General features: G+C 47.4%; 56 protein-coding genes (2 of these 56 cut by a window edge). 24 read left to right on the top strand and 32 right to left on the bottom strand.

What is annotated here, in order from left to right; genetic code table 11:
- The 6 genes from JMX98_RS02475 to JMX98_RS02450 all read right to left on the bottom strand — a co-directional run.
- Positions 1-214: the 5' portion of a hypothetical protein gene (locus JMX98_RS02475; RefSeq protein WP_201584393.1), read on the bottom strand. The gene continues 110 nt to the left of window position 1, outside the view; the window shows 214 of its 324 coding nt (coding positions 1-214); its start codon is at positions 212-214; its stop codon lies beyond the left edge, outside the window.
- Positions 215-414: 200 nt separating this feature from the next.
- Positions 415-522 carry a hypothetical protein gene (locus tag JMX98_RS02470; protein WP_201584548.1) on the bottom strand — a complete coding sequence of 36 codons (108 nt, stop codon included), beginning with the start codon at positions 520-522 and terminating at the stop codon, positions 415-417.
- Between the two features lie 176 nt (positions 523-698).
- A complete protein-coding gene (locus JMX98_RS02465; protein WP_201584390.1) occupies positions 699-1,268 on the bottom strand; it encodes a hypothetical protein in 570 nt (189 codons plus the stop codon).
- Positions 1,255-1,803 carry a hypothetical protein gene (locus JMX98_RS02460; protein ID WP_201584387.1) on the bottom strand — a complete coding sequence of 183 codons (549 nt, stop codon included), beginning with the start codon at positions 1,801-1,803 and terminating at the stop codon, positions 1,255-1,257. The genes JMX98_RS02465 and JMX98_RS02460 overlap by 14 nt, the downstream gene beginning before the upstream one ends.
- A 15-nt stretch (positions 1,804-1,818) precedes the next feature.
- Positions 1,819-3,288 carry a PAAR domain-containing protein gene (locus JMX98_RS02455; protein WP_201584384.1) on the bottom strand — a complete coding sequence of 490 codons (1,470 nt, stop codon included), beginning with the start codon at positions 3,286-3,288 and terminating at the stop codon, positions 1,819-1,821.
- Positions 3,289-3,497: 209 nt separating this feature from the next.
- Positions 3,498-4,532, bottom strand: coding sequence for a lipoate--protein ligase (locus JMX98_RS02450; RefSeq protein WP_201584383.1), 1,035 nt, complete (start codon positions 4,530-4,532; stop codon positions 3,498-3,500).
- Between the two features lie 187 nt (positions 4,533-4,719).
- Here JMX98_RS02450 and JMX98_RS02445 point away from each other — a divergent pair, with 187 nt between their 5' ends.
- A complete protein-coding gene (locus JMX98_RS02445; protein ID WP_100748766.1) occupies positions 4,720-4,974 on the top strand; it encodes a DUF4282 domain-containing protein in 255 nt (84 codons plus the stop codon).
- A gap of 203 nt (positions 4,975-5,177) precedes the next feature.
- Here the strand turns inward: JMX98_RS02445 and JMX98_RS02440 are convergent, their stop codons facing one another.
- Both JMX98_RS02440 and JMX98_RS02435 read right to left on the bottom strand, forming a co-directional pair.
- Positions 5,178-5,501, bottom strand: coding sequence for a hypothetical protein (locus tag JMX98_RS02440; RefSeq protein ID WP_201584380.1), 324 nt, complete (start codon positions 5,499-5,501; stop codon positions 5,178-5,180).
- Between the two features lie 319 nt (positions 5,502-5,820).
- Positions 5,821-6,066 (bottom strand): Trp family transcriptional regulator, encoded by a 246-nt coding sequence (locus JMX98_RS02435; RefSeq protein WP_320157758.1) that lies wholly within the window; start codon positions 6,064-6,066, stop codon positions 5,821-5,823.
- Positions 6,067-6,295: 229 nt separating this feature from the next.
- On the opposite strand from JMX98_RS02435, the gene trpB reads away from it, so the two are divergent.
- Both trpB and JMX98_RS02425 read left to right on the top strand, forming a co-directional pair.
- A complete protein-coding gene (gene trpB, locus JMX98_RS02430; RefSeq protein WP_201584377.1) occupies positions 6,296-7,534 on the top strand; it encodes a tryptophan synthase subunit beta in 1,239 nt (412 codons plus the stop codon).
- A gap of 133 nt (positions 7,535-7,667) precedes the next feature.
- Positions 7,668-8,570, top strand: coding sequence for a DMT family transporter (locus tag JMX98_RS02425; protein ID WP_201584374.1), 903 nt, complete (start codon positions 7,668-7,670; stop codon positions 8,568-8,570).
- A gap of 138 nt (positions 8,571-8,708) precedes the next feature.
- Here JMX98_RS02425 and JMX98_RS02420 read toward each other — a convergent pair whose 3' ends face one another.
- Positions 8,709-9,209 carry a hypothetical protein gene (locus JMX98_RS02420; RefSeq protein ID WP_201584371.1) on the bottom strand — a complete coding sequence of 167 codons (501 nt, stop codon included), beginning with the start codon at positions 9,207-9,209 and terminating at the stop codon, positions 8,709-8,711.
- A 544-nt stretch (positions 9,210-9,753) separates the two neighbouring features.
- On the opposite strand from JMX98_RS02420, the gene JMX98_RS02415 reads away from it, so the two are divergent.
- Positions 9,754-10,863 carry an alkene reductase gene (locus JMX98_RS02415; RefSeq protein ID WP_201584369.1) on the top strand — a complete coding sequence of 370 codons (1,110 nt, stop codon included), beginning with the start codon at positions 9,754-9,756 and terminating at the stop codon, positions 10,861-10,863.
- 340 nt (positions 10,864-11,203) lie between these two features.
- Here JMX98_RS02415 and JMX98_RS02410 read toward each other — a convergent pair whose 3' ends face one another.
- Together JMX98_RS02410 and JMX98_RS02405 are read right to left on the bottom strand one after the other, a co-directional pair.
- Entirely contained in the window at positions 11,204-12,211 is a 1,008-nt protein-coding gene (locus JMX98_RS02410; RefSeq protein ID WP_201584366.1) for a pirin family protein, read from the bottom strand.
- A gap of 203 nt (positions 12,212-12,414) precedes the next feature.
- Positions 12,415-13,716, bottom strand: a complete 1,302-nt coding sequence (locus JMX98_RS02405) for an NAD(P)/FAD-dependent oxidoreductase (protein WP_201584363.1) — start codon at positions 13,714-13,716, stop codon at positions 12,415-12,417.
- A gap of 408 nt (positions 13,717-14,124) precedes the next feature.
- Between JMX98_RS02405 and acs the strand changes: the two genes are divergently transcribed.
- From acs to pgsA, 4 genes are all read left to right on the top strand, one after another.
- Complete coding sequence (acs, locus tag JMX98_RS02400) at positions 14,125-16,086, top strand: acetate--CoA ligase (protein ID WP_201584360.1); 1,962 nt, start codon at positions 14,125-14,127, stop codon at positions 16,084-16,086.
- Positions 16,087-16,297: 211 nt separating this feature from the next.
- Positions 16,298-17,491, top strand: coding sequence for an NAD(P)/FAD-dependent oxidoreductase (locus JMX98_RS02395; protein ID WP_201584357.1), 1,194 nt, complete (start codon positions 16,298-16,300; stop codon positions 17,489-17,491).
- A gap of 91 nt (positions 17,492-17,582) precedes the next feature.
- Complete coding sequence (locus tag JMX98_RS02390) at positions 17,583-18,023, top strand: MgtC/SapB family protein (protein ID WP_105244671.1); 441 nt, start codon at positions 17,583-17,585, stop codon at positions 18,021-18,023.
- Between the two features lie 505 nt (positions 18,024-18,528).
- The gene (gene pgsA, locus JMX98_RS02385) at positions 18,529-19,209 is read left to right on the top strand and encodes a CDP-diacylglycerol--glycerol-3-phosphate 3-phosphatidyltransferase (RefSeq protein WP_201584354.1); all 681 of its coding nucleotides are present in this window, start codon (positions 18,529-18,531) and stop codon (positions 19,207-19,209) included.
- 194 nt (positions 19,210-19,403) lie between these two features.
- Here the strand turns inward: pgsA and JMX98_RS02380 are convergent, their stop codons facing one another.
- Entirely contained in the window at positions 19,404-19,898 is a 495-nt protein-coding gene (locus JMX98_RS02380) for a pyridoxamine 5'-phosphate oxidase family protein (RefSeq protein WP_075101845.1), read from the bottom strand.
- Positions 19,899-20,328: 430 nt separating this feature from the next.
- On the opposite strand from JMX98_RS02380, the gene purL reads away from it, so the two are divergent.
- The 3 genes from purL (at position 20,329) to JMX98_RS02365 (ending at position 25,966) form a co-directional block, all read left to right on the top strand.
- Positions 20,329-24,336, top strand: a complete 4,008-nt coding sequence (gene purL / locus JMX98_RS02375; RefSeq protein ID WP_201584351.1) for a phosphoribosylformylglycinamidine synthase — start codon at positions 20,329-20,331, stop codon at positions 24,334-24,336.
- A gap of 349 nt (positions 24,337-24,685) precedes the next feature.
- A complete protein-coding gene (locus JMX98_RS02370; RefSeq protein WP_201584348.1) occupies positions 24,686-25,498 on the top strand; it encodes a PhzF family phenazine biosynthesis protein in 813 nt (270 codons plus the stop codon).
- Positions 25,499-25,966, top strand: coding sequence for a transposase (locus tag JMX98_RS02365; RefSeq protein WP_227679974.1), 468 nt, complete (start codon positions 25,499-25,501; stop codon positions 25,964-25,966).
- Between the two features lie 51 nt (positions 25,967-26,017).
- Here JMX98_RS02365 and JMX98_RS02360 read toward each other — a convergent pair whose 3' ends face one another.
- The 8 genes from JMX98_RS02360 to JMX98_RS02325 form a co-directional block, all read right to left on the bottom strand.
- On the bottom strand, positions 26,018-26,206 hold the full coding sequence (locus tag JMX98_RS02360; RefSeq protein WP_201584345.1) for a hypothetical protein: 189 nt from the start codon (positions 26,204-26,206) through the stop codon (positions 26,018-26,020).
- Between the two features lie 15 nt (positions 26,207-26,221).
- The gene (locus JMX98_RS02355) at positions 26,222-26,971 is read right to left on the bottom strand and encodes a type 1 glutamine amidotransferase (RefSeq protein WP_201584342.1); all 750 of its coding nucleotides are present in this window, start codon (positions 26,969-26,971) and stop codon (positions 26,222-26,224) included.
- 183 nt (positions 26,972-27,154) lie between these two features.
- Positions 27,155-28,030 (bottom strand): N-acetylmuramoyl-L-alanine amidase, encoded by an 876-nt coding sequence (locus JMX98_RS02350; RefSeq protein ID WP_201584340.1) that lies wholly within the window; start codon positions 28,028-28,030, stop codon positions 27,155-27,157.
- Positions 28,031-28,128: 98 nt separating this feature from the next.
- A complete protein-coding gene (locus tag JMX98_RS02345) occupies positions 28,129-28,890 on the bottom strand; it encodes an MOSC domain-containing protein (protein ID WP_201584338.1) in 762 nt (253 codons plus the stop codon).
- A 222-nt stretch (positions 28,891-29,112) separates the two neighbouring features.
- The gene (gene rsfS / locus JMX98_RS02340) at positions 29,113-29,514 is read right to left on the bottom strand and encodes a ribosome silencing factor (protein WP_201584336.1); all 402 of its coding nucleotides are present in this window, start codon (positions 29,512-29,514) and stop codon (positions 29,113-29,115) included.
- A gap of 218 nt (positions 29,515-29,732) precedes the next feature.
- Positions 29,733-30,641 carry a nicotinate-nicotinamide nucleotide adenylyltransferase gene (locus JMX98_RS02335; RefSeq protein WP_201584334.1) on the bottom strand — a complete coding sequence of 303 codons (909 nt, stop codon included), beginning with the start codon at positions 30,639-30,641 and terminating at the stop codon, positions 29,733-29,735.
- A 204-nt stretch (positions 30,642-30,845) separates the two neighbouring features.
- A complete protein-coding gene (pta, locus tag JMX98_RS02330; RefSeq protein WP_201584332.1) occupies positions 30,846-32,993 on the bottom strand; it encodes a phosphate acetyltransferase in 2,148 nt (715 codons plus the stop codon).
- Between the two features lie 153 nt (positions 32,994-33,146).
- Entirely contained in the window at positions 33,147-34,379 is a 1,233-nt protein-coding gene (locus tag JMX98_RS02325) for an acetate/propionate family kinase (RefSeq protein ID WP_201584330.1), read from the bottom strand.
- A gap of 739 nt (positions 34,380-35,118) precedes the next feature.
- Between JMX98_RS02325 and lptM the strand changes: the two genes are divergently transcribed.
- From lptM to JMX98_RS02305, 4 genes are all read left to right on the top strand, one after another.
- Positions 35,119-35,433 carry an LPS translocon maturation chaperone LptM gene (gene lptM / locus JMX98_RS02320; RefSeq protein ID WP_227679972.1) on the top strand — a complete coding sequence of 105 codons (315 nt, stop codon included), beginning with the start codon at positions 35,119-35,121 and terminating at the stop codon, positions 35,431-35,433.
- 277 nt (positions 35,434-35,710) lie between these two features.
- The gene (lysA, locus tag JMX98_RS02315; RefSeq protein ID WP_201584327.1) at positions 35,711-37,069 is read left to right on the top strand and encodes a diaminopimelate decarboxylase; all 1,359 of its coding nucleotides are present in this window, start codon (positions 35,711-35,713) and stop codon (positions 37,067-37,069) included.
- 115 nt (positions 37,070-37,184) lie between these two features.
- Positions 37,185-38,072 carry a diaminopimelate epimerase gene (gene dapF, locus JMX98_RS02310; protein WP_100748787.1) on the top strand — a complete coding sequence of 296 codons (888 nt, stop codon included), beginning with the start codon at positions 37,185-37,187 and terminating at the stop codon, positions 38,070-38,072.
- Positions 38,073-38,115: 43 nt separating this feature from the next.
- The gene (locus JMX98_RS02305) at positions 38,116-39,216 is read left to right on the top strand and encodes a tyrosine recombinase XerC (RefSeq protein WP_413786502.1); all 1,101 of its coding nucleotides are present in this window, start codon (positions 38,116-38,118) and stop codon (positions 39,214-39,216) included.
- Between the two features lie 107 nt (positions 39,217-39,323).
- On the opposite strand, the gene JMX98_RS02300 is transcribed toward JMX98_RS02305, so the two are convergent.
- Positions 39,324-40,223, bottom strand: coding sequence for a nitrilase-related carbon-nitrogen hydrolase (locus JMX98_RS02300; RefSeq protein ID WP_201584320.1), 900 nt, complete (start codon positions 40,221-40,223; stop codon positions 39,324-39,326).
- A gap of 436 nt (positions 40,224-40,659) precedes the next feature.
- Between JMX98_RS02300 and rpoN the strand changes: the two genes are divergently transcribed.
- The gene (gene rpoN, locus JMX98_RS02295) at positions 40,660-42,387 is read left to right on the top strand and encodes an RNA polymerase factor sigma-54 (RefSeq protein ID WP_201584317.1); all 1,728 of its coding nucleotides are present in this window, start codon (positions 40,660-40,662) and stop codon (positions 42,385-42,387) included.
- 865 nt (positions 42,388-43,252) lie between these two features.
- Entirely contained in the window at positions 43,253-43,633 is a 381-nt protein-coding gene (gene hpf / locus JMX98_RS02290; RefSeq protein ID WP_105244686.1) for a ribosome hibernation-promoting factor, HPF/YfiA family, read from the top strand.
- Positions 43,634-43,908: 275 nt separating this feature from the next.
- On the opposite strand, the gene thiS is transcribed toward hpf, so the two are convergent.
- From thiS to JMX98_RS02270, 4 genes are all read right to left on the bottom strand, one after another.
- The gene (thiS, locus tag JMX98_RS02285; protein WP_105244687.1) at positions 43,909-44,109 is read right to left on the bottom strand and encodes a sulfur carrier protein ThiS; all 201 of its coding nucleotides are present in this window, start codon (positions 44,107-44,109) and stop codon (positions 43,909-43,911) included.
- 114 nt (positions 44,110-44,223) lie between these two features.
- Positions 44,224-44,601 carry a DUF423 domain-containing protein gene (locus JMX98_RS02280; protein ID WP_201584314.1) on the bottom strand — a complete coding sequence of 126 codons (378 nt, stop codon included), beginning with the start codon at positions 44,599-44,601 and terminating at the stop codon, positions 44,224-44,226.
- Between the two features lie 83 nt (positions 44,602-44,684).
- Entirely contained in the window at positions 44,685-45,548 is an 864-nt protein-coding gene (gene rpoH / locus JMX98_RS02275) for an RNA polymerase sigma factor RpoH (protein ID WP_201584544.1), read from the bottom strand.
- Between the two features lie 241 nt (positions 45,549-45,789).
- Positions 45,790-46,248, bottom strand: a complete 459-nt coding sequence (locus JMX98_RS02270; protein WP_201584311.1) for a sulfurtransferase TusA family protein — start codon at positions 46,246-46,248, stop codon at positions 45,790-45,792.
- A 279-nt stretch (positions 46,249-46,527) separates the two neighbouring features.
- Between JMX98_RS02270 and JMX98_RS02265 the strand changes: the two genes are divergently transcribed.
- Positions 46,528-48,231 carry a M48 family metalloprotease gene (locus JMX98_RS02265; protein ID WP_227679969.1) on the top strand — a complete coding sequence of 568 codons (1,704 nt, stop codon included), beginning with the start codon at positions 46,528-46,530 and terminating at the stop codon, positions 48,229-48,231.
- 103 nt (positions 48,232-48,334) lie between these two features.
- Here JMX98_RS02265 and JMX98_RS02260 read toward each other — a convergent pair whose 3' ends face one another.
- Both JMX98_RS02260 and rpsU read right to left on the bottom strand, forming a co-directional pair.
- Complete coding sequence (locus tag JMX98_RS02260) at positions 48,335-48,784, bottom strand: GatB/YqeY domain-containing protein (protein ID WP_198335705.1); 450 nt, start codon at positions 48,782-48,784, stop codon at positions 48,335-48,337.
- 376 nt (positions 48,785-49,160) lie between these two features.
- Entirely contained in the window at positions 49,161-49,376 is a 216-nt protein-coding gene (gene rpsU / locus JMX98_RS02255; protein WP_010195908.1) for a 30S ribosomal protein S21, read from the bottom strand.
- Between the two features lie 443 nt (positions 49,377-49,819).
- On the opposite strand from rpsU, the gene JMX98_RS02250 reads away from it, so the two are divergent.
- The 5 genes from JMX98_RS02250 (at position 49,820) to JMX98_RS02230 (ending at position 53,303) form a co-directional block, all read left to right on the top strand.
- A complete protein-coding gene (locus tag JMX98_RS02250) occupies positions 49,820-50,203 on the top strand; it encodes a hypothetical protein (protein ID WP_201584308.1) in 384 nt (127 codons plus the stop codon).
- Positions 50,204-50,280: 77 nt separating this feature from the next.
- Positions 50,281-50,805 (top strand): c-type cytochrome, encoded by a 525-nt coding sequence (locus JMX98_RS02245; protein ID WP_201584306.1) that lies wholly within the window; start codon positions 50,281-50,283, stop codon positions 50,803-50,805.
- Positions 50,806-50,956: 151 nt separating this feature from the next.
- A complete protein-coding gene (gene tsaD, locus JMX98_RS02240) occupies positions 50,957-51,994 on the top strand; it encodes a tRNA (adenosine(37)-N6)-threonylcarbamoyltransferase complex transferase subunit TsaD (protein ID WP_201584304.1) in 1,038 nt (345 codons plus the stop codon).
- A 50-nt stretch (positions 51,995-52,044) separates the two neighbouring features.
- On the top strand, positions 52,045-52,416 hold the full coding sequence (crcB, locus tag JMX98_RS02235; RefSeq protein WP_201584301.1) for a fluoride efflux transporter CrcB: 372 nt from the start codon (positions 52,045-52,047) through the stop codon (positions 52,414-52,416).
- Between the two features lie 317 nt (positions 52,417-52,733).
- A complete protein-coding gene (locus JMX98_RS02230; RefSeq protein WP_201584299.1) occupies positions 52,734-53,303 on the top strand; it encodes a PepSY domain-containing protein in 570 nt (189 codons plus the stop codon).
- Positions 53,304-53,815: 512 nt separating this feature from the next.
- Here the strand turns inward: JMX98_RS02230 and JMX98_RS02225 are convergent.
- The 3 genes from JMX98_RS02225 to JMX98_RS02215 form a co-directional block, all read right to left on the bottom strand.
- A complete protein-coding gene (locus JMX98_RS02225; protein WP_058023454.1) occupies positions 53,816-54,340 on the bottom strand; it encodes a PaaI family thioesterase in 525 nt (174 codons plus the stop codon).
- 74 nt (positions 54,341-54,414) lie between these two features.
- Positions 54,415-54,810, bottom strand: coding sequence for a hypothetical protein (locus tag JMX98_RS02220; RefSeq protein WP_201584297.1), 396 nt, complete (start codon positions 54,808-54,810; stop codon positions 54,415-54,417).
- Complete coding sequence (locus JMX98_RS02215; protein ID WP_201584294.1) at positions 54,785-55,663, bottom strand: alpha/beta fold hydrolase; 879 nt, start codon at positions 55,661-55,663, stop codon at positions 54,785-54,787. Before JMX98_RS02215 ends, JMX98_RS02220 begins: the two co-directional genes overlap by 26 nt.
- 86 nt (positions 55,664-55,749) lie before the next feature.
- Between JMX98_RS02215 and JMX98_RS02210 the strand changes: the two genes are divergently transcribed.
- Complete coding sequence (locus JMX98_RS02210; RefSeq protein ID WP_201584289.1) at positions 55,750-56,115, top strand: MerR family transcriptional regulator; 366 nt, start codon at positions 55,750-55,752, stop codon at positions 56,113-56,115.
- A gap of 107 nt (positions 56,116-56,222) precedes the next feature.
- On the opposite strand, the gene JMX98_RS02205 is transcribed toward JMX98_RS02210, so the two are convergent.
- The gene (locus JMX98_RS02205; protein WP_201584286.1) at positions 56,223-56,783 is read right to left on the bottom strand and encodes a hypothetical protein; all 561 of its coding nucleotides are present in this window, start codon (positions 56,781-56,783) and stop codon (positions 56,223-56,225) included.
- Positions 56,784-57,021: 238 nt separating this feature from the next.
- Positions 57,022-57,671, bottom strand: the 3' portion of a protein-coding gene (locus JMX98_RS02200) for a LysR family transcriptional regulator (RefSeq protein ID WP_201584283.1). 241 nt of this gene lie beyond the right edge of the window; 650 of the gene's 891 nt are visible here — the last part of the coding sequence; its start codon lies off the right edge, out of view; its stop codon occupies positions 57,022-57,024.

The raw sequence follows: 57,671 nt of genomic DNA, 5'->3' as shown, positions 1-57,671 counted from the left end.
AGTAAATAGTCTGTTTTAAATTGATGTTATCAGAGTTTAAGCATACCTTCTGACCATTTTTTAAGGAAAAATAATCTTTATTTACAGGTTTAATTTGTATTTTGACATGACTACTTACTTCTGCGTTCGGGTCTAATATAACAAGCTCTTCCATTTTGATATAATTAAAGTTTATAGGATTATCCATGACAGTGGCAGAGCTAAATATTGGCATAAAACATAGGTCACCTTTACTGTTTTTCGATATATCAACACTGCCTTCAATAGGAGGCCTATGTGTAGGATAATCTTGAAAACATCCAGAAATACTAAGCGATATCAACAAAATGTTTAAGCTTAAAAAGTAAGATAAAAGATGGGGCTGTAGTAGATAAGGATTAAATATCACACCATTTTCTCAAGGTTTTCAGCTGATTAGAATGTGTCCAAGCGCGCTGCAATGCCGTCTTGACTGTATTTTGCGCCCGTCAAAGCTGCTTTTAACACATCAATCAGCTCGACGTTGAGCGCATCAGAAAAGATGGTCGATTAAGTAGTGATAGACCTTGTTCCACGACATCACGTCCAACACTGTGACGCAGCCCTCAGATATCGCGCCGACATTTACATAGCGGTTATTATCGCCATAATGTATCGGAAACCAAACTTGATGGCATTTGAGTTTGGAATGGATAAACCTATCGCTATACAAGATCGAACTATTCTACAGGTTGATTTGGACTAACTTGCTTATAAGTTTTACCTTCTGGTAAGGGTATGCAATTGACTTCTTTTTGAGACTCAGTAGGTTTACAGTATCTCATCGTCTTAGTATATTGATATACCCTATCATAGACATGCTCACCTTCTGCTAGTGGCGTAAGGTATACACTACCCATATTTATTGACACTGGTGTATTGATATCCAAAGCTGGCGTAAGTAAAGCTATGCCATCCACGTTAAATAAGCGACGCTGATATCCGTCGCCTTCAATCATGATATCAGCGTATTCATAAATGAATTGCAGCTGTTCTCTATCGCGTCTATGTCTTTTATCATCTGAGACGACCATAGGCGGCAAGGTAAACTTACCTGTACTATCAGAAGTTGTTTGATGTTCATCCGTTAAGTAAATACTTACATCAGTAACAGGCTGCTGAGTTTCACTGTCTAGCAATTGACCTGAAAGTGCTGGGGTGACGTAGTAATCAGTAGGCTCTGGTATCAAGCAAGCACTTAATGGAACCGTTAGCACACCGATGAAGGCAAATAGTTTATAAGGCTTCATTTGTAACTCCATCTGGTAGTGGCATGCAATTGACATCTTTTTGAGACTCATTAGGCTGACAAAATGTCATGTCATCAATGTACTCATCTTCAACATCGTTAATATCCACACCTTCTGGTAGCGGCTCTAAAAACACCTTACCCAAATGAATATGATATGGTACTTCTTCGGTATACTTTACTTCTAAAAATTTGAAGCCAGAATTGCTAAAGACTTTTCTTCTATAGCCTTCTTTATATAAATCCAAACCACCTTCAGTCATGAGGTTTATCCCCCTGCCAGTATCAGAGGTGGTATAATCCTCTTTATAAGAAGGTAGTCTAAAGTACCCATTATGATCAGTCATTGTTGTATCTGCACTGGTTTGTAAAAGAGAAACGTTTTCTATGGGCTTATTGGTGGTTTTATCCAAGACTTGCCCAGTAATAATTGGGGAGGCATAGCCATAGATGTCTTGTCCTGCTGAGCAGCTTAAAATACACAAAGAAACAAAAGTGCCAATAATTAAACTGCTTGATGTCCTAAATATGCTCATAAACGTGCTACCTTTTTATAAAGTAAGTTGCGATATCGCTAATAATCCAAGTACATCTTCTTCACTAGCGACCACTTTATCGTCATAATCCCGTGGATTCTGTTCAGCATATTTCATTAAATCATACTCACTACCTGTAGCAGTGTATGTGCCATTCACTGCTTGTAAGATAGTAGACGAGCCTTTATGAGTTTTGGAATAATGCTGCCCGCCATTGGCCAGTAATATCTCATGACCTATTTCATGTGCAAATACTCTTTTGAAAATCTTATCAGCGCTACTTTTCTGCCGAAATCTCCATACTTGCTTACCGTGCGAATCAGTGAGTAGCAAATATCCAACATTATAATAAGTCATCCTTGATGCTTCCCAGTATCTAGAGCGTCCAGGTACACTATTGGTATTAAAGATAATATTCATTTTAGGCATGCTATTACGATCAGTAATCTCACACTTGGTAGATACTTGAAACTTCTCTCCATGAACATCGATATCAAGTCGTTTATTTTTAATTGTATTGTGCTGACGGCTCCAGTAGCGGCTGACGCCTTGCTTAACCAAACTCTCAACCTCACTGTTGGTCAAATAATCAGACATCTTATCCCTAAAGATTATAGGTCTATTGAGTTGATTTTGAGTTTGATTGCTAACTACCCTGTCAGGCACTATATCCCACTTCAATTCAGATATACTGACTCTGAGATTTGCAACTATGCGCTTTGCTTGTCTATCTATACTAATATCTATCCAATCTTGTTTTTTAAACTTAAATACAACTTTTTCTATATCGCTAGCTATAGTATTGCTACTCAAATCTGTAGCAGATACTTTTAGATCGACGCCAGCTAATAGAGCCTTGCTAGCATAGATATCACCAATAAAGCCATCCCACTCTAACGTAACAATATCATCTTTATTAAAAGTGCCAGATTTGGATGCTAGGGGCGTTGGTGTCCCTGATACATCCAGCTTGAAGTTTTTGAATGAACCACTCTGCACTTTGACTTTGATATATATTTTGTCATATTTATCAGAAGCTGCATTTCTTGATGATTGTCCATGAGGCCCTACATGGTTACGTGCTTTAATACCATAAGGAGAAAACAAGTTATTATTTAAATATACATCCTCAATACTAAAGTAATGACCACTATCACTTCCTTGATTTACATCACCATAAGTCGCCATGTATTGCTCAGGTTGTTCAACTCCCATTACATCAAAATCCGACTCTGCAAAAGCCTGTTGAACAGCAATCAGCTTAGCGCCGCAGCTCGTTATATCACCATCACGTGCCACAGGTGCGCCATCAATAACAAAGCTTGGGTCGCCTGTGACAATCGTGACGACTTTTTTGCATTTCTTGCACTGTACTTTGTCACCTTTACGCGCTACAGGAATACCATTAACCAATGTGTGTGCAGAACCCGTAATGACTGTGCCGCCATGATCCGTTTTTGCACCTACCGTAATATATGCAGCCATGTATAACTTCCAATGTATGCTATGGTTGATGACAAAAAAATATCGCGAGTATCAATAAACGCGATATCTTTATATCAAACTTAAGTCTGCTTGTTATTGTAATGGATATTAATATCTTAGTATACAAAAGTTCTAAATATTATTGATTGGATGAGAGGTTTTGAATAAGAACACGCTGAATGTTTATAAAAACTTGCATCTATCACCAGTCACCCAACCACTTCCCCAATCATCCACTCCTTAACATCACTCACTTGCGCGGCGAATTCAGGATGCGCTTTTGCTAATGTATCCAAACGCGCTGTAATGCCGTCTTGGCTGTATTTTGCGCCCGTCAAAGCCGCTTTTAACGCATCAATCAGCTCGACGTTTAGCGCATCAGAAAAGATAATCACCTCGCTAATCTGCGCCTGCGTCACGTCCAGATGCATATCCATCATGCCCCAATCAAAGCGCGTCTCAATATGGTGGGTAAATTCAGGCGTCTTACCAAAGCGCCAGTTCCAGTCCGCCATCTGCTCGTAATAGGCGTTTAACGAAGGTTCTTTTGCTAGGGTGTCTCTGTCTAGTTCCTCTACGGGCGTAGTATCGTCATAAGTAGTATCGTCATAATCAGTGTCTCGATAGTATTCACAAAACGATTCGATAATGGCATCGGATAAAGTTTCGTGATTGATATCTTCATTAAACTCAACCAGATTGGCCACGCGAGAGCGCACGGATTTGATGCCTTTGGCTTGCAATTTGAGCGGATGCGGATTGAGATAATCGCCGAGTTTTTGTATGTTAGCGTTCACGAGTAGTGTCCCATGATGAAAGCTACGGTCAGATGCATGCTTAAAGGCGCTGCCTGATATTTTTTTATCGCCGACTTGCATGTCATTACGTCCGGACTGCTCAGCATCGATACCGAGTTTTTTTAGCGCATTGACGATAATAGTGAAGTTAGCATCTTGGTCGTAGTCGGCCTTGGGTGATAAAAAGGTAAAGTTGGTATTGCCCAAATCATGAAACACCGCGCCGCCGCCGCTTTGCCGCCGTGCCAAAAATACATCGTCGGCTTCCATCTTATCGATTTTGCATTCTACCCACGGATTTTGTGAGCGTCCGATGACCACGGTCTCGCTATTGCGCCATAGGAAAAGCGTGTGCGACTCAGGATCAAGGGTATTAAATATCCAGTCTTCGGTGGCGAGGTTAAACCACGGGTTGGTGACGGCGGATTTTAAGATGCGTAGTTTCATTTTTTGTCCTTTTTCAATTATTTGACAGCAGTATGAAATTTAATCACGATTAAAGTGAACTTATGTCTCTAATTAGATTGTTTTGTTAATCTACATAGGTATAATGTTGCTACAATATTACAATTAATATTAAGCTTTATTTTGTCATTAGCTTTAACAATCCGCATTCCATTTAGGACATTAGACCATGAATTCGTTATTATCATTTGATTCTTTCATTACACCCAGAGTTATAACTATTATATATTGGCTATCGCTATTTGCCGTTTTTGTTGGCGGTATTAGTGTGATGTTCTCAGGTATGGGTGCAGCAGGATTTTTTGCAGGGTTAATGGTTATGGTGTTCGGTGCAATCTCTGTCAGAGTGTATTGCGAGCTTATTATGGTTATATTCCGCAATAATAAATACTTAAAGACAATCAGTGAAAAGAGTCAACTGTAAGTAAGCGATTGAAAAAATGTTTGGTCTTAACGAGCTGTGCCTATGTATAGTGAGTTCAGTATAAAAACGATACAGTGGGACTGGGATGAGTTTTACTTTACTAGAAGCGGTCTTGGTTTGTGTTTGCTATAGGTGATAAAAAGCTGAACCTAAGCTCAGCCTGTGATTAAACATTCGGTCTTTTAGGCCACGCGAGATAATAATTACTCAGAGCAAATCTCCCACTGCGAGGTTGTGCTCAAATAACATTGTAGAACCTCTTTACCCGACTCTGCATATGTTTGACTGACTACTTTTTTGCTAGATGGCGCGCGATATCTGATGACAGCGGGCTCATCATTGACGGTGGTCGTCCATCCGATATGATTGCCATTGTCATCATAATCTGCACTGTTCGAGGTCGCCATTTTACCGAATCCTGGCAAATTGTAGTCAACTTGCCTAAAGGCGTAGCTCATCGCTGCGCCTTCGGCACCGTCATACTGGCAGGTGAGCTTTTTTTTGTAATTTATCTTGTTTATAGACATAGCAAGTGGTGTCACCCGAAAACTGTCCAACGCCGCAAAAACCGGCTGTTGCTACTGACATAGCACCGATAAACAAAGCTATTTTTCTCATTAATGTGCTCCTCAAATAGTGATAATAAGATTAAAACTGAATGTCTTTTAGCTGTCCTTTAAATAGCAAAAATAAATTCGCTTACCAGTAAAATACTAGGGCGTGTCCCTAATTTAGTAAACAAATTTTTATAAATATAGCATTTAAAAGTCTTTTATGGGTAATTTTCTTGCGCTAAATGTTGATAGCTATCAGATATTAATTTTATCGCCAATATCCGGTAGCAATTCATCGATTTGATGTTGATGAAATACTTTGGCGCCGCGCGATACTGTGGCGATACCGAATCTCTCGTTGCGTCACTTCTTGCTGTAGTAGCGCAAAGATAGTTAAGCGATTACCAAGCTCAGCTTGCTCTTTTTCGGTCAATAGCGCTTTAAGTATCTCTGATAAATGGGCTTTGTCATTGGTCTGAGTCAGTAGCGCTAATAAGTAGTCATAAGCTTTATTAGAATGACTGTCTTGTTTGGCCATTTTATTCTCCTTTTGCCTCAATCAATAAAGGCGAAATACGTTCATTATTCTATTTGTGAGCACTGCTTTATTAGCAGAGCAGTAATGCTTGACCTGCCATAAAACTTAGCCTAAAATCTGTTTCAATGCACTAGAACATAATAACAAATTTCTATTATAATTTAGATCGTTTTCTATGTTTAATTTAGCTTCAAATAGACAATAGTGAATCAGACAACAGGAATGAGCCATGACAGCATTAGCCAATGACAGCAGTAACACTTACGGTTTGCACGACTCCATTTTGCCAAGCCTTGATGGTTTATATGGCGAGTATGGTGGCAAGATTGAGCATCCTGAGCTGGCAAAAGCGATGGAGGAGATCGAGACAGGCTTTCGTGCGATCATTAAAGACGACGATTTTGTTAATGAGATGAGCCGCTTGCGTCAGACTTACATTGGTCGGCCTAGTCCGATATTTCATGCCAGACGCTTAAGCGAGCATTGCGGCGGCGCGCAGATTTATTTTAAACGTGAGGACTTGAATCATACCGGCGCGCACAAGATTAATCACTGTATAGGGGAAGTGTTACTCGCCAAAAAGCTCGGCAAAACCAAAGTCATCGCCGAGACAGGTGCAGGGCAACATGGCGTAGCACTAGCTACGGCAGCGGCGCTGATGGGCATGGAGTGTGAGATCCACATGGGCGTCGTCGATATCGAAAAAGAGCATCCCAATGTCAGCCGGATGAAAATCTTAGGTGCCAATATCGTGCCGGTATCGCACGGCGCAGGCACGCTAAAAGAGGCGGTCGATAGTGCGTTTGAGACTTATCTTAGTGATTTGGACAACAGTATGTTTGCCATTGGCTCAGCACTCGGGCCTGCGCCTTATCCTGAGATAGTCAGCTACTTCCAGTCGGTCGTCGGCCGTGAAGCGCGGACGCAGTTCTTAGAAACTACTGGCACGCTGCCTAATAAAGTGGTCGCTTGTGTCGGCGGCGGCTCTAATGCGATTGGCATCTTTAGCGGCTTTTTGGGTGATACAGAGGTAGAAAAAGTCGGCGTCGAGCCTGCAGGCGAAGGTCTTGATACGCCCAATCACGCGGCGACGATGACGCTTGGGACGAAAGGCGAGATTCATGGGTTTAAATGCTACGTGCTACTCGATAAAGACGGCGAGCCTGCGCCTGTACATTCAATTGCCTCCGGTCTTGATTATCCGGGCGTTGGCCCGCAGCACTCACTACTTCAAGATATGGGTCTTGCGACTTATGAATCAGCGACAGACGCGGAGTGTTTAGACGCGTTTATGGCGTTATCACGACTTGAAGGTATTATCCCTGCCCTAGAGACGGCGCACGCCATCGCTTATGCCATGCGAGTCGCCAAAAACATGTCACCCGATAAGACTATTTTGGTCAATCTATCAGGGCGCGGTGACAAAGATATTGATTTTGTCTTAGATAAAGTGGATTTGTCAAAATAGCAATCAGATGTCGATATTTAATCGCTACTTACGCTATGTTCAATACGTCCTAAGCTGTTATCATTGCCATGTTTTATCACATGGCATTTTTTATGACTGCTAAGACGGTCTTAGCGCTAACTAGGACGAACCCATGAGCAAACGCGATCTCATTATTTTTATCACGCTGTCGTTTATGTGGTCGCTGTCGTTTGTGTTTTATCGCATTGGCGTGCCTGAGTTTGGCTCATTAGCGTTTGCCAGCCTGCGGGTGATATTTGCTGGGCTGGTGATGCTGGCGTTTGTCATGGTCAATAAGAAAAACCGTGACGGTCTGCGCGATCATTGGCAGCTGCTGGCGCTGGTTGGTATTTTTTCTGCGGCTCTGCCGTTTGTGTTGTTTTCTTTTTCTGCTCAGTCAGTCAACGCAGGAGTGTTGGCGGTGCTCAATGCCTCTGTGCCAATGATGAGCGGCTTTATCGCCAGTACTTTTTTTAAAGACCGGCTGTCCAAAAGACAAGTGCTGGGCTTGGTCATCGGCGTGATCGGAGTCGCTATTTTGATGAGCGAAAGCTTGTTTGCTGGCGGTGTCTCAGAGGCCGGATTGGCTAACGGTTTGTTGCCAATGGGCTATGCGATACTTGCCTGCGTCGGCTATGCAGTCGGAGCCAATATCACCCGTCATTATTTATATAATGTCTCACCCGTGGCCATCACTGCAGGCTCGCTGATCATCGCCAGTATTTTGATGCTGCCTGTGGCTTTTTATGCGTTTCCTTATGATCAGAGCATCAGCGCCAAGGCGTGGGTGTCGGTGGTTTGTATAGGTGTCTTTTCTACAGCGATTGCCCTCATCTTTATGAACCAATTGATCAAAAACATCGGACCGACGCGGGCGACGAGCATCACTTTGGTGATTCCGATTTTTGCCATTATTTTGGGCTATGTGCTGCTGGGCGAGGCGCTAGATACCCGCGCCATCATTGGCTCAGTGGTGATATTAATCGGCACTTATCTGTCGCTTGAGTTGTCGGTTAAAAAACTGCTGAAATCCTAAACTCGCGCAGGCCATCTCATCGCTGAAAGGTAAAGGTTTGCAGCCAAATACTAGCAGCTAAATACTATGTCAAGCCCGCGGCGGTATGGTTAATTTACGCCTCCGACCATGATCGGCTGAATAGAGAAGGTAATGATTTCAAAGGCTTTGGCAAGAGGCATCAGCGCCTTTAGCCTTTTTTCTTCTGCCAACGTGGTGTCTGGCTGATAATGATAAAACGTCAGGGCGAGAGGGACAGCCGCTTTCACCAATTCTTATCGCAAAGTGCGGCGTGTCTTTTGTTGGCATGGGTTTAAAGGAAAAATACGCCAGATCGACGTGATTTAGTATAGCTGTCAGCTCAGGGTCTTGGTTTGTGCTCTGTACCAGATAGCTGCGCTTTTCCCCTGCAAGCACAATCGCATTATTCACTCCTCCAATAGGCGCGCTGGGCTTGCCAACGGCGATGAGTCTATCGGTCAGTTGCTCGACCGCGACCCATTTTGCATCTTCTTGTCGCATTAGCTGATAGTCGAACTTTCCTGTCGCAAGACAGCCACTCAAGGCCAACATAAGCCCCACACTGCAAGCTGCTGGCAAGTGTTTTTTTGCAAGGTGTTTTCGATGCTTTGTTTGGGGCGCTGCGGTTGGCGTTTGCATATTTTTTCTCTATTTGATCGATATTTTTGATACGTTAAATACGCGATATTGCCACTATTTAATACGAATAAAACACCGTTTATTATTGGATAACGGCGTTGCTTTTATATTGACAAATGTTAGCTTTCGCTATTTGATCGAGAGACACACAAGCGAGAGATAGGATATAGGGCGCAGGGCAGTATGGTACGCGTCATTGTGACATATTTAGCCGATGTTTTATCGTCATATCATTGTGCATGATTGGCTGCGTTGATTTGCTGCATGGATGGCAGGACAAGGGGCAGGATAGATAAAGACCAGAGGTGTTTTTGTTTGTAACGCTTGCTTGAATAAATCCATCCGCTCCCTATAAAGATAACGGTCGTTCAATATGATTTTTTTATGCCTTTATTCGGTCGCAGCGCACCGATACCATAATAAGTATGTATGACAAAGCATTGAGCGGCTTGATAGCGATGTATCTGATTTATTTAGCGTCGACTATAGGCAGCAGTATAATAACGAACATTCACCAATCACGACAAACACCATAGGACACAATATGGCATACGATAATTTATTTGAACCTGTCAAAATGGGCAGCCAAACACTCAAAAACCGCATCATTATGGCACCTCTGACCCGTCTGCGCGCAGTCGAGCCAGGCGATGTGCCGACCGCAATGGCAGGCGAGTATTATTCGCAGCGCGCAGGAGCAGGGCTGGTCATCACCGAAGCGACGCAGGTATCCTTTCAGGCCAAAGGCTATGCTGGCGCGCCTGGTATTCATACTAAGGATCAAGTCACCGCATGGAAAGCTGTGGTCGATAATGTCCATGCCAAAGGCGGCAAAATCGTCGTGCAGATGTGGCACACAGGACTGGTCGCGCACAAAAGCGTGCAGCCAGATGGGCAAGCGCCGATCTCCGCCTCCGATGTCGAAGTCGGCGCTCGCACGTCACTGCGTGATAGCGATAATCAAGCGATTCGCGTCGAAGCCACACCGCCGCGTCCGGCGACTTTGGACGACATTAAGCAAGTGGTCAAAGACTTCGCTCATGCAACAACCATGGCTCGCGAAGCTGGGTTTGATGGGGTAGAAGTCCACGGCGCTCATGGTTATCTGCTGCATCAGTTTTGGGCCGAGCACACCAATAAGCGCGATGATGAATACGGTGGTAGTAAAGAAAACCGTGCCCGTCTAACGCTCGAGGTCGTTGACGCTTGTATTGCGGCTTGGGATAACGATCACGTTGGTATTCGTATCTCTCCGCAAGGCTCGTTTAATGGCGTAGATGCTGGCTATGATGAAGACGATAATATCTGGCTGATTGAGCAGCTCAATAAACGCAATCTGATGTATCTGCATATCTCTGAGCCTGATTGGGCGGGTGGCACGCCTTATACCGAAGGCTTCCGCCAGCGCATCCGCCAAGCGTTCGACAACATGATTATCGCAGCTGGCGGCTATACTGCCGAAAAAGCATCGCAAAATATCCAAGCCGGCTACATCGATGCGGTGGCATTTGGTCGTGACTATATTGCCAACCCAGACTTGGCCGAGCGTATCCGCCAAGCGGCGCCGCTTAATGAGCAGCATCCGCAGAGCTTTTATGGTGGCGGTAGCGAGGGCTACACCGATTATCCTTATTTGGATAAAAAACAAGCCTAATGTAGCGACGATTAACTTTAAATTTTAAGCGTTAAAAAGCCGTTTTACATCTTTGTAAAGCGGCTTTTTTATGAGAAATTCGATGTTAGGGCTTCGATATTTGTTAATTTTGACAGACCCTTTAGTAGGTCAGCTCCTCATTTTTAGCTCATTTAGACGGCTATTGATTGAATTGAGATATAGTCGATACACTCTAAAAATGTCATAGCGCTACTGGGATGAATTTTTCGCAGCCTCTGGGAACGCAGCACGCAAGTAAAATTTATACCAGTAGCGCGTTTAAATCCATAACATTTTTACATTCAGCTAACTATACGCCCTAGTATCGACGATATAGCGGTCATTGACCAAAACGACCCGCTTGATAATCACGCAAGGTTTGATGTAGCTCTTCTTTGGTATTCATGACAAAGGGTCCGTGGGCTGCTACAGGCTCGCCGATAGGTTCACCGCTAAGTAACAGCAGTTTGGCAGATTTTTCGACAGGCGTTTTTTTGACAGGCGCTTTGACAGGAGTAGCGGCCAGCTCGTCAGTGTGAGCGGCGAGAAGGCACAGCTCAATACGGTCATGAGTTGCCACTTGCTCCGCCGCCATCTCAGCGCGGTGCTGGGTTGGCGCGGCAAATTGTATCAAATGACCCGCACTGATGGCGGTGCCATTCACCAGCACCTCACCTTCTTGTACCAGCAGGAGCACATTGTGAGTATCAGGGAGCTGTAGTGTCGTTGCACCTGCACGATGTAGCGCGATGTCCCAGAGGTTGATGGGCGTAAAGGTGCTGGCCGCCCCTTTGATACCTTGCCAATCACCAGCGATAATCGCCGCTGTGCCAATCGCTGTTTGATGATTACTATCTGCTGTCAGCGTCACCATCGGCATGTCGGCGCGCTTGATGCTCTGATATCTTGGCGCTGTTAGTTTATGAGCGCTCGGTAGATTGACCCACAGCTGTACCATGCTAAATAGCCCGCCGCGCGCACCAAACGCCTCAGAGTGAAACTCCTCATGTGTGATTCCGCGCCCTGTGGTCATCCACTGGGCATCACCTGCCAAAATATCGCCGCGACCGCCGGCCGAGTCAGCGTGACTGATCTCACCTGCATACGCGACAGTCACTGCCTCAAAGCCTTTGTGCGGATGTTGTCCGATGCCGTGCGGCTTGGTCTGATAATGAGGGTTTGGGGCAAAGGTGGTCGGCTGGCCATAGTCAAATAACAAAAACGGGTCAGTATGGCGATAGTTAATGTCGGGGTCATCATCCAAATGGTTGATTAAGGTTTTTACATAAAAACCATCACCTATCCATTGTGGCGCTTTGTCACCATAAATATGTTTGATCGGACGCATGTATCACCTCATAAAAATAGTATATGGCTTATGCAGCATAACAGGAGCCAAGCGTCAGATGCCTCAATATAGTATTATCTCAGTATATATTCAAAATAACATATATTATGCTTGTTTGAGTCATTATTTCACTGACGCAAGATTGGTTGGGTTTTTTACATAGAGCAGGAGCAGCGGGGGCATGATAATGCGGCTTATACCACTTATACTATCTCGCCGCATACATGGCCACTGGCCCACGCCCACTGAAAATTATAGCCGCCCAGCCAGCCGGTGACGTCTAGCACCTCACCGATAAAATATAAGCCCTCTTGCAAATTGCTTTGCATGGTCTTTGATGATACCTCGTCGGTGGTCACCCCGCCGCGCGTGACCTCGGCGGTGCGGTAGCCCTCGGTGCCAGAGGGTTTGAGCTGCCAGCCGTTGAGCGCCGCGCCCAGCTCCAGTAGCCGCTCGTCTTTGATATTGGCAAGTTCGGTTTCTTTGATGTCATCCCACAGATGCGCTTGTAGGGCGGAGAGCAGTTTTTTGGGTAGCGGGCTGGTGGTATGGTCAGCCAAAACGGTACGAACCAGCTGGCGTGGATGGGATTGTTTGTGAGCAAGTAGGAGCGCAGTCATATCAGTATCTGGCAGCAGGTTGATACGGATGGTTTCTCCAGTATGCCAATAGTTTGAAAGCTGAAGCATGGCAGGGCCTGAGAGCCCACGATGAGTAAATAGCAGCGGTAGTCTAAAGGAGATGCGCTCATTGCTGGCAATCACCGGTAGGCTGATGCCTGCCAGTGAGCGGATAAGCTCGCCAGTCTGATCGGTAAAGGTAAAAGGCACGAGGCTGGCATCGGTTGTCACCAGAGTATGACCAAACTGCTGCGCCAGCTCGTAACCTAAGCCGCTTGCGCCCATTGTCGGGATAGAGAGTCCGCCCGTTGCGACAACCAAAGACTCACAGCGGTAAATGGTTTGTGGCAACGTGGGCGAGCTTATGGCCTCTTTTCTTGCTTGCTTTTCTTTTTTACTCAGCGATTTGCTGGTGCTCAACTCAAAGCGTGCATGGTTGGCACTATCGATTGGTTTTACGCCATCAATCTGCGTACTAAGCTTGATATGCACACCGACTGCCGCGCACTCATCTAGCAGCATGGTCACGATGTCTTGGGCTGAGTCGTCACAAAACAGCTGACCGTGCTCGCGCTCATGATAGGGAATATGGTGCGCCGCTACCATACCGATAAACTCCCAATTAGAATAACGGCTCAAGGCCGACTTACAAAAGTGCGGATTGGCGCCGACAAAATGGCTCGGCTCGACGACATAGTTGGTAAAATTGCAGCGTCCGCCCCCCGACATGAGGATTTTCTTACCTGCTTTATTGGCATGGTCGAGCACCAGCACGCGGCGACCACGGCGACCAGCGGTAAGCGCACAGTATAGACCGGATGCGCCCGCACCGATGATGATGACGTCGTAATGGGTAGAGTGGGAAGCGGGACGATGGTGACTCATGGGGATCTCATAAATAAAAAAGGGGTGGGGGATGCGCGTGACGTCTAGATTAGCCCAAATAAAGGGAAGCTAAACAGGTTAAGTGGGTAACAACAGCCAAAAACCCTCATCGGCGAAAAAAAGCCAATATAAGCGGGTGTCATAGCCGCTGGCGTGTAGCTATTGTCCATATTTCATATCAGGTTACAAGGATTAAATGTAATGGTGCAGTCGCGCGCCAGCAATAAGCAAGTATACGGCTGTACAGTGAAATTGTTATGAATGGGCATTGATGCCTTGCAACCGTCCCGCTTATTTGTCAAACTAGCACAGAGTGTCACACATTATGGAAGATGACTCTTATTGCTTGTACAGACAGTCGCGCGCGGCGGTTTGTGCGAGTCATAATAATGAAAAAGGATGAATACTATGACGCAAAAATCATTTCCTGTTGCAGACGACTTTCTTGCCGCCGCCAATACCAGCGCGGAGCAATACCAAACACACTATCAGCAATCTATCGAATCTCCTGAGAGCAATGATGCCTTTTGGGCACAGCGTGCCGAGCTGGTCGATTGGATAAAAAAACCCACCAAAATCAGCGACGTCAACTATGATTTGGACGATTTTCGCATCAAATGGTTTGAAGACGGTCAGCTCAATGTCTCTGTCAACTGTCTCGATCGTCATCTAAAGACCCATCCTTACAAGCCTGCCATCATTTGGGAAGGCGATCACCCGTCGCAGCATAAAATCATCTCATTTAAAGAGCTGCACGAAGAAGTCTGCCGGTTGGGCAATGCACTGCGCAAGCTGGGTGTCGAAAAAGGCGATCGAGTGACCCTATATATGCCAATGATACCAGAGGCGATGATCGGTATGCTGGCCTGTACCCGCATCGGCGCAGTACACTCTGTGGTATTTGGCGGTTTTTCTGCTGAGAGCTTGGGCAATCGCTTGGTCGATAGTCGCTCCAAAGTCATCATTACCGCAGACGAAGGCGTGCGCGGCAATAAACACACTCCGCTAAAAGCCAACGTCGATCGGGCGTTGGACATGGATGGCACCGACACGGTCACCAACGTCGTCGTCGTGCACCGTACTGGTAACTCAGTACCGATGAGTGGCCGCCGCGACATTTGGTACCATACCTTAATCGATGGCGAGTCTGAGCATTGCGAGCCTGAGGTGATGAATGCCGAAGACCCGTTGTTTTTATTATACACCTCAGGCTCTACGGGTAAGCCCAAAGGCGTGCTGCACACCACAGGCGGCTATCTGACGTATGCCATCTCAACTTTCCGTGACGTGTTTGATATCAAAGACGATGACGTCTATTGGTGTACGGCGGATGTCGGCTGGGTGACGGGGCATACTTATACCACTTATGCACCCCTTGCCAATGGTACGACGACCGTGATGTTTGAAGGGGTGCCTGAGTATCCAACGTGGGCGCGCATTGGTCATATCATTGATAAGCATGACGTGACGATTTTGTACACGGCGCCGACAGCGGTTCGGGCGATGATGAAAGAGGGCGATGCCTTTGTCCGTGAGTCGGATCGCTCCAGCCTGCGCTTGCTGGGTACGGTCGGCGAGCCAATCAACCCAGAGGCTTGGGACTGGTATTATCATATCGTTGGTAGTGGCAAATGCCCCATCGTCGATACATGGTGGCAGACTGAGACAGGCGGTATTCTCATGGCTCCCATACCAGGTACGGTGGCGCCAAAACCAGGGGCGGCGATGAACCCGCTATACGGTATCAAGCCAGAGATTGTCAATACGGATGGCGAGGTTTTAGAAGGCGCTGCCGAAGGCAATCTGGTAATTAAGAGCAGCTGGCCGGGGCAGATGCGTACGATTTATAACGACCATGAGCGCTTTTTAAAGACATACTTTAGTGAGTACCCAGGTTATTACTTTACAGGGGACGGCGCGCAGCGCGACGAAGATGGACACTACTGGATCACCGGCCGTGTCGATGATGTGCTCAATGTCTCAGGCCATCGCTTAGGCACAGCGGAGATCGAAAGCGCGGTGGTGGCGCATCCGGCGACCGCTGAGGCTGCCATCGTCGGTATGCCGCATGAGATACGTGGCATGGGGGTTTGCGCCTTTATTATCCTAAAATCTGGCGAGACGGCCACAGAGTCGCTAAAAGCCGAGCTAAATCGCCATGTGCGTACAGAGATCGGCCCGATTGCCAATCTTGATGCTATCTATATCGTCGATGCACTGCCCAAAACCCGCTCAGGCAAGATCATGCGCCGTATCTTGCGTAATTTGGCTGCAGGGCAGTATGTGGGCTTGGGCGACTTATCCACGCTAGCCGATAGCTCAGTGATCAATCAGCTGGTTGAGGTGGTCAAGGCGGAACGCGGTGAGTAAGCGGGTAAATAGATAGTAATAGTAGTATCAACAATAAAAAAAGCCATGTTATCGACGGTAGCATGGCTTTTTTACGTAGATGATATTGATATCAGCAGGTTTTAAGGGTTCAATAGCTTTTATGAGCCTCGCTATCTGCACAAGACTGCCTGCACATGCTGGCTTACACACATTATTTTTTGATCAAAACACCACAAGGCCGACTGTCGTTATGTCTGAGCACACACTCCACTCTTGTCATCCTGCTGATACCGCTGCACCGACCATTGCCATCATCGGTGGCGGGTTGACCGGACTGTTTACAGCCACTTTGTTGGAGCGTGCGTTTGGTCATACGCCTGCCGCCCAGCCGATGCCGCAGCTGACGATTTTTGAAAAATCTCGCAGCGTGGGGCGTTTGGCCACCCGATATCGCCGCGATAGCCAAACGCATAAAAACTGGCAATGGGCGTTTGGGGCGCAGTTTTTTACCGCAAAGACCGCCAGCTTTCAGCAGTTTATAGCGCCATGGCTCGACATGGGTACGATACAGCCGTGGTGTGCCAACGTGGTTGAGTTGACCACTGCCCATACGACGGGTCAGCGGCCCTCTACCATAAAAAAAGAGCGCTGGAATACCGAGCAAGCTCGCTATATCAGTACCCCAAAGATGACCAGTTGGGGGCGCGCGCTGGCAGGCGAGCTACAGCACACCACCATGCGTTTTCAAACCCGTGTGGCACCACTGGAGCAGTACACTGAGCCAGCAGCTGGCGAAAATAAGCAACAAACTAAGCAAAAAACTGAGCTGTTTGATGAAGCAGGCCATAGTCTTGGGCTATTTGACTGGGTGATCTGTACCGCGCCAAACGTGCAAGCGGCCGAGCTGATGGCTGGCAGTGGCTTTGACAAACAAGAGAGCATCAGCACCATCAAGATGCAAGCTTGCTACACGCTGATGCTCGGCTGGAATGAGGGGCAGGCGCTTCCTGCGGTGCTGACGGATGCAGACAGTGGCGGATGGGACGTCGCTTATGTCAATGATTCGATCATCGATAGGATATTTATAGAGCAGCGAAAACCTGCCCATGAAACGCTGCTACCGAGTATCACCATCCATGCCCGCAACGACTGGTCCGAGCAGCAGGTCGATGAAGAGATAGGGCCTGTACAAGCTGCGCTCTTGACAGCAGCGCAGCATGCTTTGGGCTGGGATGATGCCTGTGCTCCCACACAGATCGACTGTCATCGCTGGCGCTATGCCGCGACGCGCTCCGATGCGCAAACCCCCGCCCAAGGCGTACTCACTGATGCGTCTCGTCAATGGATCGTCAGTGGCGACTGGTGCGGGCAAGGCAATATCGAGAGCTGCTATCACATGGCGCAGCAGACAGCTGAGGTGATCTGCGCCGCGCTTGCAGGGTGATGCGTTGCTATTCCTTGATAATGACAGAGGGCGTTTATAATAATCGGCGCTGGGCGGGAGGCCCGTTGATAATATCCATGGAGGAGATGCTATGTTTGGATTCGATATAGACTTAGACCTCATGCAGTACCACTTTTTTCAATTGGGTGTTGCCTTTATTTTATCGTTGCCCATCGCGCTCAACCGCGAGATGAAAGACAACGGCGCGGGGCTGAGGACGTTTCCGCTAGTGACGATTGCCTCTTGTGCATTTATGCTGGTGGGTATGGATATCTATGAATCAGCAGGTGAGGCGAGGATTATGTATGCCATCATCACGGGTATGGGCTTTATCGGCGGCGGGGCGATTTTTAAAAACGAGATGGGTTCAAAAGGCACTGCCACGGCGGCCAGCTTATGGAACACGGGCGCAATCGGCATTTCGGTGGCCTATGGTCGCTACGAGATTGCCATTATTCTGTCTGCGGTTGGTTTTTTGATTTTGCAGTTTTCTGAGCCCTTTAAGAGCAAAAAAGAAAAAGACACTCCCTAATCTACTGTAGAAAATTTACCAGCCAAAAAAAAGCCCACAGAGGGGGTGCTGTGGGCTGAGGAAAACTGGACAGGTAGCAAAATCGTGCTACAAGGCAGTGGTGGTATCTTGTTGTTGTTATGCGGTTATTACGTGTTTCCATCGACGCTGCATGGCACTAAACACATCAGTAGTATGCTTAAAAATACTGTACATGGCCGTTTTGGTTCTTATCTACAAAGACATCTAAAAAGATATTTTCGGTACTGACTATACTTACTAAGATTAGGGCAATTATAATCCGTTCAATAGGCAGATATATTTACTTACATATTTAAGTGTACAAGTGTTTTCGTTTGCATGGCTATCATAACGCAACTGATGGTGATTTGGCTACGATTCGGCGATTTTGGTTACATGACATTACGTTTTATCTTTGGGGGCAGTATAAGAGATGGCATGACGGCTTGCCCGAAAAGTGCTAAGCTATCTGCCATTATTATGTCTATATAAAACTGGGTTTGCCATGACTGAGAGTACGCATTTGCATACGCAGGAACCACCAAGTAAGCAAAATACCAAAAGTATTTTTAACTTGCCAAACAATCTGACCATTGCTCGTATCTTGATGATTCCGCTGTTTGTAGCGATTGCTTACTGGCCGCCAGCGATGGGAATTGGCATGCCTGCCATCTCAGATAATGTCATCGCGCGGGTAGGAATGAGTGAGTTTAGCGATAGCTTATTGCGCCATTTATTATTGACGGGTGTGTTTATCTTAGCGGCGATTACCGATTGGCTCGACGGTTATCTTGCTCGTAAGCTCAATGTCACCTCAGCCTTTGGCCGCTTTTTGGACCCTGTCGCTGACAAGCTGATGGTGGCGGCAGCTTTGATCATCCTCGTGCAGTGGCACCCAAATATCATCATGGCCATCGCAGCGATTGTGATTATCTCGCGTGAAATCGCGGTATCGGCGCTACGTGAGTGGATGGCTGAGCTGGGCAAAGGCACCAGTGTGGCGGTCTCCTATGTCGGCAAGCTCAAGACCACCTTTCAGATGGTGGCGATTACCGTATTGCTGCTAAACTGGGAGTCGCTTGAAACCATCGGCTATGCGCTTATGGTGGCCGCCGTGGTTTTGACGCTATGGTCGATGATGATTTATCTAAAAGCGGCTTGGCCGTACCTCAAACAACACGGCTGATATTCAAATCTGTCTATAAAGGCATCTATCGATTAAAGACCCTAGTTTTTAATACTCGATATGGGCACCTAATATTTAACACCTAATTCCCAGCAAAAAAACGCCAGTCACATCAGCCACTGGCATTTTTTGCTATGGTTATCGCTTATATTTATACTTCTTGTTATGTAATACTTCTTATAGCGCGATTGACTCTATAGCGTTACGGAGTTGTTTTCCCCCAGATTGGTCGCTTTTTTGCCATCCATGACCGCAGCGGTGGTCATCTTAAACATATTGACCACTGAGCTACCACTGAGCCAATATTCAGCGCCATGTGGCACGACTTTGATGAGCTGGACATTTGGGTCTTCTTTGCCTTGCTCGTAGAACGCATTATAAATCGGCGACCATAGCTCATCGAGCTTTTCTTGGTCTTCAACCAGCTCGGCTTTACCATTGATCGAGACGTAATTTTTGGCGTCTTGGCTGACATAAGCCAAGTTTACTTGTGGGTTTCTTTCGATGTCTTTGACGGTTTCGGTGGTTTTATCACCGATAAACCAAATCTCTTTGGCACCGATACTGGTTTCGCTGGTGGTCATCGGGCAGGCGTGCAGGTGGTCTTCATGCGTACGGGTGGTCATCATGGCGAATTTAACGTCTTTTACCAATTCTTGCACTTTATCGATATGGTCTTGTCTACTCATAGGGATTTCCTTTTCTTTATAGTTTGTTAGGGTTATAGATTGTTGATATTTGATAGTGTGTTATTTGATGCTGACGTCGATTGGCTTTGAGCAGAGACTTTGGGTAAAAATATAAAAAACCTCCGCTATCCCGCAACTGCCATCTAGCATAACGACTACTGGCAAAGCATTTATATAGGCTGCCAGTAATGCGATGTGACGGTTTGTAAGGACTATAAGTATTAGGTAAAAATTGTGACGGCATCCATCGAAGCTTGCTGCTTTGCAAATCCTCAATTAGCGCAGCAGATTGCTGCTGCATCAAGTAAAGAAAGCTGTCACTTTGGCAATTTATCGTGGTTTTGGCCTGCTTATTATGGGGCTTCTTGTTATAATACGCAGACCATTTACTTTGTATGGCAGAGATGCCTTTCTTACGGATTATGCCTTTATGATGACCATCGCCGGACAACCGTTTCTTACCGATTTTCAGACGCAGCAACTCATCAGTCAGTTTCAGCAAAAGACCGAACTAAATGTCAGCCAGATCCATACTCAGCAAGTGTATGTGCTATCACGAAAGCTTGTTGATGAAGAGGCGCAAAAAGCGCGGGACTTGCTGGGCGTCACAGCGGGCACTGAGCTGGTTGCTCCAGAGGACAATCAGATACAAGTGATCGTCGGGCCGCGTTTTGGGACGATCTCGCCATGGGCAAGTAAAGCGACCGATATTTTTAATAACTGCGACATCGCGCTCAATCGCGCTGAGCGTGTCGTGGTATATACCCTCACCGTTGCAGGCGGCACTACGGGCACTGATGGCAAGTTGCCTGCTGCCGCTGAGCAGTTGTTATTTGACCGTATGACCCAGAGCTTGGTTTATGACTTAAACGACGTGAGCAAGTTGTTTGATGACGAACCACCAGCGGCGCTCAACCGTATCGATGTGATGGGTGAAGGACGCAGTGCGCTTGAGTCGGCCAATACAGAGTTTGGTTTTGCGCTATCGAGCGAAGACATCGACTATTTGATGAATGCCTATGTCAATGAGCTGCAGCGTAATCCGACCGACGTTGAACTGATGATGTTCGCGCAGGCCAACTCTGAGCATTGCCGTCACAAGATATTCAACGCTGAGTGGACAATCGATGGCGAAGTGCAGCCAAAGTCACTGTTTCAGATGATCAAAAACACCTATCAATCAAACCCGCAAGGCATCTTGTCTGCTTATAAAGACAACGCGGCGGTGATGGCAGGGGCAGAGGGGCTGCGTTATTATCCTATTCCAACCGACGCGATGGATGCCAACTCAATCCATCCGTATGCCTTCCATCAAGAGGCCATCGATATCTTAATGAAAGTCGAAACCCATAACCACCCAACCGCGATTGCTCCTTATGCTGGCGCGGCAACGGGCGCAGGCGGTGAGATTCGTGATGAAGGCGCAACGGGCCGCGGCGGTAAGCCAAAAGCCGGTCTGACAGGCTTTCATGTGTCACATTTGCATATTCCTGAGATGCCTGAGAAGTGGGAGCAGTCTGGTCAATTAAGCACGCAAGACTACGGTACGCCAGATCGTATGGCCACCAGCCTTGAGATTATGACCGAAGCGCCATTAGGCTCGGCCAATTTCTCAAACGAGTTTGGTCGCCCAAACCTATGCGGCTACTTCCGCAGTTTTCAGCTTGATACCTCAGCGGCAAAAGACGGTAGCGAGATGCGCGGCTATCATAAGCCCATTATGCTGGCGGGCGGTTATGGCAATATCAAACGCAAACTTATTGAAAAAAACGCGATTAAAAAAGGTGATTTGCTTATCGTCCTTGGTGGCCCGGCGATGCAAATCGGTCTGGGCGGCGGCGCGGCATCGTCAGTCGATAGCGGTGAGTTGGATGAAGGTTTAGACTTTGCTTCAGTGCAGCGTGATAACGCCGAGATGGAGCGCCGCTGTCAAGAAGTTATCGATCGCTGCTGGGCCTTAGCTGGTAACGATATTGACGCTAGTAATGATAGTCAAGACGGCAACCCAATCGTTTCTATCCATGATGTTGGTGCAGGCGGCCTGTCAAACGCCATGCCAGAGCTGGTCGATGACCATGACATGGGCGCGCATTTAAACCTACGTAAAATCCCGTCGCTAGAAGCGGGCATGTCGCCAATGGCGATTTGGTCAAACGAAGCACAAGAGCGTTATGTCCTCGCGATTCGCCCAGAGAGCAGAGCGCAATTTGATGCGATCTGTGCTCGTGAGCGCTGCCCGTATGCTATCTTAGGCGCGGCGACGGATATCCGTCAGCTTGTGGTGGATGATGAGCTATTGGACGAGCAGCCAGTCGATATGCCGATGCAAGTATTGCTCGGTGGTACGCCAAAGATGCAGCGCAGCTTTGAGCGTCAAGAGACTGAGTTGTCTGCGCTGGACTTGGCTGATATCAATCTAACCGAATCCATCAAAGACGTGCTACGTCACCCAACCGTCGCGAGCAAGTCTTTCCTCATTAGCATTGGTGACCGCTCGATCACCGGTATGGTGGTACGCGATCAGTATGTTGGCCGCTATCAAGTGCCCGTCGCTGACTGCGCGGTGACAGCATCAGGTCTGGTGGCGCTAGATGGTCAGCCGATGACTGGTGAGGCGATGAGTGTCGGCGAGCGTACGCCTGTCGCCCTTATCAATCCAAAAGCCTCGGCGCGTCTGGCGGTTGGTGAAGCCATTACTAATATCGCCGGTGCCCGTATCGCTCAGCTGTCCGATATCACCATGTCGGCGAACTGGATGGCGGCATGTGGCGACGAGGCGGAAGACGCGGTATTGTTTGACGCCGTTCACGCAGTCGGTGAAGAGCTATGCCCAGCACTGGGTATTGCGATTCCAGTCGGTAAAGATTCGCTATCGATGCGTGCCAACTGGACGGATAACGATGAAGGTGAAAACCAAGACAAATCAGTGGTCTCGCCTATGAGTTTGGTCGTGACGGCCTTTGCACCGGTCGCTGACGTGGCAAAAACCCTCACCCCTGAGCTGATCAACGGCGACAGTGCGTTTTACCGTATTGACTTATCTAAAGGCAAGCTGCGTCTGGGCGGCTCAATCCTCGCGCAAACGGCAAGCCAACTGGGCAACGAATGTCCTGACCTTGAAAAGCCAAGCGACTTGATCGACTTCTTTAACTTTATCCAAGCGGGTAACGCGCAAGGTGTTATTAGCGCTTATCATGATATCGGTGATGGCGGTCTACTGGCGACAATTGCAGAGATGCAGTTCACCAGCCGTCAAGGTGTCAAGCTGTCATTGGCTGATGATAATCTACTCGGTCAGCTGTTCAGTGAAGAGCTGGGCGCGGTCATTCAAGTATTACCAGAAAACGTCGCTGCTCTCATGCAATTGGCAGAAGAATTTAACGTCAGCGATATGCTTAGCCTCGTCGGTCAAAGCACTGAAGAAGACAGCCTTATCATTCAAACCCCTGCTCTTATGGGTGACGATACCCTACGCTTTAGCCGTTCTGAGCTGCAGCAAGAGTGGAGCCAAGTCAGCTACCAAATCGCCCGCCGCCGTGACAACCCAGCGTGCGTGCAGCAAGAGTATGACTTGATCTCTGATGCCAGCCATCAAGGTCTGATCGCAGCGCCAAACTTTGATCTGAACCAAAAAATTGAAGAGCCATACTTAAATAGCCGCGACACTAAACCAAGAGTCGCTATCCTACGCGAGCAAGGCGTCAATGGTCAGACCGAGATGGCAGCTGGCTTTACCCAAGCTGGATTTGAAGCGGTCGACGTGCACATGAGCGACCTGCTAGAAGGCCGTATCAATCTACGCGACTTCGACGGCTTGGTCGCTTGTGGTGGCTTTAGTTACGGTGATGTACTTGGCGCAGGCTCAGGCTGGGCGAACTCTATCTTGTTCCATGACGAGCTGCGTATGCAGTTTGTGCGCTTTTTTGCCCGTCCGGATACCTTTAGCTTAGGTGTCTGTAACGGCTGTCAGATGATGGCGCAATTGAAAGATTTGATCCCAGGCGCAGAAAACTTCCCACGCTTTATCGCCAATAGATCAGCGCGATTTGAAGCGCGTACGGTCAACGTCAAAGTTGAGCGCACCAAGTCTATCTTGTTTAAAGGCATGCAAGACAGCATCTTGCCAATCGCTGTGGCGCATGGTGAAGGCTATGCTACCCTGGATAACACCGAGATCGACGGTATGGCGAAACATGGTCAGCTCGCCATGCGTTATGTTGATAGCCAAGGTCATCCAACCGAGACGTATCCGCTCAATCCAAACGGCTCGCTCGGCGGGGTCACCGGTCTATGTAGCACTGACGGCCGCGTCACCATCATGATGCCGCACCCTGAGCGTAATCTAAAAGCCTATAACCACAGCTGGAAACCAGAAGAGTGGGATGATGACGGCGCGTGGATGCGTATGTTCCGTAATGCGCGAGCTTGGTTGCGTTAGGATAGTTTGAGTTAGTTTAGAATATTGTTTGAGGTAATAAAAAAAAGGTGGGCGTAATGCTCACCTTTTTGTGTTTGGGGTTTGAGTCTTAAGAAGTAGGGGAGCTATTTCCCGCCTTCCGCTTGTATCTGCCAGTCTGGACGAGGCGCTGGCTACGGTTTGAGTCGTCGCTTGCTCCGCGTCGACACCCCAAAACCTACCTACCGCAACTCGCCCAAACCAGCAGGATACCACTACAGTCGGGGCTAGCGGTGACATCGTTTTCTTGCTACCATCAGTTTCTATTTTCTGCTTTTACTCGATAACAATGATAAAAGCGCGGCACGTATAATCAAAATGAGAACATCCTATGCAACTAGGAATAAATATTATAGACGCCTTCACTGACACTTTGTTTAAAGGCAATTCCGCTGCGGTTATTGTGACAGATACATGGTTAGATGATAACTTGATGCAGTCTATTGCGTCTGAAAACAACTTGTCTGAGACAGCTTTTATTGTTGCTGATGATAAAGGTGTTTATCATATTCGTTGGTTCTCACCGTTCACTGAAATTGACTTCTGTGGTCATGCAACCTTAGCGTCTGCCTTTATACTTTTTAACAAAAATCCAAATACAAAGTCTATTAAGTTTTCGGCTAAAGCGGTTGGCGTAATGACCATTATCCAAACAGAAGCAGGCAAGATACAAATGGACTTCCCTAATAGAATGCCTGAAAAAATCGATGAGATTCCTGATAGTTTATTAGCAGGTCTATCCATTGCGCCTGCTGAAGTCTATCATAATACTCAAGCGTATTTCGTCATCTATGACTCTGAATCCGATGTGTTGAATGTCGTGCGTGATAATGAGACATTGAAGCAGCTAGCGCCTTATGATGTGGTGGTAACTTGTCAGGCCACCTCAGAAAAGTATGAGGATTATGATTTTATCTCTAGATACTTTTGGCCAGCAAATGGCAGTGACGAAGATCCAGTAACAGGTTCGATCCACACTGGGCTTGCACCTTTATGGGCGAAGCGTTTAGCCAAAAATGAATTGGTTGCCTATCAAGCATCCAGTCGCGGCGGTGTGCTTGACTGTACCGTGGCAGGCGATAGAGTGCTTATTTCTGGCAATGCTATACCATATTTGACTGGATTCATCACAGTCGAGGAGTAGATGGATTTGACAGAATTAAAGAACGTTGAGCTGTACTCCATGAAGTTTGTACCATGGACGGATAAGAAAGCCGTAGCGGCTGATTTAAAGGCTATCTACGGCACTGATACGCTTGAGATAGCAGAGGCCAATCTTGAGCACTTTGATGAGACTTGGGGCAAGGAGTATCCGCATGTCATCAAGTCTTGGCGTAATAACTGGGAGGGCTTAACGGTGTTTTTTGGCTACCCTAAAGACATCAGAAAAGTGATTTATACCACCAATGCGATAGAGTCGCTAAACAGTGTGATTCGGACGGCGGTGAATAAACGTAAGGTGTTCCCATCTGATCAGGCTGCATTTAAAGTGGTGTATTTAGCCATCCAGCAGGCATCTTCGAGGTGGTCGATGCCGAGTCAACACTGGACGTCTGCTTTGAATCGCTTTATGATTATGTTTGATGACCGTATTAGTAAACATTTAATCTAAAGGGCAGTTACACAGAATGTGGGATACTCTCGTGAGAATCACTAATACATATTATTTTCTAATCTCCTTCTGAGCCTCAGCCATCAACTCCTTTACCCGAGCACTCTCCCTAAGCACACAAGCCTCATATTCAGACAGCGATTCACCTTCTTGTTGTTGCTGATTTTCCTGCTCTTCTTTAGCTTTGGCTTCTAGATACGCTTCAAGTTTTTGTTGTTCATCTTGCTGTGAATGACTCATGACTGACTCCTTACACTATTTATTTGCTGACGATGCTATTCGATTAAGCATAGTGGCAAGTCTGGCGTTATTTTCTTCGATATACTTCTCACCTAGCGCTAATATCTCATCCGGTGCTTGTACCGTTTCGGGATAGTCTTTCAGTCCAATTTGGATAGCTTTATTACCGTTAGCGACCATCTTCGGTAAGCTCTCTTTGGTGACTTCAAAGTGACATTGCCAAGCGAATACCCAAGTGCCACGCGCTTTATGTTTTGGCGTTTGATAGATAAAGCCTTGATTTGCCCAAGCCTGCGTCTCAGCAATAATGCTTGCGCCTTTGGGACAATCAAAACCTTCACCGTGCCAGTGAAACACCGTAAAGTCTTTGGGTAGATCTTGTAATAGTGGATGCACTTGACCTGCTTCGGTCAATTGCATCGGTAACCAGCCAATCTCTTTGACTCCAGACGGTTTCACCTCAGCGCCCAAACAATGCGCGATGATTTGCGCGCCTAAGCAAATGCCAATGACTGTTTTACCGGCATCAACGGCTTGTTTTATCAGCCGCTTTTCTTTAATGAGCCAAGAATATTTATCCTCATCATGAACGCTCATTGGCCCACCCATCACGATGAGCCAATCAAAGCTATCCAGCGTTGGCAGGTTGTCGTTATCGTAGGAGCGACTAACGGTGATCGGATGATTATGCGCGCGCGCCCACTGTTTGATAAAGCTCAAGTCTTCATAATCAGTATGAAAGAGGGCGTGAATACGTAGCGTCATAAGAGGCCTCATTAACAAGTATTGATTAACCAGTCTAATCAAGGAGTTTTAAAATCGTCACAAGGTGACTGCCCCCAGATAGTACACTAAGTACATCTAGGGCGGGTAACACCGTAGCGGTTTAAAAGTGCTCAGACTATATCAATTAAAGCACATCGTTTTGGCAAGGCTTAGAATTCAGTCTTAATAAAAATCATCCCGACCCGCATACTTCTTATTGAGCGCTTGCAATATCGCGTAGGTTTCTCTATCCATATTCCCTGTTGGCTGCTCGGGACGAAAGTGCAGCTGAAACGCATAGACTACATCTCGGCTGGCTTTGTCCCACGTGTCTGTGTCATTGATTTGATAACCGTAATCACGAAACGCTTGCTTAATCTCGGGTATCGTCGCTGCGGCAAAGGCGTCTGGATGCATAAAGAACTGCTTATCAAATTCATCATACCAAGCGCCGATGCCATACTCATCGTACAGTCGCTGCCAAGGGAACTTGGCACCGGGGTCGATTTTACGTGATGGCGCTATATCAGCATGGCCGATGATGTTTTTCGGCGGGATGTCATAGCGCTTGGCGATATCTTGCACCAGCTCGGCGACTTTTTTAATCTGTAATTCATCAAATTCGACATAGTGCTCGTACGGATGATAGTCGAGCGCGCCATTGTTTAGAGCGCCGCGATATTCAGGTTTGATACCTGCATTGACGATCTCGATGCCGATGGAAGTATCGTTAAGTATCGTCCTACCGGCAAACCCGCTGTCGCCTGCATGCCACGCGCGCTCGCTCTCATCTACCAAGCTATAAATCTTATCATCGTGTCTATCCAAAATCAGATAATGGGCGCTGACTTGACCGGTGGTCAGGGTTTTTATCGAGCGCTCATTGTCTGAGACGGTGTAGTGCAGGACGATGGTTTTGATGCGCTGGCTTTTGCCAGTCGATTGATAAGTGTCGCTATCGACGCTATAGCTTTTGGTGGTGGCGACTGGTGAAGTGGTCGTGACGCAGCCAACCAAAGGTAGGGCTAAGCCAAATGCTAAGAAGATGTTTTTTACCATAAAATGCTCTGTTTAAATAAAGGGTATATGTCGCTGTCCACTTATATTTTAACCACCTATTATTATCAGATGATGTCTAAAGATTTTGCTGATTGCATTCAGCCCCTTTTGACCTTCTTCGCCAATACCTTTTTCCAACTCTCTTCCAAACATTCTATCGCCAACCACGGCTCAATCACCTTGGCATCATACTTTTCTTTTGAGTTAGACAACTGCCATAGCGTCTGGAGCGTCGCAAAGGGATAAGGACGCTCGACCAGATAGACAGGCAAACCTGCATCGACCATCCCATCGCGCACCACCTGAAAGTACCAGCCAGCGATGCCTTGTTTGCTGACCCAAGACGCGATATTTGGGAGTTGCTTGGTTTTAAACTGCCCAATTTGGTCGTTGATTTTATAGCAAGGACGGCGCGGTTGTACGATACGTAATTGCACGCTTTCAGTGTCCTCGATTTCACCATATTGATAGACATCGCCGATACAAACCGTAGCTTCCGTCATCTCTGGTAAGTCATTGACCGCTTGAGTGATAAGGTTTTCGCCCAGTGTACCCACGCGCACGTTTAGATCGAACTCAGCATTGATCTGCTCGTAAGTCGCAGGCGGCAGTTGATGCACCGCTTTTAGAGGGCCGCCATGATGCTTACGATCGGCTTGTTCGTCTGTGGTCAAGCCCATAAAGTCAACGGCGACAGGGGCGCTAATCGGTGCTTTGTCAATCGCGCTCATGGCTTCGCGGGCGAATGGCATGGCTTTTCCTGCGCGCACCTCTATCAAGGTCGCGATATGCAGCGGTAACGGGTGATTAAAATCTGTATGAGCGTTTGGGGTAGCGGTGTTGGCAATGGCAGTACTCATGGCGTGTCCTAGCGGATGATTATCTGGAGATAAAATGGTTTTATCATGACATCATAGTAGCGCAAACGCGGCGCAGTTGCAGTCTTGTTGACCAAAACCCAAAAAAAGACCAGACGGGTTCGCTGGTCTTTTTTGTATCACTTGCATTAGCCTATATTAGGTAGTCGGCTAATACAAGTCGATATATATGCGTCTGTAGAAAAGACAGCTGGTGGCCGTAGATTAATTGCGGCGACCGGCTTTCTTTTCGCGCGGGGTAGCGACCAGCTCAGCTAGGCTCTCAGGCGATGACCACAGACCCTCTAGGTCATAAAACTCGCGGGCTTGCGGGGTCATCATATGCACGACGATAGGGCCTAAGTCGATCAAGGTCCAATCCGAGTCGTTACCGCCTTCACGGCCAAGTGGCATAAAGCCTGCTTGCTTGACTTCGGCTCCGACGCTGTCAGCCATCGCGCGGACATGGCGCTTTGAGGTACCGTTTGCGATGACGATACGCTCCATGACATCGGTTAGGCTCTCTACATTCATCACGGTGATGTTTTTTGCTTTCATGTCATCGAGGGTGCTTTCTACAACGGCTAAGCATTCTTTTAAACGGTCGTCAGTCATGGTATTGGTCATAAATTTTCATCTCTTAAATCGTAAATATATAAAATAAAATGTTAAAGCATCCGTCTGCCTAGGACGACATTGTCAAAGTGACCATTATGTCAAAGTGACCATTATGTCAAAGTGGCTAGCAAGCCAGTAGTCCAACCATTAGCCAAAACATCAGTCAGCGTATCAGCGGTCAAGTCCTAGAGGGGCGAGCATGGCGAAATAACAAAGATAAGGCGATTTTAACGGAATTGCGCCGCAGAATATAGCTGATGGGCGATAATATAATGATAAACAGCAGGATTTAGCCATTTAGCGAGTGGATCGGGCGGATTCATAATAGCATTGATAGCGGATGCTGCGGTCATTTGCTCGTCTCTGACTGGCTTGGTATGGTTGCCAGCCGCGCTATCAGGCACCGCTTCGCTATCACCACGGGGCTGCTGCTGTAGCGTTTGCCGTATCTGCGTGCTGGAGATGGCTGCTACTTGCCGCATGTCTATATAAATGCGGCCAGACGCTGGGTTTTTCAAGACCGCCTGCTCTATCGTAGGGTCTGTAGGCGTTTGAATAAAAGAAGGCTGAGAGATAGGCTGGGTCAATGCCGCTGGCGAGTCGGTGACTGCCGTCTGCAAAGGTGTGGGCAGCCAATATTGCAGCGCTTGTCTGGTATTATCCGTATCAGGGACTGGCATAGTATCGCGATAAAAGACCCACAGATGTACATAATCGGTCAGCTGTAGACCATCTTGCCATTTATCCAAACTGCGGGCGCTGTCCATACCCATGATAAATATCAAGCTGTCGGCAGGATAACGCTGGCGCAGGGTGCGCACGCTATCGATGGTATAGACAGGCGGCGGCTGCCAAATCTCAAGCTCATCTATGTATAGTGGCGTGCCTTGTATCGCCAGCTTTAGCATGGCCAAACGATGCTTAGGGTCGCTGCTTTGGCGCTTGAAGGGTGAGCGCGAATTGGGCAACAACGACACATAAAGCGCGCGCTGCTGCGCTTGGGCGAGTGGTAGCAGGCTTTGATAGACTGCCATCGCCATCTGTACATGCCCGCGATGAACAGGGTCAAACGAGCCGCCAAGATAGGCGCGAATGGCAGGTGCAGGTTGCGCAGGTTGCAGGTCAGTATTTGACATAGATAAGCGAATAAAAAGCGAATAAAAATGTAGTGGCTCAAAGACGTGAGATGAACTATAGCATCATTGTGAGCATGTGGCAGTAGATGTTATGAAAAGCGCGTTATATTTGCTTAAATCTCACTAATAAAAAACCGACCATCAGTATGACAGTCGGTTAAATAACAGAAAGATAAAAGACAGTGCGCGCGAGGCAAGCGGTGATTAAATCAAGTCGCTATAGGCTTGGATGGCGGTCAGGGCGATGGTATAGATGATATCATCGACCAGTGCGCCGCGAGATAAGTCATTTACCGGCTTGTTGAGACCTTGTAGCATGGGGCCGACGCTGACCACATTGGCACTACGCTGTACGGCCTTATAAGTGGTGTTGCCTGTGTTTAGGTCTGGGAAGATAAAGACATTGGCTTGGCCTGCGACCGGTGAGTCGGGCGCTTTTTGTTTGCCGACACTCATCACAGAGGCGGCATCATACTGTAGTGGGCCATCGACTTTTAGCTCAGGTGCTCGCTCACGGACGATTTGGGTGGCACGCGTAACTTTTTCCACATCCGCGCCGCTCCCTGATGAGCCAGTAGAGTAGCTGATCATGGCAACTTTTGGATCGATACCAAAGGCAGCGGCCGACTGCGCTGACTGAATAGCAATCTCGGCGAGCTCTTCGGCATTTGGATCTGGGTTGATGGCGCAGTCACCATAGACCACCACTTGCTCAGGCAACAGCATAAAGAACACTGACGATACTAAGGAGTATTGCGGTGCGGTTTTGATGAGCTGAAAGGCAGGACGCACGGTGTTTGCCGTGGTATGAATAGCACCAGATACCAAGCCGTCGACTTCGTCTAGCTGTAGCATGACCGTTCCTAAATAGACCGTGTCTTTTAGGTATTCGGTGGCCACTTCTGCACTGGTCTTGCCTTTGCGGCGCTCGACGACAGCAGTGATATATTTGCTCATATCAAGGCTATCGGGATCGATGATCTCAAGGTCATCAGGAATGGTCAGATCGCGGTTTTTGGCCACTTGCTCGACATCGGCGCGCTTGGCGAGCAGCACACAGTTGGCGATACCGCGGCTTTGACAGATGCAGGCCGCTTCGACCGTACGTGGTTCTGTGCCTTCTGGTAGGACGATGCGTTTTTTGGCTTGTTGGGCTTTTTTGACCACTTGATGACGAAACGCAGAAGGCGACAGGCGCGGCTCATGGTTTTGGCTAAAGTACGTCTTAATCCAGCTCAAATCTAGGTGCGCGGCCACATAACGCGCCACTTCATCAGCGCGCTCGGTGTCGTCACTTGGAATCTCAGAGCTCATATGCACAAGGCTCTGTACCGTCTCGTAGCTGTCGGATTCGACACTCATGACCGGAATGCCCGTTTTGAGCGCCGACTGCCATAGCTCAGCGACGGTGGCACTTGGCTCGACGCCGCCTGTCAATACCAGTCCTGCCAGCGGAATACCATTAATACAGGCCAAGCCTGCGGCCAATAGCAAATCATCGCGATCGCCTGGTACGACGATCAGGGTGCCGCGTTTAAACACCTCGTCGACACGTGACACCGAGCGCGCGGTGAGGCTAATGCGGGTGATGCGGCGCGATTTGGCTTCGCCGATGTTGAGCCACTTGGCATCAAGCTCGGTGGCGATATCCCACGTGCGGGGCACAGACAGCGAGTCACTAAACGGCACTACCCCGATCAGGCGAAATGCATCGGTATTAAAAGTAGGGGAGAGGCGCTGCACCTCTTGTATAAAGGTGTCATCTAAGCTGACGATGGCCTCGCCTGGTGCGACGGGCTGCGTCTCAAAGGTATTTGGCACGTCGTGTACGCGCATCAAAATCACCCCAAGGGTGCGGGCGTCGACGATACCGCCGAACTCGCGCGCGTGCACATCGATTTTATCTGCCAAATGCGCCGGATTTTTGGTGTCGGCGGTGCTGACAAAGATGATTTTGGCATCGAGTGCGTGGGCGATGGCGCGGTTGATTTGTGAGGCATAAGAGGTTTCTGTGGTCGGCACCAGACCTTCACAGATGACCACGTCATGATTGTCGCCAATCGTATGATAATTGACCACCACTTCTTCCATCAAGTCGTCTAGGTTGTCATCACCCAGCATACGCTCAACGCGCTGACGGCTGATCGATTTTGGTGGATTGAGACCAAAAGCATGCATGGTCAAAGCGCTGGTACTGTCCAAGCTATGCTGCTTATCAAAGGTATCATCTTGCAAAAACGGCTTCATAAAGCCGGCTTTGATACCGTTATAATCAAAAGCGCGAATCAGGCCGAGCGCCGCTGATGTCACACCGATACCGCGATTAATGGGAACAAGTAAAATGGTTTGCATAGTGTATCCTACGGTTTATTGTATTTTTAAAGCGTGTTCATCCTTGCCAGAATGAGTCAAATAGATGCCGCGCTTTTTGATAGCGATCATCAAAGGCACGGACAAAAACGCTGACAAGCCCATCCTCACGATGGATCTGTCAGCAGACAGAACCTAAATGAGGCTCAAGGCTTCACGGGTTTCTTGAGCGATGCGGCATTCTTCGTCCGTTGGGACGACCCAAAGCTCCAGATGGCTGTCCTCTGCGTGGAAACTGCCTTCGCTACCGCCAAACAGCCCTGCGTTTTTGTTGGCATCGACCTTGATACCAAAATGACGCATCACCTCTAAGATACGAGTACGCGTGGTGACCGAGTTTTCACCGATACCACCGGTAAAGACGATACCCGTCAGCTCAGGCAGCGCACAGCTTAAGCTGGCCAGATATTTACCCACGCGGTAGCAGAACATCTCGATAGCCAGTTTGGCATCTTGGTGGCCTTCGTTGGCCGCTTCTTCGACTGTACGCAGGTCGTTCGATAGCCCTGAAATACCCAGTAGGCCACTTTCTTTATTGAGCATCGCATCGATGTCTTCTAAGCTCATATCGAGCTGGCGCTTTAGGTGCATGTGCAAACTTGGGTCGACATCGCCACTACGGGTGCCCATCATCAAACCCTCAAGCGGGGTCAGCCCCATGCTGGTATCCAGACTCTTGCCATCATAGATGGCGGTCGCCGAGCAGCCGTTGCCCAGATGCGCGGTCAGCCAGCCATATGGGCCCTTTGTTTGAGTGATTTCACTGGCGCGCTCTGAGACATAGGCATGAGAGGTGCCATGAAAGCCATAGCGGCGAATTTTATGCTCTTCGTAGAGAGATTTGGGTATTGGGTAGCGAAACGCCACCGGCGGCATGGTTTGGTGAAAGGCGGTATCAAAAACCACCACCTGCGGAATCTCAGGGTAGATGGCTTGTACCGCTTCGATGCCCAAAGCGTGAGCTGGGTTGTGTAGCGGGGCCAATATTTTTAGGCGTTTGACTTCGTCTAAGACATGCTCGTCGACACGTACCGCTTCTGAGTACTCGCGGCCACCATGGACTACGCGGTGTCCGACAGCGATAAAGTGATATTGCTCTAATAACTCAAGGATTTTTTGTAAGGCCAGTTTGTGTCGGCCGCCTGGGATAGAGATTTCTAGCTTATCGCCATTGATGGTGGTGTGTTTGATACGAGCGGTGTCAAGGCCTAAGTTTTCGGCCAGCCCAGTGATACGGATAGAGTTGTCTTCGCTGATGAGGGCGTATTTGATAGAAGAAGAACCGCAGTTGAGGACTAAGGTAGGGTTGGTTAGGGTGGATGTTTCTGCGTTTTGGTCGTAAAAATTGGGATTTAGGCTGTCGCTCATACTCTCTCTATCCTTAGATGATTTTTGTTAAATGGTGACTCAACAAATGAGTCGCGGGGTAATACACAAAAACCAGCGATATCCAAGCTGACATAGGTCAAGCAAGCATATGGCTGATTTGAGGTATCCTTGGCTGTCACGGTCGATCAGTGTGTGTTGAGTTGCCCGCTAGCACCCAAACACAGCCGCAAGGTCCATCTATAATGTAACACATTTTTGTGGCTACACCATGATAACTATCGGGGTTAAAGCCATAAATCGTTGCTTGACAAATACAACTGTACACCGAGTGTAGTCAATGTCTATCGAGCGTTAACACAAAAAAATAGCAGCCAATAAAAATTGTAAGAAAGTTTGTCTAAGTCAGGATAATGCGCTTTTTTGTGCTCAAAAACTGTCCGTTTGTCCGCCAATACAACGATGAGGAATTTATTACCCTATCATGTTCAGTATAGGGGGCGCTTTATGTCATAATGCGATTACCCAATCCGCCCATGGACGCTTTTTTGGCGGACTCATTCGCTTATTTATAGTCGATTCTAAATAAAACAGATACACTATATTTCGACGCGGAACTGGCATAAATTTTTTTGGCGTGCTGTGCCTGCGCAGACAGATGTGGCGCAAAATTCATCCCAGTCGCACTGTATCGTTTTTATGCTGAGCTCACTATATATTGTTATATACACCACACAGTTATATACACCATTATCGGTCATTCACATAGGTCATCCACGCTATGCTTTTCATTCGCCGCTCGACCCATCTCCAGAACGCAACCAGCGCAGTCGCCCATCGCCGTGCCGGCCTTACTTCTATGAAGCCAGTACTTATCATGAGTGCCGTATCACTGCTGGTTTTGTCAGGCTGCGGGCAAAAGGGTGACCTGTATCTGGTGGATGATAGTCGCCAAACGGTGCAGCAAAGCACAGAGACGCTCGGCAGTACCAGCCATCCACAAGATACCGCCTTTGCTGGTATTGATGATGATAAGCATCAGCCGCGCGATGATTGGCAGCTACCAGCGCCCAGTACCGATCCCAACGACTACTAAGGCAAATGACCAAACTAGTAAATTATGAATTCACTAATTCACTAATTCACTAATTCACTAAGCAACTAGCAACTAGCAACTAAGCATCGCAGGGTAGCCGCTCTTAGTACAAGCCAGCTTGTGAGCTTGATTGTCTCAGTGTCCACACTGTTATGGCAGTGTTTGGGGGGCGTTTATATGCTAGCCATACCATCTTTGATAGGGCTGTTGCCGCGCTAGTCGTGCATTTTTGTCCTTGCCATCTTCTTAATACCTTGATCAATGTAGAGATATTTATATGAGTCATTTTGAGCAAAAAATCGGCGAATCCGTCACTACCCATACCGCACAAGGGCTGTATATCGACCCGCAGGCGCTCACTGCCCATCTGCCTGCGCTGGCTTATCGCGATGGCGCACTGCATATGGAGCAGGTCAATATCGATGAGGTGGTCAAGCACTACGGCACGCCATGCTATGTATACTCCAAACAAGCAATATTGGACGTTTATCACGCCTATAGCAAAAGCTTTGCCAGCGTAGAGCATCAGATATGCTACGCCGTAAAAGCCAACTCAAACCTTGCGGTGCTAGGGGTGCTGGCACAGGCGGGCGCTGGGTTTGATATCGTCTCACGCGGCGAGCTAATGCGCGTGCTGGCGGCAGGTGGTAGGGCTGATCGCGTGGTATTCTCAGGCGTCGGCAAAACCTATGGCGATATTGAGTATGCCCTCACCCAAGGTATCGGCTGCTTTAACATCGAGTCTATCAGCGAGCTTGCGTTGATCAACGAGGTAGCAAAGACGCTGGATAAGCCTGCACCGATCTCGCTACGTGTCAATCCAGACGTCGATGCCAAGACCCATCCGTATATCTCAACGGGCCTAAAAGACAATAAGTTTGGTGTCGCGCACCAAGAAGCGCTCGCGCTCTATCAGCAAGCCGCGACTTTGTCGCATATCGAGATTGTCGGTATTGATTGTCATATTGGCTCGCAGCTGACAGAAGTGGCGCCTTTTGTGGCGGCATTAGATAAAGTCATTGAGCTGATACAGGGCTTACGTGATAACGGTATTGAGCTGCGCCATATCGATTTGGGCGGGGGTCTTGGCGTCCGCTATATCGATGAGATGCCAGTATCTATCGAGGACTTTGCGCAAGCGTTACTGCCTAAGCTGAGTGAGCTGGGATTGACGGTGTTTTTTGAGCCGGGCCGTAGCATCGTGGCCAATGCAGGCGTACTGTTGACCCGCATCGATGTCCTCAAGCCGACGGCGCACAAAAACTTTGCCATCGTCGATGCGGCAATGAATGATTTGATCCGTCCAGCGCTCTATCAGGCTGAAATGGCAGTGATACCAACTGTGCTGCCAAGCGCTGGTATCGAGACGGCTGATACCCAAGCGTGGGATATCGTCGGCGCTATCTGTGAGACGGGCGACTTTTTGGCAAAAGATCGTCTACTATCCTTACAGACAGGCGATACGTTAGCCATCACAGGAGCGGGGGCTTATGGCTTTACCATGAGTAGTAACTACAACTCACGCCCGCGCGCCAGTGAAGTCATGGTAGCGGGCGAGCGTCATCAACTGATTCGCCAGCGCGAGACAGTCGAGGCGCTCTATGCAGACGAGCGGCTGTGGCAGGACGCGCCCTAGCCAGTATGGCCGAACGGATGACGATAATTGGGTATTTAACGGTGATAATTATCATTGTATCTGACAGCGTGCTAATATAACGCATACATAAAAATTAGGATAGGATATCAAGGGTATGCTAATAGAATTTACAAAAATGCATGGTCTGGGCAATGATTTTATGGTCATCGATTTGGTGACCCAGCGTTTAGATCTCACCAGAGAGTTGGTGCAATTGTTGGGCGATCGTCATCTCGGTATCGGCTTTGATCAGTTATTGGTCGTCGAGCCGCCGATGCGTCCTGACGTGGATTTTAGCTATCGTATTTTTAATACCGATGGTACAGAGGTAGAGCAGTGCGGCAATGGCGCGCGCTGCTTTGCCCGTTTTGTGCAGGCACGAAAACTATCATTTAAGCAGCGTCTGCGTGTCGAGACGGCCAGCGGCATCATCTCATTGACCACCGACCGTTACGGCTGGGTCGAGGTCGATATGGGCAAGCCCAAGTTTGAGCCAGACGAGATTCCCTTTACTCCAAAAGCCACTACCAAAATTCAAAACGCCTATCATCTCGATGTCGATGGCACGCCTGTGCAGCTTTATGTGGCCAATATGGGCAATCCCCATGCGGTCATCAAGGTCGATGACGTCCTAAGCGCTGATGTCGAAATGTTAGGCAAAGCCATCGAGTCGCACCCTGCTTTTCCAGAGCGGGTCAATGTCGGCTTTATGCAAATCATGAATCAGCGGCACATTCGCTTGCGCGTCTATGAGCGCGGCGTGGGCGAGACCCAAGCGTGTGGTACAGGTGCCTGTGCGGCGGTGGCCGTCGGTATTCGTGAAGGCTGGCTCGACGAGGGCGAAGAGATACGCGCGCAGCTATATGGCGGTAGTATGATTATCAAGTGGCAGCCTGGTTATTCGGTGATGATGACCGGCCCGACGGCCTTTGTCTACGAAGGAGTGTTTAGTCCGGATGGGCTGATGGCGCAAGCGGGTATCAAACCAAGCTCTGAGGGTTAATAAAAAATGCCCAGCGTGTACGTTTAGCGAGTAGGTAACAGCAATGGTCATGTCCAGCAAAAGGGCGTCTCATAACAAAGGGCGGCGACGCACCAGTCAAAAACAAGACTTAGATAAAAAGGTAGAGCAAGAGGCGGCATTAGCAGCAGACGACGCCTCACAAGCGTGGCGCTCAGGCTCGCTGTCGACAAGCAGAGAGGCCGATGCGGCACTGCGTGAGCTGCTGTCCCCAGTGCATCGCTGGCTCAACACCTTGTCGGTACGCAATCACTCTGAGCACACCTTGACGGCTTATTTTGCTGGGTTAAATCAGTTGGCGCTGTTTTTGCGGGGCAAGCGTCTGACATGGACGCGCTGTGACAAACGCCAGTTGGCTCAGCATATCAGTCAGCGCCTCGATGAAGACAAGCTTGCCCTGGCCAGTGTCCAACAGGAGCTATCCGCCATTCGCCATTTTTATGGTTGGCTGATAGAGGAGGGTATAGCTCGTATCAACCCAACCACTGGCTATCAGCTCAAACGCAGTGCCAGACCTCTACCATCTATCGCGGATGTCGATTTACTCACCCAATTGCTTGAGCAAGAAATGCCCGATACTCCAGAGCAGGCGCGCCTTTGGTTACGTGATAAGGCGATGTTTGAGCTGCTCTATAGCAGTGGTCTTCGTGTCGGCGAGCTGGTGGCACTTGATGTAAGCGATATCGATTTGTCTGACTTACGCGTGCGCGTCACAGGAAAAGGCAACAAAACGCGTTTGCTACCGCTAGGGCGCAAAGCCGCTGAAGCCATACGCCGCTATCTGCCGCACCGTGAGCTGTGGGTTGAGCAGATGGATGCCGCGCTGTTTATCAGTGAAAAGCTGGGCACCCGCCTATCGACCAGAGCGGTGCAGCAGCGTCTAAAAGTAGCCGCTGCCCGCGCTGGTATCGCCCAAAACATGTATCCACACTTGCTGCGTCACTGTTTTGCCTCACACATGCTCTCAGGCAGTGGAGACCTGCGTGCGGTACAAGAAATGCTCGGGCACAGTGATATCAGCACCACACAGATCTATACCCATGTTGATTTTGCCAAGCTCACGCAGGTTTATGACTGCGCTCATCCGCGTGCCACTCACACACAAGTTGATGGTGATACCGAGTAGGTTTGGCCTTACCTATAAGGTTCTATCGTCTTGTGCCATGTGATGGCATTGCCCTATTAACAATTTAATCATCAAATTATTTGTCAGACAGCTTTTGTCAGACAGCTTTATGCCAAACGATGACAGTCAAAAATCGGCAGTTTTTGTCGTCCTTGCTGCTGTTGCGATTTGTCTAAAGACGCCATCACCATGACATAGCGCTGGTTTTCTGTGGCGCTCGTTTTTTGTGGCTCACTGTCGTCGTAGCTGCTGAGCACCGTGCCATCATAGGCGGTGATAGCAGCATGTCCCCATGTCTGCCGTGTGTGACCGTCCTGATAAGTGTGATCTCCTCCTTGCGCCGCCCCAATCACCATGCATTGACTGTCTAGTGCTCGTGCCCGTAGCAGCAGTGACCAATGCGCTTGCCCAGTCAGATAAGTAAAGGCTGAAGGAGCACTCAGCATATCCGCTCCAGCTTGGCGCAGGCGCTGAGCCAACGCTGGAAAACGCAAATCAAAGCAGACCATCATACCCAGCTGGTAGACTGTATCCTCAGTCTCTAGCGGTGCTACGACAGTTTGGGTGCCAGGCTCAAAGGTCGCCGCTTCATTATAGCTGCCTGTTTTGTCAGCGACTGTCGCAGTAAACAGATGAATCTTGTCATAGCGGGCCACGCGCGTACCGTCAGGGGCAAACACTTGGCTGACTTGACGCAGCCTACCATCAGGGACGACAATACCATCAGGGCGATAAGGACAAGGCAATGAGCCTGCCAGCACATAGATACCATGAGTACTGGCATAGCCTGCTATCGTCGATGATAGCTCATCGAAGCGCTCGGCTGTGGCAGACTGTTGCCCCATGCTACAGCAGTTTTCTGGTAGCACCACCATGTGAGCGCCTTGCTGGGAAGCGGCGCTAATGGCCGTCTTGATGTCTGCTAGGTTTTGCTCGATGTCCTGCTGGCTATTCATTTGAATGGCAGCGACGGCAAATGATCGGTCGCTTGCTTGGTTGTGGTTCATAACATTCTCAATTGTATTTTAGTTGTCGTTTATTTCAGGGCGTATCCTCATTTTAAAAATGAGATAAATTGCCGCCAAACAAGGAAAATAGCGCAGATAATATCGAGATATTAGCCAGCTATTTGACGATGGTTGGCAAAATTTGGCCATTTTTAGCCCATTTAGATGGCTATCGATTGAATTGAGGACACGCCCTAATATTGAGCTTTTGCAGGTTTTGCCAGTTGGCTGTGTCGGCATGCCAACAATGATAGCGAAAACATTGATTTTAGAAGGTTTTATAGTAATAGTAAAATAAGCGTATCTGGGCTAGGCATAAATTATCGTAGCAAAATTGCAACAAAAAATGCTATCGTCGTGTCCTGTTTGAGCTAAATCATGATCTTAGCCAGTTGTTTATTGACTATCACCATCGTCGGAGTGTAATAAGCCACCCATGAGTATGTCGTTCGGATTGGCAACCACGCTGAGCACCTCACAAAAGCTGACCCCGCAGATGCAGCAAGCCATTAAGTTGCTGCAGCTCTCTAGTCTTGAGCTGGCGCAAGAGGTTCAGGCCAAGCTCGATAGCAATCCTCTGCTCGAACGCATCGAGGACGATGAAGAATATGGCGACGGTGAGGGCTCTGACAGCAGCGTGAACGATAGTATGGAGACAGCTGAGCATAGCTTGACGCTTGATGACTGGAATCAGACGACGGCCACCGATGCGTTTAGTAGCACCACAAAAGAGACGGACGAGTATGGGGCAGATAGTGGCGTAGACATAGACATTGACCGTTTGGCGATAGCCGGTCTGGAGACCAACGGCGATCTTGCAAGTGATGATAATCTAACGGACTTCGACGCAGCGGCCTACAATGATGATGACAATGTCACTGACTATCGTACCGATAACTATAGTATCGATAATTATAGTGCCGATAACTATGCATCCGCCGCGAGCAGTCCGACGACCAGCATCGCACAGCACGCGAATGAGGACTTTGATAGCTATCAAGGGGGTACCTCTGCTACTATTCAAGACCATGTGCGCTGGCAATTAAACTTTAAGCGTTTATCAGACACCGATACTTTGATCGCTGAATATTTGATAGACTCGATGGATGAGATGGGGTTTGTTCGGCTCGATGTTGATGAGCTGTTACAGAGCTTGGATACCATGGCCAGCTTTTATCAGTGGGAGGAGCGGGTCGAGCGCGATGAGATATTGGCCGTGCTTCGTATTGTCCAGTCTTGCGATCCACTTGGCGTTGGCGCTCGTGATTTAAGCGAATGCCTTGCCCTGCAGCTCGCAAAGCTCGATCCTAGTACCGCATATCTAAAAGAAGCTCACGCGCTTTTATCTGCCAGTGAGTATCTGGTCAGCAATAATATCAAGGCATTGACCGAGCACACAGGGCTGACTCCTGAGGACATCATGCCTGCCTTGACGTTACTGCGCACATTGACCCCGTTGCCAGGCGTCGTCTTTCAAAAAAATCAGCCTGACCATGCTCAGTCGCCAGATAGCTACGACATACCCGATGTGCTGGTCACACCCATTCGTCGCCCTACGGGTTTGCCTGACGCGCAGGAGGCCGGCTGGCAAGTACGCCTAAACCCTGAGACGCTACCCAAGCTACGGGTCAATCAAGAGTACGCCAGCTTGGTCAAGCGCGGTGATGATAGCCCTGATAATCAGTACCTGCGTGACAACCTCACCGATGCCAGATTGTTTATCAGGAGTATCGAAGAGCGCAACCAAAACCTACTAAAAGTCGCGACCAGCATCGTGCATCATCAACAAGCATTTTTGCAGCAGGGTGCCACCGCCATGCAGCCATTGGTTCTCAAAGTCATTGCCGATGAGGTCGGGCTGCACGAATCGACGGTCTCACGCTTGACCACCAGCAAAACCATTTTGACACCGCAGGGCTTATTTTCACTTAAGCACTTTTTTTCTTCGCATGTCAGTAGCGCAGATGGTGATATCTCATCGACCGCTATCAGCGCCATGATAAAACAGCTGATTGCTGATGAAGACCCCAAAAAGCCCTTATCAGACAGCCGTATCAAAGAGACGCTATTGGCTGATGGTATCGATATCGCTCGGCGTACGGTGGCCAAATACCGTGAAGCGATGAATATCGGCTCATCCACCCAGCGTAAACAAAAATACTAACGCATCTTTTTATCATCAAGCACTCATATTCAAGCGCTTATCTTCGAATAGATATGTCTTCAGCTCATTTTATTTTATATGCTCAAAAACTAGGGCGTGTTGAACATTCAACCATGGCACTGACAGAGACTATTTTTTAGACGATTCGAAGGTAAAAATAGTAAGCTTAGTCGTTCTAAGCGCTTATTTTTAACGATGAAGCGGCAAAAAAGAGTCCTGTCCCTACGGCTGATGCTAAAATTGCGCCACACTGCGTTGCAAATCTAGCTAAGGCATCTGCATTATCGTCGCTTTACGCCTTGTCTGGAACAATTTTAGCGATCAGCAGTGCCTATTTGTGAATGTTCAACACGCCCTAAAATAGCGCCGCTAGTATCACGATATGAGCGGCGTTATTTTTTTGCGTCAATATCAGCCATAGACCATGCTACTATGTTGCTACACCCTATATCTAGTTATAAAAAATAAAATTTTTTGATTATATAGAAACTTGATAGAAACAACAGTTTTTATTACATTTAATTACAATTTAATGGCTTGCTACTATGCTACTTTCATGACAAATTAGAGTCATACCAACAACGAAATCCAAGTACAAAATCTAAGTGTCTAACCTCAGTACGTATTTATAGAATGTATTTACCTTGACGGTATTTATCTTCATTAGCAACCAAAGAGACGATATGACGATATAAGGATACGTTGATTTTTTGCTAAAAATACTGGTGGCTAACGGTCTATCTATCAGAGACATAGCTAAAAAGGGTCTTAGATTTGATTAATGAGTTGTTGGTAAGGCAGGGTGATACAGGCAGGACGGCTATGTCATCTGTTGATTGTGAGTTATAAACAAAAGGACAATAATATGAATGTTTCTATCAGTGGTCATCATATCAGTGTTACCGAAGCCATGGACAAGGCAGTTCGCGAAAAGCTAGAAAAAGTAGAGCGACATTTTGATCAGATACAGAGTATTAAAGTGATACTATCGCTCGATAATAGCGGCGCCAGTGACGGCGGCATGAAGAGCCATAAGGCCGAAGCCATTATGCGAGTGGCGGGTCAAGAGATGTTTGTCCAAGCGTGTGAAGATGATATGTACAAAGCCATCAACGACATGGCAGACAAGCTCGATAGACAAGTCCGTAAGTACAAAACCCGTCAAGAGCGTAAGAAAACGCAAGGGGCAGGGCGTGATGGACGTTATCAGGATGTGACGCCAGCCGAGATAGCGCCAGCGGTATGATCCTATTAAGGTCTAATAGGGCGTAGGACAACACAACTACTATTATAATGTCATTACCTTATTAGGCCTTAATTTCTTATAAACAAATAAACGGCATAAAAGAAAAGACCTTAGCACTTATGAGCTAAGGTCTTTTCTTTTATGCCATTTACTATATCAGAGCCGGTTGCTATATCAGAGCTATTTAATCAGAGCCGTTTATTATCAGTATAGCGACTTTATGTCGAACTGACGATACGTAACGGCAGGGTAAATAGCTATACGGGCGTTAAGACCTAGCCACCGCCGACGGCTTGTACCACTTCGATGCTCATGCCTTCTTTGACACGCATGCCAGCAAGCTCGCTTTTTGGTATCAGCTCGCCGTCGACTTCTACAGCATAGCGACCTTTACTCAAGCCAAGCTCATTGAGGACCAGCTGCACCGTCTGGTGTGTGGTTTGTAGATGTTTACCATTGACACTAATAGTACTCATAACAGATGCTCCCTAACGCAGTCTTATTCCTTTTATCGGCGCTGACATATGGGTCATACCATCAGCCGCCTTACTCTTTATCATTTTTTTATCATGGCTATCAGCCCTGACAAGCTATTTTGCGGCCGCCGGCTTGATGGCAAATGCGGATATCGCCAGCCATAGCCAGCCTACTATCATCAGCACGCCGCCGATAGGCGTGATAGCACCAAACCAGCGCGGCGCGCCCAGCGTCATCGCATATAGGCTACCAGCAAATATGATAATACCGACTTGTAGCAGCCATGCGGGGGCTTGCGCGGCGTACCTTAGACGTATCAAAACGCCGACGATCAGCAGGCCGAGCGCATGGAAAAATAAATACAGCGTTGCGGTATGCCACCACTCTAACTGCTGCAGGCTGACGAGGTTTTTTAAACCATGCGCGCCAAATGCCCCTAGAGCCACGGCAATGGCCATATTAATCGCCGCAATTCCTATCCAATTTACCATAGTAAAACTCGTGTTATGTACTGCATCATGCCTCTGCACTATCTACTGCTCTGTACTATTTGCTGCCATGTACTCTGTACTGTCTATTGAATGTCATCAGGTAAGATAACGCTATCGATGGTCATGGCATCGCGAATCTTGTCCATGGCGTTTTTTTCGATCTGGCGTACGCGCTCCGCTGAGATAGAGTAGACTGCTGCTAGCTCATGCAAGGTGGATTTTTGCTCAGAAAGCCAGCGCTGCTCGACAATGTCACGTGAGCGATCATCCAATGTGCCCATCGCAGCAAGCAGTGCTGAGGAGTTGTTTTCTTCCCAGTCTTCTTCTTCGAGCTGCTCGGCGGGGTCGATGCCATCTTCTAAAAACAACTGCGGCGCATAGCGGCCATCGTCATCATCGCTAGATTGCGCTTCAAATGAGGCGTCATAAGAGGTCAGACGCGACTCCATCTCTAGCACTTGCTTACGCGTGACGTTTAAGTCCTTGGCAATGGCATCCGCTTCTTCTAGCGTTAGCTGATTATTGGTTTTCTTTAAGCTGCGTAAATTAAAAAACAGCTTACGGTGCGCCTTGGTGGTGGCGACTTTGACGATACGCCAGTTACGAATCACAAACTCATGAATCTCCGCCTTGATCCAATGAACGGCAAAGGATACCAGACGTACGCCTTTATTAGGATCAAAGCGTTTGACCGCCTTCATCAGTCCCAAGTTACCTTCTTGAATCAAGTCCGCCTGCGGCAATCCGTAGCCTGAATAGCTACGAGCGATATGAATAACAAAACGCAGATGCGACATCACGAGTAACCGCGCGGCTTCGACATCGCCTTCGTCATAGTAGCGGTGTGCAAGCTCTTGTTCTTGCGTTGGGGTCAAAATAGGGATTTGGTGCACAGTATTAATATAAGCGCCCAGATTTACCCCAGGAGCCGTCAAGTGAGTCGGCATCGCAGGCACCAAGTCACGAGTGCTGGTGTCGCCAAGGGTGCTGGCGTCGTAGGGTGGCCGCTCGGCAGCGGCTTTTAGCGCCGCATCGCGTGCTTCATTTTTTATCGGCGCTGCCTCGTCTTTTTTACTCGTTTTTGCAGCATTATTAGAAGTATTAGCCATATTCTTGACCTTGGTTAAATAGTTAAGCAAATAGTCAGATAAAAATCTTTATAGTTGTAATTGTAAAGGATAGCCACCGTTAGTTGCTATCGGTTTTGGTAATGATGAAGTGATATATTGTATCGAAATGCGCGACAGATTTATCATCATTGGCAGGTTGATGGGTCACTTCATGGACGCTTAAAGACAAAGGTGCTGCGCTGCCCATTTGCTGGCTTTGGCGACAAAACGCGGTGATATCTGCCTGTGAGTTGGGATCAGTCGCTACCACATATAGCGACTCGCCTGCTGCCACCTCACGCAGAGCCACTTTGGTCTTTAATAAAGGCATCGGGCAGGCCAGTCCGCGGCCGTCGACCAGTTTTTTTATTGTCAGGCGCGGCGGTGTCATGTCCAGCGGCGTATCGCTGATGAGTACTGCGTCACCCAGCAAGCGTAGCAGCTCGCAGCTTTGCTGTTGCTCAGTTGCAGACAAATCCGCCGCGAAGTAGATAACGTCAGAGGCGGGGCGGGTGATGGGCTGACTATCGGCAGACATAAACAAACCTTATCATATGCGAGGGTTTTAACTTAAGAGAGGGGTGATGGTTTGTCATTATAACAAATAGCGCAGGGGCGATTGCAGTTGAATATAGTCAACGTCATGTTCAGTTCGTTAGAATGATAACGATAATGATATAACGATTGCACAGTCATGTTGCACAATCGTGACGGTCTGCGTGGTTATTGGTAGTCACAGGTGCGGGACAATTGATTTTGCACAAACAAGCTCGTATAGTCAAAACGACGTTGGGATTTATTTGTATAGGATGCGCATTTGTTTTATTTTCATCAATCGCTCAAAGGCCGTACAGTCGCCTATGAAGCAGCATCGTCGCCGACTTTGCTGATGCCTGATACTGTCTCTATCCAGAAGCGCAGGCACAGCGTGGCTCACAGGCTGTCCTTATCTATCCTATCAGCGGCGATATTGACCATATCGGCGATGACCGCTGTGACCCCTAAGAGTAGTCACGCCGCCGGCAATGATCTGCGTCAAGCGTCATCTGCGCCTTATGATTCGTGGCAGTCCACCGATACCCAAGAGCTAAGTTTGCCAAGCTTGCGCGGGCAAGGACTGAGTTTTGCTGAGCAGTATCACAATAAGCTGCTCGGTGAGTGGTCACTACGCAATATCAATAAAAGCATCAAGATGGAGCATGATCCGTGGATACACGAGACCGTCAAAGACATGACATGGCGGCTCAATGCACAAGCAAGGCAGCAGGCACCGATGGGCTTGGTCATTATTGATAATCCAAGTATCAACGCTTTTGCCGCGCCAGGAGGCGTCATCGGTATCAACACGGGGACGATACTCGCCGCCAGTAGTATGGATGAGCTGGCAAGCGTCGTTGCTCACGAAGTTGCTCATATTAGTCAGCGCCATTATGAGAGCGGGGCAGACGAGCGCAAAAAAGCGCTACTGATGCAGATAGGCGGTATGCTGGCAGCCATTGCAGCGTCGGCGGTCGATGGAGATGCTGCCGCAGCCGTGATGATGGGGAGCCAGACTGCGACGATGAACAGTAGCATGGCGTTTAGCCGCAATAACGAGCGCGAGGCCGACCGTGTGGGCATGCAAATTATGACCCAAGCGGGCTATGATCCAAGGGCGATGCCAAGATTTTTTGCCACCATGAATCAGCAAAGCCAGCTCAATCAAGTTGAAAATCGATTTTTACCAAGCTTTGTGCGCTCGCATCCACTAAGCAACGAGCGTTTGAGCGAATCGCAAAGCCGAGCCCAGCACTATCCACCTTTATCATTGGCCGAGCAGCAGCGCCACCAAGCACTGTTTGACCTGCTCTATTGGCGCGTACAGAGTACAGGTAAGCATGCGTCAGAAACGATGCTAACGACAGCGGCCAAAAACAGCGTTGGGGCCAAGTTGGCATTGATGCAGTGGTATAGCGAGCAGCAGCGCTTTGACGATGCCGATGAGATACTTGCAGCGCTAAACAAACTGCCCGCCGCTCAGCGTCAAAGGCTTGAGCCACTTTTATCGATTACTCATAGCCAGTTGTTAGCTGAGCAAGGTAATTGGGCAAAAGCGGCGGATATTTTGGCCAGTCAGCAGCGTCTCTATCCTGAGCGCCGTGATTTGCGACTCTATTTGGCAGAGGCGCTGACCAATAGTAATCAGCCGCTCCAAGCGCAAGCATTACTCAAACCTTTGACCCAGCAGCAGCCAAGTGACCGCTATGCGTGGCAAAGCTTGCAATTGGCCAACGAAAAACTGGCCAAAACCACCACCACACCAAAGCTGGCCAATATTGCTACCATTAATGCGCTGCGCTATCGCAGTCATGACCAGCTGTGGAGTGGGCGTTATGATGCCGCGCTTACCTCGTTGACACAAGCCAAGCAGCTGGCAGACAATCTCCAAAATACTGCGCAAGCTGGTAGCGCGCACCCACTACTGGCCAATATCAAAGCTGAGATCAAAAACGTAAAAACCGCCCAAGACTTTGAGCCTTAGGCGGTTGTTGATTGGGGCGGTTACTGATGTAAATGCTCACTGAGATACCGCTGCTCGCGCGAAACCGTTATACTTAGATTTGTAGTGCCTAGATTTACAGCGCTTAGCCTTGTAGCGCGTTTTTGACCAGCTTTGAGATGGTGGCAGGGTCGGCGCGGCCTGCCGTTTTGCTCTTTAGCACGCCCATGACACTGCCCATATCGCGCATCGATGTTGCGCCTTGCGCTTGAATCTCTGCATTGACCAAAGCGGCAAGCTCGTCATCGTCCATCTGGGCGGGCATAAACTCATTAATAACATCGATCTCAAACTGCTCTTTGGCTGCCAAATCATCACGGCCATTTTCGGTAAAGATACCGAGTGACTCTTGGCGCTGTTTTAGCTGCTTTTGTAGTACCTCTAAGACGGCGGCATCGTCTAGCTCGATCTGGCGGTCGATTTCAATTTGTTTGACGACTGACTGCACGTTGCGTAGCACCTTGACGCGCTCGAGCTCACGCGCTTTCATAGAAGCTTTGATGCTGTCTGACAGTGTTTGTTTAAGTTGGCTCATTGTTATTATCCTTATGGATTAGAGACTAGGGATGCGTGCCATAAAAACGGCTTGTGCTGGTGTTTTTTATGGGTATGGTTTATGAGTATAGTTTTATGAATACCGTATGAGCTGATAATAATATATGCTTGAATCCAAATAAATCAGATACATGGCTATCAAGCCGCTCAATGAAAAGTTGGCTTGCTTGCTGTGCCTACGCCGACAGATGCTGCGAAAAACAACTTTTCATCTCACTGTACCGTTTTTATATCTTTATATCGGATCGACTATATCAGTAATAATAATAAAAATTGTAGCACAAAAAACGCCACTGATATCAATCGATAGCAGTGGCGTTCCTGTAGCGCTGGTATTTAGCTAATCAAATAAGTGATTAGTACATACGAGTGGTACGAATGGTTTCGCGTTGCAATTTTTTCTTATAACGCTTTACAGCAGCGGCTTTTTTGCGCTTGCGTACTTGCGTTGGTTTTTCATAAAACTCACGCTTACGTACGTCTGATAGTACACCGGCTTTTTCACAAGCACGTTTGAAACGACGGATAGCGATGTCAACTGGTTCGTTTTCTTTAACCTTAACTGCAGGCATGAAGACTCCTTGATTAGGATGAGATATAAGGGCATTAGTTTGGCTGTATAGTAGTATTTAGCCGTAATATCTCAAGATTACCGGCATCAGCTCAAACTAGGACAATTTTGTGCTAGAGCACAAGGGCGAGTATTTTAATAAAAAATAGTAGTAAAGTCAATGTTTTTTGCTGATTAATTCATAATTATCATTAAGTTGCGCCCTTTTTGTCCGCTGGTACAGTATGGCGGCGTCATGAATACCAAACAAAAGCGAATGATGTTTGATAAGGTGTGATTGGTCAGTGCAAGGTGAGATGGACTATATGCATCAATAGAGCTGCTTTTGGCAAGTGTGGCCATCAAGAAAAAACCCTACTGTCTATAACGGTTTGGGTAGAGTTTATGCTATGATTATTTGCATCATATCAATCGTTTTATGTGCACTTTATTGAGGATGTTGCAATGAAAAAATCAGTACTAAGTACGGCGCTAAGCACCGCATTTGTTGTCGCTTTAGGCTTTGGTATCAGCGCATGTAGTGGCGACAAAGAAGGCGAGTCGCATCAAGTGTTGGCCAAAGACCGTGTCGATGAGGCCTCTGAGCTTGCCCGTAGCAACGCTCCTGCCGCTGAACAAATGGATTTTCCCGAGACAGCGCCGATGGCGACAGAAAGCACTGATGCCGAAAGCACTGATGCCGAAAGTACCGAGGCTGAAAGCACAGACACCCAAGGTGAGGCGACAGATGCTGGCACCACTGAGACAGCTGCTACCGATAGCGCAGCTGACATGCCAGCTAATGATGCGGAAGCAGACGCCGATGCTGAGCCTGCGACCAACGAATAACGCTCTTTTGATGGTCTATCAGTGTATGCGCTGTCGTCGGCAGCCATCGACATACAATAGCAAATAGAGGTGTGATCATGATGAACAAACCACAGCGTATAAATACATTGACCGTATCGGCCATCAGCATCAGTGCATTATTGATGCTAAGCGCTTGTAGTGATAATAATACTGACGAGCCGCCCGCTGACGCGTCTGCCGAAACGAGCACGGCAGTAGAGGAGGCACCTGCCGCCGCGCCTGAAGCACCTGAACCGCAGACGTCTGAGCCAGCCGTGCCGGCAGAAGCGCCAGCAACGACGACAGCTGAACCGGCCGAAGCAGTCGAGCCACCAACCCCAGATGAGCCTGAAGTGTTGGCAGCTGATGCAGGGGCGAAGCTATACGAGTCCAACTGTAAAGTCTGCCACGAAGCAGGTCTGCTCGATGCACCAAAATACGGTGATAAAGCAGCGTGGGCGCCGCGTCTTGCTAAGGGTATAGAGACGCTACATATGCACTCAGCGCAGGGCTTTAACAAGATGCCCGCGCAGGCGACTGACAAAGTAAGCGAAGCGGAGGTCTATGCAGCGGTCGATTATATGGTAGCTGCCGTGAGCTGATTTAGGCGATATGAGCCATTGAAATTTGCTAAACTGGCCGTCATTGTGACAGACAATGGCGGTTTTTTTGTGCAAGTGCTTAGATAGAGAGTCGCAGATAAAAGCGTGGTCAAAACCAACACGCAGACCAAGGTATGATAAAGGCAAAAATATGAAGGTATTGGGTTTAGAGACGTCTTGTGATGAGACGGGACTGGCGATCTTTGATAGCGAGCAGATTAACAGCGCTAATAAGGGCCTAGTTGGGCAAGTGCTATACTCACAAATTGAGCTGCACGCTGTCTATGGCGGCGTGGTGCCTGAGCTTGCCAGCCGCGATCATATTCGTAAGCTCGTACCGCTACTCGATGAGCTGCTCGCGCAGTGTGATATGAGTAAAAACGACATTGATGCTATCGCCTATACCAAAGGCCCAGGCCTTATCGGTGCGCTGATGACGGGCGCGCTGTTTGGTCGTAGCTTAGCATACGGCTTGGATATCCCTGCGATAGGGGTTCATCATATGGAAGGGCATTTGCTGGCGCCGCTGATGGGTGCCAATCCGCCAGCGTTTCCGTTTGTCTCGCTACTGGTATCTGGCGGGCACACGCAGCTGATCGCCGCATACGGTATTGGACAATATGAAATCCTAGGTGAGTCGATCGACGATGCCGCGGGTGAGTGCTTTGATAAAGCGGCAAAAATGCTCGGCCTGCCATACCCCGGCGGCCCTAATATTGCCAAGCTTGCTGGGACCGGTAATCCAAACGCCTATGAGCTGCCGCGGCCGATGCTGCATCGTGGACTGGATTTTTCTTTTAGCGGTATGAAAACAGCGGTGCATAATCTTATCAAAGACACTGCTGGCTCTGACAGTGACCCACAAGTACGCGCCGATATTGCCGCAAGCTTCCAACACGCGATGGTCGATACGCTAGTCAAAAAATGCGTCAAAGCGCTTAAACAAGCGAATATGAGCAGACTCGTTATCGCGGGCGGGGTCAGCGCCAATACGCACTTGCGTGAAACCTTAGAAGCTGAATTGGCTAAAATAAATGCGACCGTCCATTATGCGCCGCCAGCGTTATGTACTGACAATGGGGCGATGATTGCTTATGCTGGCTTTGAGCGCCTACAAGCTGGGCAGGCTGATGATCTAGCCGTCAGCTGCGTACCGCGTTGGTCGATGACGGAGTTACCTGCGTTGTAATGTCTAGCAGGCATATAAAGTGTAAAAGCCATACAAAGGAAGGATAATCTATGCAGTGGCTAGCAATAGGCTTAGGAGCGGCATTAGGCGCGTGTTTACGTGGCTATTTAGCGCGCTTTAATCCACTGCATCACTGGATACCACTTGGCACGCTTGGTGCAAATGTCTTGGGCGGTCTGCTGATTGGCCTTGCGCTCGTCTGGTTTGAGCGTATGGGTAGCGATTTATCGCCTAATATCAGACTGTTTGTGATTACTGGGTTTTTGGGCGGGTTAACTACCTTTAGTACCTTTAGTGCAGAAGTATTTAGTTTTATTCATGATGGGCGGCTGTTGGCAGGTTTGGCGTTGATCGGTCTGCACGTGGGGCTGACATTGCTGGCGACTGCGATTGGCTTTTATTTTTTTAAGTTGGTACTTTAGCATCTCTAGATATTACTTGTTTGATTAGTGATTTGGTTTAAGTGGTTCCTTTATTGCAGTCTATTTTAAATAGTCTGTTAGTAGGTTTGAGAGGCGAAATAGCTGGTTCCCTTGGGGTATATTCCAAGAGAACCAATGAAACCCTATTATTCTATCCAATGTTATTTGTCCTAATACCCGTTACGTCAGTTACGTTTTTCAGCATAAACCACTTAGACATAGTGATTAACTGTATGTCATTATTTACTTTTAAATTAATCTCTTATTCTAATTAATAAACAGTCTGCCGAAAAACTGACGCATTTTAGGATCTTATTATGAAAAAACTATCAACATTGAAGAAATCTCTTGTAATGGCACTAAGTGTCGCAAGCTTTAGCATGGCCTCTGTTTCAGCCACTCAAGCAGCCACTGCTATGAATGAGGTAACGGCAGCATCACAGAGTAAGATCAGTCTAGAGCAGGCGCTGGCCCTTGCTAATAAAGCGGTAAAAGGCGATATCATCAGTGCAGACTTTGATCAAGAAGATCGTAACGAAAATAGCCATTACGATATCAAAATCGTTACCAATAATAATGAACAAGAAGTCAGTGTGAATGCCAATACAGGCAAGGTCACGAAAGGAGACACAGAGCGTTTAGACAAAGAAGACTTGGCAGAATATAAGGCCATGAAACAAGCAAAAGTGAGTTTGTCTCAAGCTATAAAAAAAGCAAACCAAACGCTGAAAGGGAAAGTGCTTGAAGTAGGGTTCGACATGGATTTTGGTAAGTCTGTCTACAAAGTTGAAATTGGTAAAGGCAATCAAATTCATAAAGTCGTTGTCGATAGCATGACTGGTAAGATTACTCGCAGTCAGGTAAGCGACGTTGATCGTGATGATTAACTACTGATACCCTGTATTGCATATAGCCTCAAATATTAAAAAGCCCCAAGCTACTTTCTCAAGTGGCTTGGGGTCTTTAATAGCAAGTCTAAATAAACACTTATTGGTATCTAGTGTGGGTTCATATTTGTGGATTGCTGGCCGTTTTGAGCCTTTCCTAAAAAGTGTTTAACTATTATTTAGATTGTAGAAGTACTTACACGAAATTTAGGAAAGGCTCAGTTGATGGTTTTTAGAGATTGTCTACTGAATTTGAGCGGCCAGCCAACCGTATTTTTATACTCATGTAACATCATATTCTTAGCGGTTTTCTTTGGTTTAGAAGCTATTAGACTTGAGACTGTCAGGTAAGCTTCATTAACTATAGTTAGCTGAATGTAAAACTGTTATGGATTTAAACGCGCTACTGGTATAAATTTTACTTGCGTGCTGCGTTCCCAGAGGCTGCGCAAAATTCATCCCAGTAGCGCTATGACATTTTTAGAGTGTATCGACTATATCGAAAATTCTATCTAAACATCAAGAATGATGCAGGTTGTGGTGGCATGAGCATACAACTTGCCATCAGGCCCTACAATTTTTCCTTCAGCAGTTGCTGTTCTTCGACCAGCATGAATGACTTTACCTTCAGCCCGTACTAAAGGTGTTGCCACTGTCAAAGCTCGCACCATATTTACTTTTATCTCTAAAGTTGTATAGGTTTTTCCTGCTGGTAAAAGGGTATGTACAGCGCAGCCAACAGCAGAATCTAAAAGCGTACAAAACCAGCCACCATGGACTGTACCCAATGGGTTGTAATGATGACGCTTTGGACGCCCTTGAAAGACGGCAATACCTTTTTCCATATGAATAGGAGTGTAGTCGAGCGTTAGACCAATAGGAGGATGAGGCAGCTCTCCTGCAAACATAGCATTAAAAATGTCCATACCGCTGCGAGTGGTTAAGTCTGATAATGGAATGACGTCAGCGTCACCTAGCTTTTCTCTAATGAGTGCTTCTTCTGTTTCCCATGTTGCTATAGTTTCTTCAACATTCATTTTCAATTCCTTAAAAAGACAAATAAGAGGTTAGCTCATTCTTATAAAGACCAAAGTTTTATCAATTAGTGTTCTTAATGTTTGCTTTTATTTTTAAAATACATCGTTACATAGCCGATTAACCAAAAAGCACATATTGCTTGAAACCAGATAAGACTGTGCATGGTGATCGTCATAATATTATCAGTCTCAACGTTGTAGTGTAGTAATGACAATAAACCCATCAAGGCATATAAATAAAGCCACCAATGCCCCTTGCTCATCTGACTTTTGACAGCCACAATCAGGCCATAGATACCGACTGGTGTCATGACGAACCAAAAAGCATCTACCAGATGAGGGGATAACCAATCAGGCTCAGGATAGTGGTCAAAATAAACCACATTATGAACATAGTGCAAAATGCTCGAGAACACATTAAGTAATACAATGAAAATTAAGGTTTTATAATGTTTGTAACGATTTATCATGGTGTACCTTGTTGATCGTCTCTAAAATATCTTGCCAAATATGAGTGTTCTTGCTTCTAAAATAGCCAAAATGCCCAATTGATTGGTCTGATCCCTTGCTAATGGTATAGCGTTTAAAAGTGATAGGTTGGTTGCTAGTCACATTTTTCCAAAAATTATGCAGGTTGCGTTCAGTGCAGATTTCATCATCATCGGCAGTAAAGACGAAGGTTGGCACATTAAAATTCTTGTAAGTCCCAACGGGAATGGTTTTTCCATAGAATTTTTCTGAGAAAAACAGCTCTTTTTCTCGGCACCAAGCCCCCCATTCATCTGCAAAACCAGCAGGTAAATCTTCCATGAGTTTGAAGCTTTTAGCCGGCACATAATTAAAGACTTTATTACTAAGCGGGGCTAAAAAGCGGAAAAAGAAGTTAGCCTTAAGACGATAGCGAAGCGGCATATAGCTAAAGTATCCTGCTGAGACAGCCACTGCGATTAAAGCACCCAATTGATCAGCATTATGAGCAAGACCAACTTGTTGACCTCCAGCGCTATGCCCTACGCAATACAAGGGTAAATCATTGAACAGGCGCTTGGCTGTATCGATAACAGCTGGAATGTCGTACCGTCCGATATCAGAATACTGATAATGACAATCCTTTAGATGACTCACTTTAGAATCGCAAAACCCTCTATAGTTCCAAAGAATGACATGAAAACCATGCTCTCTTAAGTATTTAGCAAAAGGTAAATAATAAGAAGTATTGGTAGCGGTTCCTGGGTTTATTAGAACAACGGCTTTAGGATTAGCAGCTTTATAAAGAGTGGCACGCAGCTCGACGTTGTCGTCCGTCAATATATTAATATCCATAAAAAACCCTACTTGTTGTTAATTAACGCCTACTATAAACTATGGACATTACTCCACAGTCAAGCGTTAATTGAGGGTGCTCGATAATGAATATAAAAGAATTAACTGAAATAGTCGGATTAAGCAGAGATACCATTCGTTTTTACGAAAGGGAAGGATTAATTTCGTCACCATCTAGAAAATCTAATGGTTATAGAGATTACGATAACAGGATTGTGGAACAGCTCAATATGATTATTATGGCGAAGGAGTTAGGTTTCACCTTAAAAGAGATTAAAGAGCTAACAGAGCTATTGTATTCAAACAACCTGACCCAATCACAAATGGGTGAAAAGCTTCTAGAAAAAAATAAGCAAATTGAAGTTAAGATTCTAGAGTTATCTAAAATGAAAACGTTAATAGATGATGCATTAAAAGGCATGTGTTCTTATAAGGATAAGCTAGCTCTTTAATCTAAGTTATGAAAAAGTACACTGTGTCTATTTCAGCAAGTTGAAAGATTGGTACTATTAGCCCACAGCTTATCATTCAAGTCCTCACTAGGGGTACCGTATCCTCTTTACTCTATAAAATCCATAAAACGCCAAAACCAGTAATAAAAGAATGCTATAAATATAATAAAACCCATATTCATATACGTATTCATACCCTTTATAGCGTCTAAAGTCCTCTGATAAGTAATTACCTCCTTAATTCCAGCTTCGCGATCTTCCACATCAAGACTTACTATCTGTCTAATTCCATTATGGAAGCCTAGAAAATCTTTCTGTATATACCACCCTATCACGGCTTTTTTACCTTCAATCGGTTCTAAATATTTTTTGGCAAAACAAGAGGAGTCAGCATCAAAAGCTGAATAGCTGCACCCATATACTTCTTTACGGTTAGGATTACTGAGATCTAACAACATAAAAATGTGATTTCCCTCACCTACGTCCAAACTGCCTACAATACCTTCACTATAATTAAGCTCAGACTCTAAAGGGAAGTCTCTACCTTGCCAACTCAGTATTGCCCAGGCTATTAGCCCTATCCAAGTTAATAGAAGAATGACTATTTGAACTTTTCTAGTTAATGTTAATACTTTGAATTGTTTCAGTCGTTTTGTTAAGTGTTTCACTTAATATCAAGCCCTTTTACTAAGTCTATCATCAAATCCTTATCCCCCTGCCTGGTCAAAAAATCCAACAAATTATCAGCTGTGTATTTCTTTAAATGTATACGTGTTCTAAGCCTTTAGTAAAAATCATACTATGAAAGACGTAATATTTAGTTAGAGTATGGACTAGTCTGCAACTCGCAAGTATCTTCAAAAACTAAATATTGTTCTCATAACGAGTGTTATGACAAATAAAGCTCTAAACCGGCTTCACAATCCCATCAAGTAAACTCGCGAAACCCTGCATATAAGCCATATCTTGGCTCGCCGTGCGCGTTGCTGCATAAAGCTGACAATACACGCCGTCCCCCAATGGACGGGAGACCACCCAGCCTTTTTTCTCATACTCGCTTACTACCCAATCAGGCAATGCCGCTACGCCGCGCTCGCTGGCGACCAGCTGGATGAGCATTGCGGTCAGCTCCGTGGTGCGAATATCGGCAAAGCTCACATCGCTTGGCGTCATAAAATTAGCAATGATATCGAGGCGTTTGGCTTCTACCGGATAGGCAATCAAGGTTTCATCGATTAAGTCATGAGGCGCGATAAAGTCTTGCGCCGCCAAGTCATGCGTGGGCGATAGTACCAAACGGCTCTCATACTCAAATAACGGCTGATAGCTGATTCCCTCTATCGGCAAATCACTGGTGGTGATCAGCAGGTCAATATCGCCCTCCATCAATAGGTGATGTGGCTCCGGCTCAAAGCCAGTGGCAAAGTCCAGCTCCACGTCCGGCCACTGGCGGCGATACTGGTTGAGTATTGGCATCAGCCAATCAAAGCAGCTATGGCACTCAGAGGCGAGGCGCAGGCGACCAGCCTGCCCATGGGCAAGGCGCTTTAGGTTGG

Origin of the sequence: Psychrobacter sp. HII-4 (assembly GCF_904846595.1) — a bacterium.
Classification (GTDB): Bacteria; Pseudomonadota; Gammaproteobacteria; order Pseudomonadales; family Moraxellaceae; genus Psychrobacter; species Psychrobacter celer.
The sequence above is the reverse complement of the archived record's forward strand: the minus strand, read 5'-3'. Positions and strand labels throughout refer to the sequence as shown.

Bases quoted from the DNA above. Each gene is read 5' to 3' on its own strand.
- JMX98_RS02465 (WP_201584390.1), bottom strand. From the start codon at position 1,268: ATGAAGCCTTATAAACTATTTGCCTTCATCGGTGTGCTAACGGTTCCA.
- JMX98_RS02460 (WP_201584387.1), bottom strand. From the start codon at position 1,803: ATGAGCATATTTAGGACATCAAGCAGTTTAATTATTGGCACTTTTGTT.
- JMX98_RS02455 (WP_201584384.1), bottom strand. From the start codon at position 3,288: ATGGCTGCATATATTACGGTAGGTGCAAAAACGGATCATGGCGGCACA.
- JMX98_RS02450 (WP_201584383.1), bottom strand. From the start codon at position 4,532: ATGAAACTACGCATCTTAAAATCCGCCGTCACCAACCCGTGGTTTAAC.
- JMX98_RS02445 (WP_100748766.1), top strand. From the start codon at position 4,720: ATGAATTCGTTATTATCATTTGATTCTTTCATTACACCCAGAGTTATA.
- JMX98_RS02440 (WP_201584380.1), bottom strand. From the start codon at position 5,501: ATGTCTATAAACAAGATAAATTACAAAAAAAAGCTCACCTGCCAGTAT.
- JMX98_RS02435 (WP_320157758.1), bottom strand. From the start codon at position 6,066: ATGGCCAAACAAGACAGTCATTCTAATAAAGCTTATGACTACTTATTA.
- trpB (WP_201584377.1), top strand. From the start codon at position 6,296: ATGACAGCATTAGCCAATGACAGCAGTAACACTTACGGTTTGCACGAC.
- JMX98_RS02425 (WP_201584374.1), top strand. From the start codon at position 7,668: ATGAGCAAACGCGATCTCATTATTTTTATCACGCTGTCGTTTATGTGG.
- JMX98_RS02420 (WP_201584371.1), bottom strand. From the start codon at position 9,209: ATGCAAACGCCAACCGCAGCGCCCCAAACAAAGCATCGAAAACACCTT.
- JMX98_RS02415 (WP_201584369.1), top strand. From the start codon at position 9,754: ATGGCATACGATAATTTATTTGAACCTGTCAAAATGGGCAGCCAAACA.
- JMX98_RS02410 (WP_201584366.1), bottom strand. From the start codon at position 12,211: ATGCGTCCGATCAAACATATTTATGGTGACAAAGCGCCACAATGGATA.
- JMX98_RS02405 (WP_201584363.1), bottom strand. From the start codon at position 13,716: ATGAGTCACCATCGTCCCGCTTCCCACTCTACCCATTACGACGTCATC.
- acs (WP_201584360.1), top strand. From the start codon at position 14,125: ATGACGCAAAAATCATTTCCTGTTGCAGACGACTTTCTTGCCGCCGCC.
- JMX98_RS02395 (WP_201584357.1), top strand. From the start codon at position 16,298: ATGTCTGAGCACACACTCCACTCTTGTCATCCTGCTGATACCGCTGCA.
- JMX98_RS02390 (WP_105244671.1), top strand. From the start codon at position 17,583: ATGTTTGGATTCGATATAGACTTAGACCTCATGCAGTACCACTTTTTT.
- pgsA (WP_201584354.1), top strand. From the start codon at position 18,529: ATGACTGAGAGTACGCATTTGCATACGCAGGAACCACCAAGTAAGCAA.
- JMX98_RS02380 (WP_075101845.1), bottom strand. From the start codon at position 19,898: ATGAGTAGACAAGACCATATCGATAAAGTGCAAGAATTGGTAAAAGAC.
- purL (WP_201584351.1), top strand. From the start codon at position 20,329: ATGATGACCATCGCCGGACAACCGTTTCTTACCGATTTTCAGACGCAG.
- JMX98_RS02370 (WP_201584348.1), top strand. From the start codon at position 24,686: ATGCAACTAGGAATAAATATTATAGACGCCTTCACTGACACTTTGTTT.
- JMX98_RS02365 (WP_227679974.1), top strand. From the start codon at position 25,499: ATGGATTTGACAGAATTAAAGAACGTTGAGCTGTACTCCATGAAGTTT.
- JMX98_RS02360 (WP_201584345.1), bottom strand. From the start codon at position 26,206: ATGAGTCATTCACAGCAAGATGAACAACAAAAACTTGAAGCGTATCTA.
- JMX98_RS02355 (WP_201584342.1), bottom strand. From the start codon at position 26,971: ATGACGCTACGTATTCACGCCCTCTTTCATACTGATTATGAAGACTTG.
- JMX98_RS02350 (WP_201584340.1), bottom strand. From the start codon at position 28,030: ATGGTAAAAAACATCTTCTTAGCATTTGGCTTAGCCCTACCTTTGGTT.
- JMX98_RS02345 (WP_201584338.1), bottom strand. From the start codon at position 28,890: ATGAGTACTGCCATTGCCAACACCGCTACCCCAAACGCTCATACAGAT.
- rsfS (WP_201584336.1), bottom strand. From the start codon at position 29,514: ATGACCAATACCATGACTGACGACCGTTTAAAAGAATGCTTAGCCGTT.
- JMX98_RS02335 (WP_201584334.1), bottom strand. From the start codon at position 30,641: ATGTCAAATACTGACCTGCAACCTGCGCAACCTGCACCTGCCATTCGC.
- pta (WP_201584332.1), bottom strand. From the start codon at position 32,993: ATGCAAACCATTTTACTTGTTCCCATTAATCGCGGTATCGGTGTGACA.
- JMX98_RS02325 (WP_201584330.1), bottom strand. From the start codon at position 34,379: ATGAGCGACAGCCTAAATCCCAATTTTTACGACCAAAACGCAGAAACA.
- lptM (WP_227679972.1), top strand. From the start codon at position 35,119: ATGCTTTTCATTCGCCGCTCGACCCATCTCCAGAACGCAACCAGCGCA.
- lysA (WP_201584327.1), top strand. From the start codon at position 35,711: ATGAGTCATTTTGAGCAAAAAATCGGCGAATCCGTCACTACCCATACC.
- dapF (WP_100748787.1), top strand. From the start codon at position 37,185: ATGCTAATAGAATTTACAAAAATGCATGGTCTGGGCAATGATTTTATG.
- JMX98_RS02305 (WP_413786502.1), top strand. From the start codon at position 38,116: ATGGTCATGTCCAGCAAAAGGGCGTCTCATAACAAAGGGCGGCGACGC.
- JMX98_RS02300 (WP_201584320.1), bottom strand. From the start codon at position 40,223: ATGAACCACAACCAAGCAAGCGACCGATCATTTGCCGTCGCTGCCATT.
- rpoN (WP_201584317.1), top strand. From the start codon at position 40,660: ATGAGTATGTCGTTCGGATTGGCAACCACGCTGAGCACCTCACAAAAG.
- hpf (WP_105244686.1), top strand. From the start codon at position 43,253: ATGAATGTTTCTATCAGTGGTCATCATATCAGTGTTACCGAAGCCATG.
- thiS (WP_105244687.1), bottom strand. From the start codon at position 44,109: ATGAGTACTATTAGTGTCAATGGTAAACATCTACAAACCACACACCAG.
- JMX98_RS02280 (WP_201584314.1), bottom strand. From the start codon at position 44,601: ATGGTAAATTGGATAGGAATTGCGGCGATTAATATGGCCATTGCCGTG.
- rpoH (WP_201584544.1), bottom strand. From the start codon at position 45,548: ATGCCGACTCACTTGACGGCTCCTGGGGTAAATCTGGGCGCTTATATT.
- JMX98_RS02270 (WP_201584311.1), bottom strand. From the start codon at position 46,248: ATGTCTGCCGATAGTCAGCCCATCACCCGCCCCGCCTCTGACGTTATC.
- JMX98_RS02260 (WP_198335705.1), bottom strand. From the start codon at position 48,784: ATGAGCCAACTTAAACAAACACTGTCAGACAGCATCAAAGCTTCTATG.
- rpsU (WP_010195908.1), bottom strand. From the start codon at position 49,376: ATGCCTGCAGTTAAGGTTAAAGAAAACGAACCAGTTGACATCGCTATC.
- JMX98_RS02250 (WP_201584308.1), top strand. From the start codon at position 49,820: ATGAAAAAATCAGTACTAAGTACGGCGCTAAGCACCGCATTTGTTGTC.
- JMX98_RS02245 (WP_201584306.1), top strand. From the start codon at position 50,281: ATGATGAACAAACCACAGCGTATAAATACATTGACCGTATCGGCCATC.
- tsaD (WP_201584304.1), top strand. From the start codon at position 50,957: ATGAAGGTATTGGGTTTAGAGACGTCTTGTGATGAGACGGGACTGGCG.
- crcB (WP_201584301.1), top strand. From the start codon at position 52,045: ATGCAGTGGCTAGCAATAGGCTTAGGAGCGGCATTAGGCGCGTGTTTA.
- JMX98_RS02230 (WP_201584299.1), top strand. From the start codon at position 52,734: ATGAAAAAACTATCAACATTGAAGAAATCTCTTGTAATGGCACTAAGT.
- JMX98_RS02225 (WP_058023454.1), bottom strand. From the start codon at position 54,340: ATGAATGTTGAAGAAACTATAGCAACATGGGAAACAGAAGAAGCACTC.
- JMX98_RS02220 (WP_201584297.1), bottom strand. From the start codon at position 54,810: ATGATAAATCGTTACAAACATTATAAAACCTTAATTTTCATTGTATTA.
- JMX98_RS02215 (WP_201584294.1), bottom strand. From the start codon at position 55,663: ATGGATATTAATATATTGACGGACGACAACGTCGAGCTGCGTGCCACT.
- JMX98_RS02210 (WP_201584289.1), top strand. From the start codon at position 55,750: ATGAATATAAAAGAATTAACTGAAATAGTCGGATTAAGCAGAGATACC.